The following is a 56033-nucleotide window of genomic DNA, read 5'->3' as shown; positions in this document are numbered from 1 at the left end:
TCGCGGCCTATTTCCTCCTGATGCTCTGGATAACGCCGACACGTTATCTGCCCGTGGTCTCCAGCGCGGTCGGGACCTTCGCGACGTTCCGCATGCTGCCGACGGTTCTCTCCAGCCTCGTGCGGCCCTTCGGCAAGCCGTTCAAGGTAACCCCGAAAGGCACCGGCAACGAGGCGAACAGCTTTGACGCCTACACGTTTACCTGGATTGCCGCATTCATCGGCGTCACGGCGCTCGGACTTCTGATCAACCTCGTGCCGGAAACGGCGCAGGTCCAAGGGTCGTTCTCGGCGATCGGAGCCGTCTGGTCGGGGATCAACATCGTCGTCCTCGTCATCGCGTCGCTGATCTGTTTCGAAAAGCCGCGTCGACTTTTCCAGGCTTTCAAGCTCGATGAGCCCGCCAATGTCGACGGGACGCCGGGGCGCGTGGTCAGCCTCTCGCTCGACAAGGCGGTGGTCGCGGTTCCGCCGGAGGTGCGCTTCGAGTCTGCGCAGGTGACCCTCAGGCTCGACGGTTTCGAGCCGCTGCAGGCTGATCTGAGGCAAGTGACGCAGCGGCGCGGCGACATATCGCGTACCGGCGACAAGCGGCGCTTCTATCTTCACCTTTACTACGACCTCAACGGCAAGGAACGCGACAAGATGATCGTCAAGCTCTATACCGGCCGCTATTCCCAGGACATTCCTGATATCGACAAGGTCGCGGTTTCCGTGAACCTGTTGCTACGTGCCTTCGGTCGCACCCGTACCGTTTCGTAACCGCAGCTCAATCGGTGCTTATGACTCGCGAATTGCGAAAGCCTCATCGGGCGGAAATGGCGCAGTGTTCATGTATGCGCTCGAATGATCGCATATTGTATCGACTGGCACCTGCCAGCTTCCCCGGGTCTCGCCGCTCTTTTGATGACTGAGTGTTGGTCGTTTAGCGCTAAGTATGGTGGTATGGTGGGCTCGGCCCGACTCGACCCTGAAAGAACGAATTCGATCGTCCGGGGTTGAATGATTCGGGTCGTAATCGAGCGCATCAACGACGTTGCTCGCCTGGTCGATCGGACTAATGGGGCGAGCTTAGCCGGAATCCCTTAGGCCGCCACTTCGCCGATCAGTGAACCAGCCGGGATGTTCCATTCTTTGCTGAGCTTTCTAATCTGATCCAGATTAATTTCCCGTTTTCCGTTCAGAAGATCGGCCGCCCGCGCTTTCGAACCAATGACCGCCACGAGATCGGCGCGCGTGTAGTTGTTCGCAGCCATCACCGACTTGACCACCTCAACAGGGCTCGCCGTCGGGATTGGATAGTGCTTGCCCTCGTACTGTTCGATCAGAAGGACGAGCGCGTCAAAGTGCGCAGCTTCCTCAGAGCCTTCTTCGGGTTCGTCTTCGAAATATGGCCGAACTTCCTTCAGTGCGGCGTTGTACTCGGCCTCACTCTGAAGCGTCCGAAACCCTTTCAAATCCAACATGTCGACTTCCTTTCACGTCAGAGTTCTTTGACGTCGATCGCATCGTACTGGGCGTGCGTCCCGACAAACAGGACGAAAATCCGCTTGGACCGAAATGCGACCAGCCCCACAATGCGGTACTTGTTGCCGCCGACGTCGAAGATAACCTTGTTGCCGGCCACCAGATCAGCTGAGTTAAATGTCTTCTTTAACCCGCTAAAATTACTCCAGCTCGCCTTCGATGCGGTAGTATACCATTCCGTCATTGCGGCTCGCGCGGCCTCTCGGGGGACGCCTTTCGGCAAGCTATTCCAAAAGCTGACCAGCGCAGATTTAGCGATAACGTTCACTTGAGTCCCTATTTAACGAATTCCCAATTTGGAAACAAGCACAAAGTTTCCAATTTGGGAATTTTGTTGCGAGTCATTTTTTGATAAGATCCAGTCAACGCTGAATGCAAATCTCGGGCAGCACTGTCTGACATACCTTCGAATGCGGGTCCAACTCGGAAAACCCGCCATCCCTTTGGCCGCCAGCGATCAAGTTCACTTATGGGGCTTGGTCGCCTTCACCATCTTTGGGACCTTCCGCGAAACCTCCTCAAGCGTCGTCATAACCCGGTTCACCTGCGAGAGCGTGGACGTCAGCTCAGGAGCATATCGGACAATGAGATACTCTTGAGCTGAGGAGAGCGTTGCCAGGTGCGCCAGCGTGCGCTTGCGCAACACAAGTCTTGCGGCCCCCGCTCTTCGGGCCGGCTCGCCAAGGTCATGTTGGAAGTTGTGGATCGGCTCGTCATCGAGGCCTCTCGCCTGAAGAAGAGCATCGAGATAAAGCTCGACGGCGTGAAGAGCCAGCAGCCTTTGCGGAAGATGGTTAGGACCGGATGGGTTCTCACCCAGCTTGACGGCGGCGGCTTTGTATTGCGTCGCCAGGTTCAAAACGTCTCGCACGCCCGTTGATTAGCCGAGGTCCATGTTGCTAGATCTCCCCCTCAGAGTGAAACTGCGGGCGGGTTCCGACCGCGTCGGCAGTCGTTCGTGACGGTACTGATCGTCTCGCGCACCGTTGATCCGGATGAGGTCCTTCAACAGGGTTCGCAGCTCTGGCCAGGGGGCATCCTCGAGTTTGAGGTCCGGGTCATGCGTAACGATCAGGCAGTGAAGCTTTGCGGCGACTTCGATCACCGAGGAGACCGGTGCAATCAACAGCACCCGCCCCACTCCCGATCACGCATTCGCCACCCTCCGCCCGGCCGATGCCGTCGAGATCCCGCCGGTGACAAAGCTCGCTAGGGCTGGATGACGAGCGCTCCTGGATTGTTTTGACGGGAAGTAACCGCTTTGCCCCGCCAGACCCGGACGTCCGGCCGCTCGACACCGATAGCGGCTACCACGGCCCGTTGCCTCCAGCCCTATTCGAAGAGGTGAAGCGTCGCTTTGCCGGGCTCGCGCGCAGCCAAAGACATCAGGCGACCCCGCGTGGTTCCTAAATGCGATTTGTTCCTGCAAGCAAAATGGCGCATCGCATGGCGTTCCGGGAAAGACGGGAACCCATCCGGCAACCATCGGTTCGACCGCGCCTTGCGCCGGAATATTGATGCCGTAGAAATGACCGAATTTCTAGACCGCCGTAGCTAACTTCAATCCTGTAAGGCCCAGTCGGCCACCTCCCAGCGCATCTGGCCACGGTCGGCGACGACACGGCCGAGCCCTGGGAAGGGCATGTGCGTGGCGGCGATGAGTGCGCCCTCCGAAGCGGCGCGAGGGAAAAAGCGGTCGCGCATTGCCTTGGCCGCTGCCCGGTCCTGCTCGAACAGGAAGAACACGTCGGTCGCCCCCGGATGCACGACCGGAAAGATCATGTCTGAGACCATGATGAGGCTCTTTCCGTCATCTTCGACCCGCACGCCGATATGGCCGGGTGTATGGCCGGTCAGGTCGACAATTGAGACGCCGCGCACAATTTCGCGTTCTCCGTCAATCGCCTGGAGTTTCGGGTAGAGGCGCACCACCTCCTCCGCCATCTTAAAGCTGGTTTGCAGATAGTCGGGCGCGCCGCTGCGCTTGGCCGGGTCGGTCCAATGGGTGACGTCGCGACGATCGATGTAGAGCTCCGCCTTTGGGTAGTTGTTCTTGCCTCCGGCGATCAGACCGCCCATGTGGTCCTGATGCATATGCGTTACGATCACCGCGTCGATCTGGTCAAGCTGCAGGCCAAGCGCACCAAGCGCCTGCGGCAGTTTGCCGGTCTGACCAATCGAGCCCGCTGCACCGGCATCGATCAGGATGCGGCGCTCGCCATCATCGATGAGATACTGGTTGAAGAGGAACCGCACCCCGCTCGGCCGGGCGGTGAACTGAGCGACTGCCGCCTCCTCCACCTGGGCCGGCGCGCGTCCCGGAAAATAGTCGAAGGGCATATCGGCGTACCCGTCTGTCAGCGCCGTCACCGTGAAGCGACCGATGCGGATCTGCGCCAGCGGCGTAATGCTGACCGGCGTGTTGGGGGTATTCTGCGCGGCGGCAGGGGCCGGTGCGCCACTGATCAGTCCTCCCCCGAGGAGGCCGAGAGGAAGAGCGCTTGCAAAGGCACGACGTGAAAGTTGAGGCATGACGTCTTTCTCCTGATCATTGGCAATACGGGGAGCCGGCCGGCGTCCCCTGGATCGACGCAAAAGCTAGGATATCCGAAAGCAATAGGGTATCCTGCCATTTCTGGAACTTTCCTCTCAGTTTCCGGAAGGATACGATGGATCGGTTTGAAGCGATGTCGGTGCTGCTGGCGGTGGTGGACGCCGGCAGCCTCTCGGCTGGATCGCGGCGATTGCATGCACCGCTCGCCACGGTCAGCCGCAGGGTCGCGGATCTTGAGAAACACCTTGGCGTGCGCCTGGTCGTGCGCACCCGCCGCGGCCTCTCCTTGACGGATGAGGGGCGCAGCTTCGTCGCCGCGTCACGTCGTATTCTGGAGGAGCTGGACGCGGCGGAGCGGCAGGCCAGCGGCGATTATGGCGCGCTGCGTGGAGGGCTGCACGTGACCGCACCGATTGCCTTCGGCGAGCGCCATCTGCTGCCAATAGCTCTGGAGTTCCTGAAGGAGCAACCCGATATCAACCTGCGTCTGACCCTCGCCGATCGTCAGCTAAGTCTGGCGGACGAGCACGTCGATGTGGCCCTGCGGATCGGACACTTGGCGGACAGCGCGCTTATCGCAACGCGCGTCGGCGCCGTCCGACGGGTGATCTGCGCGAGCCCCGACTATCTTGCCCGCCGAGGCGCTCCGCTTCAGCCGGAAGACCTCAGCCACCATGATGGCATAAGCTTTCAGGGCTTTGCGACCGCGCCGGAATGGCGCTACCGCCGGGACGGCGCGGCCTTTGCCATCGAGCCGCGCCCCAAATTCGCGGTCAATACGACGGAGGCTGCCATTCAGGCTGCAATAGCCGGTATCGGCATTATCCGCGTGCTGTCTTACCAGATCTCCGATCAGTTGCGCTCCGGCGCTCTGCACGAATTGCTGACGGACTTTGCACCGGAACCGCTACCTGTGAACGTTATCCATGGACCAGCCGATCCCCTGCCGCTGAAGGTGCGGTGCTTCCTCGACTGGATCGTCCCAAGCCTACGTGCTCAGCTGGCTTACTAGCGTCCCGCTTCAGGCGCACCCCGTTGATAGCAGTGAGGCGCACCGGTGCGAATGCTGCAAGATGCGGCTGTCCTTCCCTAAGTGCCTAACATGTCTATGCTCCGCAGCGCATCCTCAATATCTCCTTCGGCCTAGGTTAGGCCGCTTGGAAAACGTATGTGAGCGCTGAGAGGGGCCGTCATTTCTTTGGCGAAGACGTCTGGCGTGTGATCGTTCGGTCAAAAGCTCACGCGCGCGCCAATCTTCCCGCCGCCCGAGCGCGAACCATCGCCCTCGACGTTAAACAGCAGTGAGAAGTCGATATTCCAGTTGTCGTGGTTGGAGAGAGTGAGCCCGGCGGAGATCCTCCCGAACAGGCCTTCGCCATCAAGCGAGGCAAAGCCGATATCCGCGCCGATCGACGGTGATAGCGTTAGTCCGTTTTCGAGCCCCAGCGTTCTCTCGACATCGAACCCGACGCTGAAGCGGGCTTGTTCCTCTATGAAGCCCTTGAGATCGATTGTTTCGCCAAGGGAATTGGAGACGGAATAGTCCTCTGTCTGCAAGACACGCTCCGCCGAAGGCGGACGCTCTTTCTGGCGACGCGCCCCGATCCAATCTTCGATTACGGTTTCAAGGCGGCCAGGAGGGCTTTTGCCGTTTCGCCAGATGAGGCGGGATTCTGGCCGGTGATGAGCCGGCCATCGACGACCGTGTGGACGCCCCAGTCTTTAACCTTCGAGAAAACGGCGCCGAGACCGAGCAACTCATCTTCTACCAGGAAGGGCACGACCTCCGTCAAACCGACGGCCGCTTCCTCGGAATTCGTAAAGCCGGTGACCTTTCGCCCGTTTACGAAAGGTGTTCCGTCCGGGTTCTTGACGCGGTGCAGAACGCCGGGTGCGTGGCATACAAGGGCAATCGTCTTGCCCGCCGCAATGAAGGCTTCGAGCAGCTTGATCGAGTTTCCGTCCTCGGCGAGATCCCACATCGGACCGTGACCGCCGGGATAGAAGACGGTGTCGAAGTCCCCTTGGTTGACGCTGTCGAGGCGAACCGTCTCGGCGAGCTGGGCCTTGGCTTCCCGGTCTGCCTTGAAACGCCGAGTGAGGTCGGTCTCAAACATCGGTTCATCGCTCTTCGGGTCGAGCGGCGGTTGGCCGCCCTTGGGCGATGCAAGGGTGATTTCGGCTCCGGCATCCCTAAAGACGTAATAGGGAGCCGCCAGCTCTTCGAGCCAGAACCCTGTCTTCTTGCCGGTGTTACCGAGGGTGTCGTGCGAAGTGAGGACCATTAGGACTTTCATGGATCATATCCTTTACACTGGAGGCGTAGATTTGAAGTCCGATCAGCCGCGTCGGCTTCTCGATGCACTGATATTGGCGTCGCAATGATATTTGGGAGATCTAGGTCTCACAATCCAGCTTTCCATCTCGATGATGGACGAAGGAGCGAGAACTTCAACGCGTTGATGGGCGGCGATAAATCGCCGCCCAGGTGGCCGAAAGGCCGGTGCGCTCTTCAGGTCTGACCGTTGCGGGCGTCGACCGGCAGGTTGGCTGCAGTGCCATCCGCACGCGCCAGGACGAAATTGTCGAAGTTGGCGATCGAGGCGCAGGAATGGTTGGGGAACACGCGCACGCGACTGCCGAGCGGCAGGGGGCGCCCGGAATGGGGGACGAACCCGTGTTCCTCGGACAGTCGCTCGAGCGTCCACAGGCCGGTTTCGCCATCGCCTTCGGCGCTGACGACGGTGCCGAACCCTGCGCCACCCATGCCATGTGCGCCGCGATCGGAGCTCATGGACTTCGAACCAGCGTCGATGATGAAGTGCGCGTCGTTCGACGCGACGACCCGGGCGACGACTGAAAGCGCGAGGTCGTCGGCGGTACAGATGCCAAGCCGAAGGGCGGTGCCGTCCAGAAAGACGTAGTTTCCGGGACGGATGCAATCGACTTCCCGGGGCAGCGGTGCACCGACGCAAGTCGGCGTTGCGCCGACGGAAATGCAATCGACGGCGAGCCCGCGTTGCCGAAGCCTCTCGGCGAGACCGAAGAGGGCCTCGGCCTCGTCGTCGGCGATCTTGGCCAGGGCATGGGGCTCCGGAGCCCCGTAGGCATGTCCGGCGTGCGAAAGCAGTCCGGCAAATCGCAAACCAGGGGTGCCGGCGATGCTTGCGCACAGTTCAGGCGCTGCCGGGTCATCGGGTTTGAGGCCGACGCGGCCGAGGCCAACGTCGACCTTGAGGAACACGCCGATCTCGGTGCCGTGCCGGCTGGCGGCCTGCGACAACGCATGGACACCTGTTTGGCTCGCCGCAATCGTGCGCAGTTCCACGCCCCGCTTCTTGACCGCAGGCAGAAGGCGATCGAGCGACGCCGCGTGGACGATGGGATAGGCCAGGATGATCGACGCAATCCCGGCTTCGGCAAAGATAAGCGCTTCGCTGGGCTTGGAGGCGGTGATACCGCGCGCACCTGCGGCAAGCTGCTGCCGGGCGATGTGGAGGCTCTTGTGCGTCTTCACATGCGGAAACATCGCCACGCCGGCTGCATCGGCGCGCTGCTGCATGGCCTTGATATTGCGGGTGAGCCGTTTCTCGTCGACCTCGATATAGGGTGTCGGTCGGTCGGCGGCCGCTGGACGCAGGAACATTGCGGCCGTGGTCCCGCTTGTGCTGTCGCGGATATCTGTCGACGCCATGCCGGCAGCGCTCGCAGCCGGTTGCGTCACTTCGAAAGTGCTCATTTTGGGATACTCTGATCTGGAACGGGCTATAGCGGCTATGTCAGGCGGTTGCGACCTGGCGCACGTAGTGGGTCGATGAGATCTGCCGCATCGGCAGTTCGCGAGGCACGAAGTCCGGCGCACGCACCGCACTCGGAATTTCGTCGGACATCGGCTGGCGCCCTTCCGGACGGCGCGTCGGATCGGCAATCGGCACGGTCGATAGCAGCTTGCGGGTATAGGGGTGCTGCGGATTGCTAAACACCGAGCGGCGATCGCCGATCTCGACGATTTCGCCGAGATACATGACCGCAACGCGGTGAGCGATGCGCTCGACCACCGCCATATCGTGGCTGATGAACAGAAGAGCGATCTGCATCTCGCGCTGCAGGTCCATGAGTAGATTGATCACCTGCGCCTGGATCGTCACGTCGAGCGAAGCGACTGCTTCGTCGGCGACAATGAGACGCGGCTTGAGCGCAAGCGCCCGGGCGATACAGATGCGCTGGCGCTGCCCGCCGGAAAATGCATGCGGATAGCGCTCGAGATGCTCAGGCGAAAGCTCGACCTTTGCCAGAAGTTCGGCGGCGCGGGCGCGCATGTCCCTGGTCGAACCCAGCTTGTGGACCCGCATCGGATCCATCAGCGATTGCTCGATCGTCATGCGCGGGTTGAGCGAAGAAAACGGATCCTGGAAGACCATCTGCGCTTCGCGCCGAAATCGCGCGAGGACAGGGCGCGGCGCGCCGATCAGTTCGGTTCCATCAAAGCGGATGGAGCCAGAGCGCGGTCGATCGAGCTGCATGAGCGAGCGGGCGACCGTCGACTTGCCGCAGCCGGATTCACCGACCAGCGCCAGGGTCTCACCGGGAAAAATGTCGAAGGAGACGTTCTCCACCGCGTGCACCCGCCCGGAGACGTGGCCGAACAGCCCGGCCTTCAGATCGAAGCGCGTAACCAGGTTTCGCACCTCGACAAGTGGGCGAGGGGATTGCGTCATATGAGCCGGCGCGTTCATTCTGTCGCCTCCGCGGGCTGCCGCTCCGGTTCGAACACCAGCAGCGGAAATTTCTCCGGCGCATCCTTGTCGGCCATGCTGCCGAGGCGCGGCACGGCGGAAATCAGGGCGCGTGTATAGGCATGCTTCGGCTTGGCGAAGATGTCGTAAACCGAACCCGTCTCGACGATTTCACCCTTGAGCATCACACAGACCCGGTCTGCGACTTCCGCAACGACGCCCATGTCGTGGGTAATGAACAGCACCGACATGCCGATTTCGTGCTGCAGGGCGCGAACCAGATCGAGGATCTGCGCCTGAATGGTCACGTCGAGCGCGGTCGTCGGCTCGTCGAGGATCATCAGCGACGGGCGGCAGGCGAGCGCAATAGCGATCATGACGCGCTGGCGCATGCCGCCGGAGAGCTGGTGAGGGTACTGGTCGAGCCTGCGTTCCGCATCGGGCACACGTACCAGCTTGAGGGTGTTGAGCGCGATCTGGCGCGCTTCCTCGGGTGTCTTGTGCTGGTGATGGATCACCGCTTCGGCAATCTGGTCGCCGACGGTAAAGACCGGGTTCAGGCTCGACATCGGGTCCTGGAAAACGATCGAGATGTCTGCGCCACGAAGGGCTTCGACCCGCTTTTCCGACAATGTCGCGAGATCGGCGACCTTGCCGTCCTTCAAGCGCATCAGCACTCGCCCGCCGGTAATCGCCGCGCCGTCATACTCGGTCAAACGCATGATCGTCATGGCGGTCACCGATTTGCCGGATCCGGACTCGCCGACCAGCGCAACTGTCTCGCCGCGCGCGATGCGGAAGGAGACGCCTCGCACCGCGCGCAGCTGTGAGCGGGTGCCGGCCGCGAAGGAAACCTCAAGGTCTTCCACGGATAGGATGACATCCTCGGGCAGTTCAGGGGGCGCGGATTTAGACAGGAACATCAGCACATGGACCCGATTTCGAGGGGACGTTGCCCTATCAGCTCTCGCAACGGGGTTGCCTCCTGTCAATATGCTCGGATGGCGGAGAACTCCCCGTGAGGCAGGCCGTCAGTGCCCGGGCGGCACGCAATCGGCTTTTGTCCGTGCCGCAAAACCGAGTGAAATCAATGTGTCACGAATGTGGCAATCGAAACTATGCGCTTTCTGCATCGTGGCGCCTGTATTCGCATATGGCCTCGGTCGGGCGATTTGGGGTCATCACCGTGCCTCAGGCGGCATCGATGCCGACATCGAATCCGTTCTTGTACTGTGGCAATGCCGCACACTGCTTGAGATGCTGCCACAACCCATCACTGTCGGCGCTACCAGGGCCGGCGCGCCTGAAGATGCGGATCTCCATTTCGAGCGACATCTGTGGTCCGCCGATCTGGACGAGGCGGCCTTGGCGCAGGGCTTCCGCCACACAGATCTGCGGCAGCCAGGCGACGCCACGTCCGGCGACGGCCATGTGCTTCAGGCCATCGGCGAGGCCCGACTGGTAGACGATGCTGAGATTGAGCGGCCGGCGCCAGCGCGACTGGATCAAGGTCGCCAGCTTGCCGATGTAGCCGTCGCTCCAGGAATAGGCGAGATAGGGGATCTCCGTGCTTTCGGGCCCGTCGATGTCGAACAGCGGTCGGCCGCTCTCGTCGGCTCCCGACACCAGGATCAGCCTGTCCTTGCCGATCTGCAACGATTCGAACGGCCCGCCTTCCAGCACCGGCGGTCCATCGGGATGCACATAGGTGATGGCGAAATCGCATTGGCCCGAACACAGATGGTCGATGCTTTCGAGGAAGTCGGCGGCGTGCATGCTGGTGCGCAGCGGCAGGCGCGAGATCAGCGGCGAGCCGATCCATTTCGGGAAGAAGTACATCGCCAGCGTATGCAGCGAGGTGAAGGTGAGCATGGCCGAGCTCTCGCCGGCGACATTGCGGCAATCGGTGCGCAGCCTGTAGGCTTCGCGCACGAGCCGCTGGCAACCCGGCAGGAACATCGTGCCTGCCCTTGTCAACTGTACCGGATAGGTGCTGCGGTCGATCAGGTCGGCGCCGATCCAGTTCTCGAGCGATTTGATGCGCCGGCTGAAGGCCGGTTGGGAGATGTTGCGCGCCGTCGCTGCCGTCGAGAAATTTCTGGTCGCGGCAATTTCCAGAAAATCTTCAAGCCATTGCAGTTCCATGCCGGCCCTCATGCGTGATTTGCATAGTCTATCCTAATTACACATTGGACAGACCTGCAAGCGCTCTTCTAGCCTCCCCTATAACGAGAAGAAAACTTCCGCCTCCACCAAATGGGAACAACGATGAAACGCACCTTAGCCCTAGCTCTGTGCCTGGGGCTCGGCATCGCGGCTGCGCCCGCTATGGCCGAGACCAAGAACCCCGGCACTTTCGTCTTCATGTGGACCGACGACATCCAATCGTTCGATCCGGCCTATATCGCCAACACGCCGAGCTCTTACGGCGCTCTCAACATCTACAGTCGGTTGTTGAACTTCAACGGCTCGAAGATCTCCGAGTTCGTGCCGTCGCTCTCGACCGAAGTACCGTCGCTCGAAAACGGCCTCATCAAGCAGGCGGCCGATGGCTCGGTGAGCTATACCTTCCCGATCCGCAAAGGCGTTTCAGCCCACAAGGTCGGGATCAAGGGCGCCGACGGCAAAGTCACCTGGGAATACTACGACAAGCTGACTGACGCCCAGAAGGCGACGATCGAGCCGGGTTACGGCCAGATCACGCCCGAAGACGTACGCTATTCGTTGCTGCGCGCCATTCTTCAAGGCCAGTCGTGGATGTCGAACGCGATCACCGAGGTGATCACAGCCGGCAAATATACCGACATCGCCAAGTGGGTTGAGGCCGAAGGCGAGGTCAAATCCATCAACGACGCCAGCCCCGAGATCCTGCGCAAGGTCTATGACCAACTCGCGTCGCAGATCGTCGTCGATGGCGATAATGTCACGCTCAAGCTGCCCAAGTCGTTTCCGGCCACGCTTGGGGTGATCGCGCTGCCCTTCGGCACTTCGGTCGTCGACAAAGAATGGGTTGCATCGGTCGGCGGCTGGGATGGCTCGGGTGACACCTGGAAGGCCCACTACCGTCCGGAACTCGGCGCCAATCCGCTGTTTGCGGAAGAAAATGGCACCGGGCCGTTCATGCTGGAAGAGTGGGACCGGACCGACCGGCGCATCACGTTGAAGCGCTTCGACAATTACTTCATGGGCCCCGCCAAGCTTGAGCGCGTGGTCATGCGCACGGTGCCGGAATGGACGACGCGGCGCCTGCAGCTTCTGTCCGGTGACGCCGATTTCGTCACGGCACCCGTCGAGTTCATCGACGAACTCAGCAAGACTGAAGGCGTCAAGGTCATTGACGGCCTGCAGAAAGTGTTCTCGCGCGGCATCTTCTTCGCCTGGCCGCTCGACGACAACGACAATCCGGCGATCGGCAGCGGCAAGCTCGACGGCGCCGGTATTCCGCCGGATTTCTTCGCCGACATCGATGTGCGCAAGGGTTTCAACTACGCCCAGAATTACGACGCGCTCCTCACCCAGGTGCTCCTCAACAAGACCGTGCAGTCTCGTGGGCCGACGGTTCGCGGCATCATGGGTTACCGCCCGGATTCACCTGTCTACAGCTACGATCCCGCCAAGGCCGAAGAACACTTCAAGAAGGCATTTGACGGCAAGCTCTGGGATACCGGCTTTGCCTTCACCGCCTATGTGACCGAAGGCAACCCGCAGCTGACGGCGGCACTCTCGGCGCTGCAGCAGGGGCTGTCGCGCATCAATCCGAAGTTCAAGATGCAGATCCAGGCTCTGCCGTGGGCGTCCGTTTCGGACAAGCTCAACAACCGCGAAAAGCCGGCAGCACCCTTGACGGTGATGGGTTGGGGTCCTGACTATTCCGATCCGGGTGGTCCGCTCGGTGCCGCCAGCTATTACCTCTCGCCGACGGGTCTCGTCGGCGGCATGGTCGGCCAAGGTTATCGCGACCTGATGGCGGAGAAGTTCAAGCCGCTCCTGGATGAAGCCTGGGCATCGGTCGATCCGGCGGTTCGCGAGCCGATCTACGCCAAGCTGCAGGAGATGTCGTACGAATACGCCACGACCCAGTTCCTCTGGGAAGATTTCGGCTACGTCGTCACCCGCAGCAACATCGACGGCTATGTCGACAACATGATCCTCTACGGCGCCTGGGACTTTTACCCGGTCACCAAGGCCAACGACTGATTGGCGAACGGCATGTCGGGCGGCAAGACCGCCCGGCATGCCTTTTCTCTTTTCCCTGAAATCGGAACGTGTGAACCGTGCTGAATTACGCACTCAGACGACTGATGATGCTGCCGATCGTCCTCTTCGCGCTGTCGTTGATGATCTTCGCGCTGCAGATGTCGCTTTCGCCAACACAGAGACTGGCGGCCTATGCGCCGTCGCCCGATTATCTCAAGGGTGGTCAGGAGAGCATCCGCCGGATGATCGAGCAGTACGGGCTCAACGATCCCTTCTACATTCAGTACGGCCGCTGGATCGGCGGCGTTCTCAGCGGCAATCTCGGCTGGTCCGAGACCGCCCGCCAGCCGGTGTCGACGGCGCTGATGTCGCTGTTTCCGGCGACGCTGGAGCTGGTCGTGCTGGCCTTCGTGCCCTGTCTGCTACTCGCCGTCTACCTCGGCTCGCGCGCCGGCATCTATCTCAACCGCTGGCCCGACCACGTCATCCGCATCTTCACCATTCTCGGCTGGTCTTTTCCGGTTTACGTCTTCGGCCTCTTGATGCTGCTGATCTTCTATTCGGCGCTTGACTGGTTTCCGCCCGGCCGGCTCAGCCAGTGGGCGCAAACCGTGGTCAGCTCCGGCGATTTCGTGCGCTACACCGGCGCCAATACTATCGACGCGCTGCTCAACGGCAACCTGGCGATCTTCGGCGATGCACTTCGTCACCTTGCGGCTCCCGTCATCACGCTGACCTATGTCAACGTCGCCAGCATGACGCGGGTGATGCGCACCTCGATGCTGGAAACGCTGCGCCAGGACTACGTACGCACCGCCCGCGCCAAGGGCCTGCCGCGCCGCGTCGTCGAATTGCATCACGCCAGGCGCAACGCGCTTCTGCCGCTTGCAACCATCGCCGGCATGGAACTCGCCGTGATGATGGGTGGCGTGGTCATCACCGAGACCATCTTTGACTACGCCGGGCTCGGCCAGTTCGCCGCCAAGACCGCTGCCAATCTCGACTTTCCCGCAGTTCTCGGCTTCGGCCTCTATTTCGCGGTCGTCCTGGTGCTGATGAACCTGGTCGTCGATCTCATCTATCCGTTGCTTGACCCGAGGGTGAAGACGCAATGAAGTTTCTTCGTTACCTCGCACGAAATCCGGTGTCGCTGTTTGGTGTCGTGATCCTCCTCGCCTTCGTGCTGATCGCCGTCTTCGCGCCCGTTCTGGCGCCGCCGCAAAGCTTCCAGCTTTCTCCCTACGACACACCGCGAGCCGGCTTCCTGGCAACGCCGCAACCGCCTTCGCCGGAGGCCATATTCGGCACCACGCAAGGTCAGTACGACATCTTCTATGGCGTCGTCTGGGGTACGCGCACGGCATTCAAGATCGGGCTCGGGGTCGTGGCGATCTCCGTGCTGATCGGCACGGTCGTCGGTGCAGTCGCGGCCTATTACGGCGGCGTCGTCGAGGAAGTGCTGATGCGCATCGTCGACGTGTTCATGGCCGTGCCCTTCCTGATCGCCGCCATGGTGCTGACGGCGTTGCTCGGCAAAGGCATCGTGCCCATTACGATCGCGCTGACGACGTTCGGCTGGATGAGTTATGCCCGTATCGTTCGAAGCGAGATCCTGAGGATCCGCGAGATGGATTACATCCACGCAGCCAGGAGCTACGGCGCCAGCGATCTCAGGCTGATCGTCCTGCATATCCTGCCCAACGCCATGTTTCCGGTGCTGGTTCTGGCGACAATGGCGACCGGTTCCATGGTGCTGTCGGCCTCAGCGCTCAGCTTCCTCGGCGTTGGCACCGAAGAAGGTTATGCCGACTGGGGCCAGTTCATCGCCTATTCGCGCAACTGGATCGTCGGTCAGCCCGGCAATCCCTTCCAGTTCTGGTACACGCTGGCCTTCCCCGGCGCGGCCGTCTTCCTCTTCGTACTGTCGTGGAACCTGGTCGGCGATGCGCTACGCGACATGCTCGACCCACGCCACGCCCATTGAGACCCAATCCCTTACGACCAAGGAGCATTTTCCATGTCCTCTCTGTCTGCTGCTTCCATCGAGCTGTTCGAGGATCTGATCCGGTACGAGGTCGAGGACAAGGCGATCCCGTCGATCTCCTACGCCCTCGTCGACCGAGACGGTGTGCTTGCCGAAGGCCATGTCCAGCGCCATGACCGCCATTTCGACATGGGCAAGGACACGTGCTTCCGTATCGGCTCGATCACCAAGACCTTCACCTCGCTGGCGATCATGCAACTGGTCGAGAAGGGCCTTGTCGATATCGATGTCGACGTCTCGACCTACCTGCCCGGATTTAAGCCGGTGAACCCGTTCGCTGGCGCCGAGGGCGGGCCTCACGGCTCGGTCATCAGCCTGCGCAAGCTGATGACCCATACGGCCGGGCTCGTGCGCGAACCCAAGAGTGGCCACTACCTCGACGCGACCCGTCCTCCGCTGGAAGACACGGTCGACGAGCTCGCCAGCTCGACCTTGAAGCAGGATCCGAGCCTTGGGGTGATGCATTACTCCAACGCCGGCATCGCCGCCGTCGGTCGGGTGATCGAGGTCGTCACCGGCCAGAGCTATTCCGACTATGTCGCTGCCAACATTCTGAAACCGCTCGGCATGGACAGTTCCTCCTGCGGCATGGCGCCGGGCATTCGCGAGCGGCTTGCGCCGGCCGACATGTGGACGCTCGACGGCGATACGCCGGCGCCGGTGTTCAGCCTTGGCGGCTCGCCGGCCGGCAACATCTTTTCCACCACGGGGGATATGGCACGCTACGCCCAGTGCCTGCTGCGCGGCGGTTTTGACGCTGCCGGCAATTCGATCATCTCGCCGGCGTCGCTGCGTGAGATGTGGACACCGTTCGGCAAACGTCCGGCCGGCCACGACAAGACGCTCAACGGGTATGGCCTGTGCTTCGGTGCCGGCGACGTCGACGGCTGGACCTCGGTCGGCCATGGTGGCGCCGTCTATGGTTATGCTTCGCAGATGATGCTGTTGCCTGCCGCCGGCGTCGGCGTGCTGATCTTTGCGACCCTTGATTTCGCCAACCAGATCGCCTCGCGGCTCGGCGTCGACGGCGTGCGCATCGTTCTTGCCGAGCGCAAGATGGGCAAGATGCCCGAGCGGACACAGCGTGCGCCGGAGATCCCCGAAGCGCAGTTCAAGACCCTGCCGGGCTATTACCGCAACGACGCCACGCAGGAGATCGTCGAGGTCAAATCCAAGGACGGCAAGATCTACCTGATGGGCGAGGGCGTGCCGCACCGGATCCGTCCCGTTGCCGGCAACGATTTCGTCATCGACGGTCGCATCTACGGGCGCGGCGCGGACTATGCCCATATGAACCTCTCCTTCCCGGCAGCCGGCAAGCTCGTCTGGCGGGATACAAGCTGGACACGCATAGAGACGCCTGAGGACGAGACCGTGCCCGACGCCATTGCGCCGCATCTCGGCGAATATGGGCCGGACTTCAACATCACCTACCTGACCTACAGCCATGGCGGCCTGAAGTGCCTGATCGAGTACTTCTGCACGCACACATGCGAACCGGTCGAGGAGGGACGCTTCCGCATGCATGGGCGGCTTTACGAAGACGAGATCCTCGAACTTGATGCCGTCGACGACAACGGCAAGCGCGGCATCCGCGTCGGGCCGATGTTCCTGGCGCGACGCAGCCCGTCCCAGGCCGAAGCGGCGTGACCATGACCGCTCCAATCAAGATGGAGTCACCTCTTGGCGCCCGCATGTCCATCGGCGGGCGCGAGGTCGACTATTATTGCGGCACGTCGTACTTCTGCCTGCATGGCCACTCCGAGGTGATCGAGGCAGCCTGCGAAGCGACCAGGCGCTACGGCATGGGGCCGGGGACGCTCGCCCATATGCAGGTCTATGCCGATCTGCAGGAGCGGTTGCGCGACTGGTTCGGCGCAGACGAGGTCGTCTACATGATTTCCGGCTACACCAGCCCCATGGTGTTGCTGCAGGGGCTGCGCGACGAATTCGATGTCATCTTCATGGATTACGCAACGCATTACAGCACCCGTGACGCGATCCCGACGCTCGGCAAGCGGGTTCACGAATTTCGGCATGCCGATCCGGAGGATCTTGCTGCGCAACTGTCGTTGCATGTGAAGGCGGGCGAGCGGCCGGCGGTGCTGACCGACGGCGTCTTTCCGTCATCCGGACGGTTGGCGCCACTTGGTGATTACCGGCAGGCCATGGCCCCCTATGATGGTGCGCTGCTCTGCATCGACGATTCCCACGGTGTCGGCGTTCTTGGTGAGACCGGCCGCGGATCGCTGCAGCACGCGGGGCTCGAAGGCGAGGGCAACTATCTCGCCGGCACGATGAGCAAGGCGTTCGGCGCGCTCGGCGGCATCGTTCCCGGTAGTGCGGATCTGGCCGCCAAGATCGCGGGCAATGCGATGATCATGCGTGGTGCCTCGCCGGCGCCACCGGGTCTTGCAGCCGCTGCAGCCGCATCGTTGCGCGTTCTGCAGGCGACACCGGAAAAGCGCGCCAACCTCGTTCGCAACGTCAAGCACATGCGCAGCGGGTTGCGGACCCTCGGGTTCGACGTTGCCGACACGCCGGTACCGATCGTCACCATCAAGGGCGTCACCGACCTCGAACAGCTGCGCAATCGTCTGGCGGAGCGCGACATCATCGTCAGGGTGCAGCAGCCTGGTGGTTATTCCGACGCGTCAGATGTTGCGACCATGCGGCTTGCGGTGTTTTCCGAGCACACGGCCGATCAGATCGAACGGCTCCTGCAGTCGATGGGCGAACTTCTCTAGACCTGCGTGTGGAGTTCTCACCGACGTTGGCGTCGGCGAGAACTCCGCGCTAGCGACCGTGCACGCACGCCTGCTCGTGAGGGAGTTATCCATAACCGATTGAAATCTCGGGAGTTAGGCGATTCTTGCATGGAGTTTTGCCCAAATTGAATTGGCCTGTGGCGGCGAGCTGCACCAATGTTCCGTTAAACGACATGCAAATCGCCGATCACCGGTCAGACGTGCCTCGCCGATAACCAAGTCTGCCAAAGTGGCCGCTGAAGCCCCCGCGGTTGGCGGCGCCCATCGCGTTGGTTGGCCTTCGCGATGCCTGCCTGAAACGACCGCATCTATCCCGCTCTTCCCGATTTGACCGATAGAGGAACCCACCCATGAAAGTTTTCATCTCCGCTGACATCGAAGGCACCGCAGGCATCGCGCAATGGGACGAAGCCGAGCGCACCCATTCCGACTGGACCGAATTTCGCGCCCTGATGACCGCCGAGGTGGTCGCTGCCTGCGAGGGCGCGCGTGCCGCCGGTGCGACGGAAGTCGTGGTGAAAGACGCCCATGACAGCGGTCGCAACCTCATCCTCGACCGCCTGCCGGACTATGTCCGCATTGTGCGCGGCTGGTCCGGCCATCCGGATGCGATGATGTTCGGCCTCGATGCCGGCTTCGCGGCCGCGCTCTATACGGGCTATCACTCCAAAGCGGGCAGCGAGGCAAATCCGCTCGCCCATACCTCCACGATGCGCATCTCGCGCCTGCTTTTGAACGGAGAGGTCGCCTCGGAATTTACCGTCAACGCGCTCTGTGCCGCCGGTTACGGTGTACCGTCGGTCTTCCTTGCCGGCGATGCCGGTATTTGCTCTGAGGCGCGGGCGATGGTGCCGGGGCTGAAGTCCGTGGAAACGCTGGAGGGTAAAGGTCGTTCGACGACGTCGATCTCGCCTGCTTGGTCGCGCCGGCTTATTCGTGAAGGCGTGGCAGAAGCGCTGTCCGGCGATTTCGCTCAGGTGCTGCCGTCCAGGGCCGAGCGCTACGAAGTGGTGATCGAGTTCAACAATCCGACAGATGCCTATCGTGCCGGCTGGTATCCCGGTGCATATGCGCACGGTCCTCGCGCCGTCGCCTTCAAGCATGCGGATTTTGCGGAGATCCTGCGAGCGCTGGTCTTCCTGAAAGCCTGATCAAGGGCGGGCTCTCGTGCCTGGACGTCGCGGGATAGAGCCACTGGCCTTGATAGGTAGCAACGCGCCAAAAAGGGCGCTTTCCGACCGTCACGCCGCCCTCGCTGGACGAAGCTGGCTCAACCTTGTTGCCTGGATAGCAGCGCGTTGCCTCCAACAAAGGTGGACGCACGGCCGGGGTTGACGGGATGACGGTGGGACGTATCCGAAACAGGAGTGAACATCGCTTCCTGGTCGATCTTCAAGCTGATCTGCGCAGTGGTGCATATCGGCCAAGTCCGGCCAGGCGCAAGCTCATTCCAAAGGCCGGGAAACCGGGGCAATTCCGACCCTTGGGCAACCCCACCATCAGAGACCGCGTCGTACAAGGCGCGGCCAGAATCCTTTTGGAGCCGATCTTCGAGGCGCAATTCTGGCATGTCTCTTATGGGTTTCGACCCGGCAGAAACACCCACGGCGCCTTGGAGTACATTCGTCGGGCAGCCTTGCCGCAGAAGCGGGACAAGGACACTCGGCGAAACCGGTTGCCATATCCTTGGGTTATTGAGGGGGACATCAAAGGATGCTTCGACAATATCAATCATCATCAGCTGCTCGAGCGGATGCGCAAGCGCATCGGTGATCGACGAGTGGTGAGATTGGTCGGATTATTCCTCAAGGCCGGTGTTTTGACTGAGGATCAGTTCCTCCGGACGGACGCCGGTATCCCTCAGGGCGGGATCATCTCACCTTTGCTCGCAAACATCGCCCTTAGCGCGATCGAGGAGCGATATGAAAGGTGGACCTATCACCGCAAAAAGACCCAAGCCCGTCGCAAAAGCAACGGGGTGGCGGCAGCGGCGAGCGCCCGGGACAGCGGTCGATTTGATAACTGAGTTCAGCAACAGATCTTCACCAAACACCTGCCGCAGCCGGACCTTCAGGTAGGTGGGATGAGTAGGCGAGTGGTGGTCCGATCGATGCTGGGCGTCAGTCCAAGCGCCACCAGGACGCCTGCGAGGCGATGGGGCCGGAAAATGTGGCTGCGACAATGGCCTGTATTCTCGAAAGGGCAGGGCACATCAACTCGGCCGGCGGATATCTGCGCAATCTGACGGACAAGGCGCGGCCAGGGGAGTTTTCGCTCGGGCCGGTGTTGATGGCTCTGTTGCGGGCGAATCCAGTGGTTGTTCGAAGCGCCTAGCGAACGGCTCTTTGGGGGTGGCAGTGGCTTGAAACTTCTCGCTACCCCGGCGAATGTCGTAGTCGCTTGCGTTACCGTCAATAGAGTCATATATTTCGCACAATAAATGAGTTGCTGGATATGGCGGAATGATCATGCCTCAGGTTCTGAAATCTTTAGAGCACAGCGGTCCCTTGGTGCTGTCCTATATGGATCGCTCGGGAAAGATCGCTGTGGAACGGGTCGCAACCGGCTTCGGCATGTCTAAGAGCCAGTTGGCCGAGACGGCGGGGCTAGCCCGCGAAACACTTTATAGAAGTGAACGTAGCCTGGGCGCGAAAACGCAGAGCCGTCTTCGGGAAATGCTGGAGATTATCAGTCGTGTCTCAGATTGGGCCGGTGGTAAGGAGCAGGCAATGGCTTGGTACCGGGCCCAACCTCTACCAGCTTTTGGCGGGCGTACGCCCGAGGCTCTCGTAAAAGACGGCAAGGCCGCGGCGGTGCGAGATTACCTCGATCATATGGCCCTAGGGGGCTTCGCTTGAGGTTTGTGGGCAATTGTTACCGTGCGCACGATCCAGGCTGGGCTTTCAAACCGGTTTCAGGAGATGGCGCGGCTATAAGAGGCGCGCGGTTCAACCCAAAAGGCGTGCCAGCTCTCTATCTCGCCCTTAGTGTGATGACGGCGGTAAAGGAAGCCAATCAAGGGTTTGCCCATCGCATCGACCCTTGTGTACTTTGTTCCTACGATGTCGACTGTGATGACATTACGGATCTTGCTTCTGAAGTTGGTCGGGCCTCGAATTCCGTTTCGGTGGAGGAAATGGCCTGCAGTTGGGCCACCACGCTTTCCGAAGGAAGGAGACCCCCATCCTGGTCGATATACGATCGACTCAAGGCGAGGGGCACGGCAGGCATCATAGTACCCAGCTTTGCGCCCGGCGCCGAAGAGGGAGATCGAAATCTGGTGCTTTGGAACTGGGGCCCCAACCTGCCGCATAAAGTGCAGGTACACGACCCAAGTGGTCGGCTTCCGAAGGATCAACTGTCCTGGGATTAGGCGCATCGGCGCAATTAACGCGTTCAGGCCCTTTACGACTGCGTCTTGATCTTGCAGCCATATTACGCCCGCTCTACCGTGCTTACAGCAAAGGTAAGCAACCAAGATCCGGAATTTTGGTCCGGTGCGATAGACGCGACAGCTCGCATGCTTTTCGTTGACGCCGGAACCGTCTACTAATGTGAGCGTACCAGTATCATTCGAGCCTATCGGTCCGACACGACGATGATCAAAGGAGGATACTTTGGCAACCGGTACAGTAAAATGGTTCAACACAACAAAAGGCTTCGGTTTCATCCAGCCGGATGACGGAACTGCCGATGTGTTCGTCCACATTTCCGCGGTAGAGCGAGCTGGTCTACGCGGACTCAACGACGGCCAGAAGGTTACCTATGAGCTGGTGAAAGACCGCAAGTCCGGCAAGATGTCGGCGGACAACCTCCAGGCCTGAGCGCATTGCGATTCTGCAGCTTACTGCATGCAGTGTTTGCTCTGCTCCAGCGGTGCCTCTTGGCCGGAACCCGCCGGTATGACCGGCGCTTTGAGGTGATCAGCCGGGCCGCGCGACCTTGTTTTCGCTCAAATCGGTCGGCGTATGGTCGATCTGGCAGACGTCGAGTGGGTGCGGTGCGTGGATATAGCCTGGTCGCGGTTTTAACCGCAGCAGGTGCTTTGGATTGGCCGACCGCTTTCTGTCGATCTCTTCAGGCGAAAACAGCGCCGGGATGCGCCGGGCAATGGTGACATAGGACGGCAGGGCAAGACCAGCCTCTTCACAGCGCGCACGGATTTCGGCGACGACCGGTGCGAGAGGAGGCGCCTCGAGCGTCAGCCATTGCTCGCGCAGTGTCTTGCTGATGATTGCCTTGATGCCTTCTGACGCCATCGTCCGCCTCGTCGGCGCGATCCTGCTCGAGCAGAACGACGAATGGGCTGTCCAACGCGCCAGATACATGACGCTGGAAACCATCAGCCAGATGAGCGATGATCCGCTCATCAGCCTGCCAGCCGTGGCGCGCTGATCATCCCGGCCCATGCCGGAGAACGCGGCGACCAAAGCCGCCACTTACACCACTCCCTGGGACATGATCCCGAACGCAGCACCGACGACCCTTTGTAAGTCCGCAATCCTTGATTTCAGTTATTTCAGCTATAAGGTGGAGGCATTGCCCAAAGGGGATTACAGGCCAATGCTCCCAGAGAAGAAGGACCGTTCGCCTGTTGCGCTGGAACAGCGCGACGTCAGCGCCGACCAGCGCATGTTCTCACCTTCCGCTGCGCGAAATTCGGCGCCGATCCTCGCGGTCCTACAACGTGTCCTTCCAACACGTGGCACCGTGCTGGAGATTGGATGCGGGACCGGTGAGCACGCCGTGTGTTTTGCGGGGGCAATGCCAGACATCACCTGGCAGCCGAGCGATCCGGATGCCGACGCCCGCGCCAGTACGTCTAGCTGGATCAAATTCTCAAGGCTGAAGAATGTGCTGGCACCGCGGGATATTGATGTGTGCTCAGGACAATGGATCGTCGAACAAACGGGGCATTTTGACGCCATCTTATCGATCAATATGATCCACATCGCGCCATGGACGGCAAGCTCAGGATTGTTCGAAGGAGCTGGCCGTTTGCTTCACGATGGTGGGCTTCTCCTTCTCTACGGTCCCTTTACGCGCGACGGCGTACACAACGCCCCCTCGAATGCTGCTTTCGACGCCGCTCTAAAGGAGCGCAACCCATCTTGGGGTGTGCGTGATATCGCTGACCTTGAACAATTGGGTGAGGCCGCTGGACTTGTTCTCCGCGAGACGATCGAAATGCCTGCCAACAACATGTTGCTGGTCTTCTGCAGAGGTACTGTCTCAACGACAAGCCGGCGCGAAAGAGAAATGTGACCATGCAGTAAGCTGCGGTATAGGCGAGAATGCAGCCGAAGGCGGAACGCGACAGGCGCACTGCGCGGGGTGTGATCTAACCGGAACCCGCGGGGATGGATACCGAGGTTGTGCTTTTGGAAGGAGAGACGAGAACGATGCCGACACCAGAGCAACCCAGCCTGATAGTTCGACAAAAATCCCCACAGAATACCGAGTTTCCATTTGCGTCGCTCTCCGATTTGCTGATCCCAACCGAGCTGTTCTTCGTGCGAAACCATTTCCCCTCGCCGGACCTCGATGCGCGAGACTGGAGATTGCGCGTTGACGGGGCGGTGGCGCGGCCGCTCGAACTTGATCTCGACAGCATCAAGGCGATGCGGAGCACGACCTTGACTGCCGTCGTCGAATGCGCCGGGAATGGCCGCGTCTACTATGTGCCACCGAAGGAGGGGTTGCAGTGGCAGAACGGAGCCGTCGGCAATGCTGCGTGGACAGGAGTTCTTCTCAGCGAGATATTGGAAATGGCGGGCGTTAAGCCTAACGCGCGTGAGGTCCTGCTTGTGGGCGCAGACAGCGGCGTCGTCGACACGAACAAAAAAACGGCTTCTCCTGGCCCCATCGCTTTTGCGCGCAGTCTACCGCTTGAGAAGGCCATGGCGCACAGCACGATCCTTGCCCATTCGATGAACGAGGAGCCGTTGACGCGCGATCACGGCTACCCGCTGCGCGCGGTTGTGGGTGGCTGGTTCGGCATGGCTTGGGTCAAGTGGATCACCCATATCACGGTTTTGGAACAACCATTCCTTGGCTACTGGCAAGCGCGTGAGTACTTCCGTTGGGAGCGCAACCTCGGGGAACCGAGCCTAGTCCCCCTCACGGAGATGGAGGTCAAAGCGCAGATCGCGCGACCCGTGCAGGGCGCGCGTCTCATCGCCGGCCAACCCTATCGAATTTTCGGAGCCGCCTGGGGCGGCGAGGCTGCTATCCGGCAGGTTCAGGTCTGCACCGAAGATGGAAGTGGCTGGCGCGAGGCAAGCCTCCTCGAGAAAGAACGTCCTTTTGCATGGCGCTTGTGGGAGTACACGTGGACCCCTGAAAAGGTGGGGCAATACAAACTGCGATGTCGCGCGATCGATGCGGCGGGGCGCGTGCAGCCCGACCAGCAGCGTTCCGACTTCGAGAGCTACGCGGCCAATTGGATCGTACCGGTGGAGGTTACGGTCGTTCCCGAGCCGCAGACCTATGAGGAGGAATTCGTGATCTAATCAACCGCATGGGGCGAAATGGCGGCGAGTGTCACCTGTTAGCGGTTGTTGATCCGCTCGAACACTCTGTCGAGCACTCGCGTCAGCGCTAGGGTTCCGCACCTTTCGTCGAAGTCCCGGAACACCTGTTCGTTGAGGCCGCTCTTGGTGGCAAACTCGCGGCTCATCTCGACGAAATCGACATCCTTGCCTTGCGTGAAGTGCCGCTTCGGAACGACCGGCAAACAGGGGCACGAGATAGGCGCGGCCCTTTTCTTCCGGCAGGCCATTTTGGGCGAGCCATTCTGTCGTGCGTGCATGATGCCGAAATAGGTGGCCATCAAGGCGCTGGCTGCGGCGAGAAGGTCATATTCCACCTTGCTCTCCCATTCGACGGCGTTGCCGAGCACGTCGAAGATCGCCGCCGTCGCTTGGTCCCCAGGGAAGACTGCCGTGACGCCTTGGCCACGGGCAACGAAGGGCAGAGGGGTCGCTTGGGTCAGATGGACGCCTGCGACGAACCAGCGGTTTGTCGGCGAAGTCACAAGGACCCGTCGGCTCCGCTTGACAAAAGACCGTGGTTTAAACTATAGGGTAATCGATAACCCAACGGAGTTCAGGAGCATCGTGGCAGTCTCGCTTTCTGACATTGCGGAGCGTGCAGGCGTCTCGGTGAAGACGGTCTCCGGCGCATTGCACGGCGGCTCCGCGCGCATGTCGGACGATACCCGCCAGAAGGTGAAGGCGATCGCCGAGGAATTGGGTTACGTGACCAATCTCGCCGCGCGCGGTGTGCGTCAGGGATGGCTACCGCTGGTCGGCGTCGTTTCTGATGGCCTCATCACTTCGCCGTTCGCCACCGAAATCGTGCGCGGGCTCGATGGTGCTGCGCGCAGTGCAGGCATGGCAGTGTTTGCCGTCAACCACAGCAGCGGACAGTCAATCGGCTCGGTGGTCGACGAGGTGCAGCAGTTCCGGCCGCGTGCCGTTGCCTATGCCGCCATGTACCACAAGGACGTCGATCTGCCGCCGGCACTCGCGGGCTCCGTCGGCGTGATGATCAATTGCCGCGAGGCCTCCGGGCGCGTCACGTCACTGGTCCCCGACGAAGAAGGTGGGGCGCGCGAGATCGTGCGTTACCTGCTCGCCTCTGGCCGCCGCCGCATCGCCTTCATCAACCTGCCGGGTATCCTTGCCGGGGCGCTACGAGAGAAGGGTTTTCGCGCAGCCCTTGAAGAGGCCGGCATCGAACCGATTGGTGTGCTTCCGGCCGTCCGCCGCAGCGTTTATAGCGACCGCGCTCCGAGCCTCGTCGCGTCGCATGTCGAGACATTGCTGGCCACCGGTCAGCGGCCGGACGCGATCCTGTGCGGCAACGACCGTGTCGCAATGGAAGTCTATGCGGCCCTTGCGCGCGCCGGCCTTAAAATCCCGGACGACATTGCGGTGGCCAGCTTCGACAACCAGGTCGAGCTCGCCTCGCGGCTGGATCCGCCGTTGACGACGATGGCCCTGCCGCACCGCGCGATGGGCCGCCTGGCCATGGAGATACTGCTCGCCGGGGAACCTCAGCCGCCGCATCTGCGCAAGCTGCCGTTTCATCTCGTGGAGCGGGCATCGGTCTAGCAACCAGCATTCTTGTCGAATTGAATAGGAGGAGAAGATCAATGACGACTTATTTGGGTAATCGTTTACTTAGTGCACTTTTCGCGTCTTCTGCACTCTTGTGGAGCGCCGGTTTTGCAGAGGCAAAATCCGTCATCCATGTGATGCACCAGGGCGATCCGGGTTGGGTGAAGGCCTATGGCGACGTCGCCAAGCGCTTCGAGGAGGCCAATCCCGACATCGACGTCGAGATGATCTACGCGCCGCACGACGCCTATAACGAGAAGTTCAGCGCCGCCGTCATGGCAAAGCAGTTGCCCGACGTGATGGAACTCGACGCGCCGTTTCTCGCTAACTACGTCTGGTCGGGCTACCTGCAGCCCATCAAGCCACTCGTCGACAAGGATGTCCTCGACGACATGACCGGCTCGAACATCGCTCAGGGAACCTACCCGATCGACAAGGACCTCTATGCAATCGGCCTTACCGACTCCTCGGTCGTTCTCTACGGCAACAAAAAGTATCTCGAAGCCATCGGCGCACGCATACCGAAATCCGTCGACGATGCCTGGACGCGCGAGGAATTCGAAGGCTATCTCGAAAAGCTCTCCAAACTCGAAGGCGTGAAGTGGCCGATCGACACGTTCCGCGGTTACGGGATCAAGACCGAGTGGATCACCTATGCCTACGGCCCGCTGCTCGAAAGTGCGGGCTGCGACCTGATCGATCGCAAGGCTTGGAAGGCGAGCGGCACGCTCGACAGCCAAGCCTGCGTCAAGGCGCTGACGATGATGCAGACCTGGGTGAAAAACGGCTGGGTTGTTCCGACCTCGTCCGGCACCAACCAGTTCTATGCAGAGGGGCAGCCGGCAGCGCTCGCCATGGGTGGGCACTGGTTCTACGCCGAAGCTGCCGCTGCGATGAAGGACAACATCGTCGTCATGCCGCTGCCGAAGATCGGCGAAAAGGGCGTCAGCCCGAACGGCACCTGGATCTGGGGCATCTCCGCGAGCTCCGAAAACCCTGAGGCCGCCGGAAAATTCCTGAGCTTCCTTCTGAAGGACAAGGACTACCGCGACTATGCAAAGACCCAGTCGGCCTATCCGGGGCTGAAGAGCTTTGCGGCAGAATCCCCGCTCTACGCTGAAGGCGGGCCGCTTGCCGTCGCCTTCGAGCAGGCCTCGAAAACCGCCGTCGCCCGTCCGCCGCACCCGGCCTATCCGACGATCACCTCGGCCTTCATGCAGGCGGTCGACAAGATCTTCAATGGCGGTGATGCGCAGGAGGCACTGACGGCTGCGGCCAAGAAGATCGATCAGGACATCGAGGACAACGCCGGCTACCCGCCCTTCGACGAGCAGCAATAGGGCGTTTTTCGCGGGGCCGTCTCTCTGGCCGGCCCTGCGCGATTTCGGGAGGATGAGCGATGAGGAGGAGACCATGACCTTGCAACAGACGTCTACGGCCGCGCTGCCACGCCCCGCCAGGCGGCGCGACCGGCAGCGGTTCTGGCAGGAGGTCGCGATGATCGCACCGGCCGTGCTGCTGCTCGCCATCTTCCTGATCACGCCGTTTCTTCTATCCTTCTGGACGGCGATGACCAATCAGCCGCTGGTGCCGCGTCCGACGCCGGTGCGTTTCGTCGGCCTCCTGAATTTCCAGCGGGTCTTCACCGATCCGCTTTTCTGGACGTCACTCTGGAACGTCACGCGCTTCACGGTGTGGGTGCTGCCGGTCCAGTGCGGCCTTGCCTTCCTGACGGCGTTGCTGCTGCACCAGAAGCTGCCGATGCAGAACCTTCTGCGCGGAATGTTCTTTCTGCCGGCGATTACATCCATGGTGGTCGTCTGCGTGATCTGGGGCACGTTGTTCCAGTATCCGAGCGGTCCGCTCAACCAGATCGTCGGTTTCTTGTCCGGCGGCATGATCCAGCCGATCGACTGGCTCGGCGACCCGAACTGGGCGATGTTCTCGATCGTGCTGCTCTCGGCCTGGCAGGCCTATGGCTTCCAGATGATCATTTACCTCGCCGGCCTGCAGGGCATTCCGGACGAACTTTACGATGCCGCCCGCATCGACGGCGCCAGCGCGTTTCGCCGCTTCTGGCACGTCACCATGCCGGGCCTGCGTCCGACCCACGTCTTCGTGCTGGTTATCACTACGATCCAGGCCTTCAAGCTCTACACGCAGGTTGCGATCCTGACCCAGGGCGGACCGAAGGAAAGCACGGAGACCGTCGTGCACTACATGGTGCGTGCCGGCTTCGAGGAACAGAAGCTCGGATACGCATCCGCCGTCTCCGTCATTCTCTTCGTCATCGTTCTTCTGATCGCGCTTCTCCAGCGCAAACTCCTGAGGCGCTTCGATGTCTGATCTCGTGCTTAGCCAGCCAGCCCCGCTGGCGATCCCCCGCGGCAACAGCAAGACGGGCCTGCGTGTCGTCCAGACCGTCTGCATCTTCATCATCGCTCTGGTGATGATTTCGCCGCTCTTCATGCTGCTGATCGCCAGCCTCAAGGATGACCGTTTCCGCATCCTTGCGGACATGGGCAGCTTCCGCGCCTTCTGGGTCAGCGATCCGACCCTGTCGAACTACCGCGAGATCGCCAATTTCTCCGGCGAACTTGCCTATGGTCGCTACCTCGTCAACTCGCTGGTGATCCTCGTCGTCACCGTCGTGTCCGGGCTGATCATCAATTCCATGGCGGGCTTCGTTCTCGCCTGGGGGTCGCTTCGCGGCAAGGCGATCCTGCTTGCCCTCGCGGTCGCGCTCTACGTCATCCCGCAGGAAAGCATCATCATGCCGCTCGTCGTGATGATGTCGCGGGTGGGCCTGACGGATACGTTTGCCGTGCAGATCCTGCCCTGGGTGGCAAGCCCGCTCTATGTCTTCCTGTTCTACCAGTTCTTCGCCCAGCTACCGAAGGAACTCTACGAAGCTGCGGAGATGGATGGAGCGTCGGCGTTTCGCATCTACCGGTCGATCTACATGCCGCTCAGCCTGCCGGCGCTTGCGACGGTCTCGATCCTGATGGGGATCGAGAGCTGGAACCAGTATCTGTGGCCGACGCTGGTCACCCAGACCGACTATGCCCGGCCGATCTCCGTCGCTATCGCCACCTTCTTCGGACAGGACAGCATTTACTGGGACCGCGCCATGGCCGCGTCCGTGCTGATGATGATCCCTGTCCTCATCCTTTACCTCGCCTTCCAGCGCTGGTTCGTAAGTTCGTTCGTCGGCTCCGCCGTGAAAGGTTGATTATGACTTCGCAGACAAAACCCGCGAGCCCCGTGCTTGAAATCGTCGAGGCCGAACTCCCGGCCGGGACCGTGCTGCATCTCTGGCTGAAGGCGCGCAAAATTGGCGACGAGGCAATACTGTCCGTCACCTTAGACCGCAGTGAGATTGCCGGTCCGTCCACGCGCCGCGCCGGGGAGTTCGAATTCTTCGCGGTGACGCTCGGGACGACTGGCCGCACGGTGCTTGCCTATGATGCGGAAACAACTGCGCTCTCCGTCGCCTATGCGTTCCACCCGCAGACGGTGCTGGAGGAGGGGATCCGCGTCCTCCATCACGACGTCCGCACGGCGCCGCCTGAGGTTCCCGGCAGCTACCATTTCCGACCGCCCTTCGGCTGGATGAACGACCCGAACGGCTTCGGCCGGTTCAAGGGTCTCGGCCATCTCTTCTACCAGCACTATCCGCATGGCTTGCGTTGGAACACCATGCACTGGGGCCATGCGGTCTCGAAGGATTTGATCCGCTGGACGCACCTGCCGATGTTCCTGTTTCCGGCGGACCACCTGTCGGAAAAGGACGATGGCCGTGGCGGCGCCTTTTCCGGCTCGGCCGTCCCCGTCTCCGGGCCGGACGGGGACGACATCCGGGTCTTCTACACCGAACACGTTCGCGACCGGGAGCCGGAGGAGCAGATCCAGCTCTCGGCCGTCAGCCGAGACGGCATCGTTGCCGGCCCGTCCGAGGTGATCCTGCCTATCCGTCCGGAGGGTCTGAACCTCACGACTGATTTCCGCGATCCCTATGTGTTCAAGGGCCCGGACGGCCGCTGGAAGATGCTGCTTGGCAGTCGCGACCGATCGGGCGGTGTCGTCCTGCTTTACGAGACGGCGGATCTGCAGGGTGCCACGGGCTGGACCTTCCTCGACATCATCTATCGCGAGGACGGTTTCGGCATGACCGCAGCGGAGTGCCCTTGCATGCTGCCGGTCGGCGGCATGGCGGATGATCCGGAGACCCGCTGGGCGCTGATCTTTGGCCTGCTCACAAGCCGTGACCCGGCCACCGGCCGGCGCAACCTCACATCCGTCACCGTCGGCCGCTTCGACGGCCGGTCGTTCACGGCCGAATTCGAACAGGAACTGGATTTCGGCTCCGACGCCTACGCCTTCCAGGCCTTCGTCGACGGCGACGAACCGGTCGGCATCGCCTGGCTTGCCAACTGGACAGACTTTTCCAAGAAGGACGATTTCCCGACGGCGATGACCTTGCCGCGTCGCGTGCTTCTCGATGGGGATGCCGTGTTGACGCCGCCGGTCGCGGCAGTCGAAAGCCTGCGCCACAGGCTGCTCGATGAAACAGCCCTTGCTGCGGGCGAAACGGTTCCACTCGAAAGCGGTGCTGTTGAGATCGTGCTTGCACTGCCCGAGGCCGGCGCGGCTTTCGAGCTCGTCCTCGATCACCCGGATGTCGCGCTTGGCGTCAGGCTCGATGACGAGGGCCTTGCAATCCTCTTCGATGCCGGTACCGGCAAGCCGCCACCGCGATATCTGGCGTCAGGCGCCAGACCTTCGCAGCTGCGCATCTTCCTCGATGCGGGCTCGATCGAGGTCTTTGCCGACAACGGCCGCTGGACAGGCACCAAGCGCATTCCGGGATTTGCCGCCGCGCGATCGGCAAGGCTGACCGGCGCCGTCACGGGCGCGAAAATCTGGCAACTCAAGCTTTGAGGGAGGAAGAAAAATGGCATCGGTAGCGATCGACCGCGTTCTGAAACAGTATGGCGCAGCCTCCGTCATCCACGGCGTTTCCGTGGACATTGAGGATGGAGAATTCGTCACGCTCGTCGGGCCGTCCGGTTGCGGCAAGTCCACGCTCCTTCGCATGCTTGCGGGGCTCGAGGACATCAGCGGCGGCGAAATCCGCATCGATGGGCGCGTCGTCAACGACGTCGCACCCAAGGAGCGCGACATCGCCATGGTGTTCCAGAGCTACGCACTCTATCCGCACATGACGGTCAAGGAGAATATGGGCTTCTCCCTGAAGCTCCAGGGTCGAGACAAGGCGACGATCGATAAGCTGGTGAAGGAGGCCGCCGGAATTCTCGCGCTTGAGCCGCTGCTCGACCGTCTGCCCAAGCAGCTCTCCGGCGGCCAGCGCCAGCGTGTCGCCATGGGCCGCGCCATTGTTCGTCACCCCAAGGTGTTCCTCTTCGACGAGCCGCTGTCCAATCTCGATGCTAAGCTGCGCGTGACCATGCGCAGCGAGATCAAGGAATTGCACCAGCGGCTCGGCACGACCATCGTCTACGTTACCCACGACCAGATCGAAGCCATGACCATGGCCGACAAGATCGTCGTCATGCGCGCCGGCCGTATCGAACAGATGGGCAAGCCGCTCGACCTCTATGATCGCCCGGACAATACCTTCGTCGCCACCTTCATCGGCTCGCCGGCAATGAATCTTTTCGAGGGTCGCGTCGATGATGGTGCCTTCCGCATCGACGAGGGGGTTCTTCTGCCCCTTCCATCGTCATTGGGCAACGGGGACGCTCGCACCTATGGCATCCGCCCGGAAGATCTGGAGCTCTCCGAAACCGGCATACCGGCAACCGTGCTGACGGTCGAGCCGACCGGCGCCGAAACTCACCTTCTGGTGCGCGTCGGCACGCAGACGGCGGGGATCGTGTTGCATCGCCGCGTGGACCTGAAACCTGAGGAGCAGATTTATCTCCAGCCGAAGAACCAGAAGATCCATCTGTTCTGCGCCGAAGGAGCCCGGGTCAACTGATCCTTTGGCCCCCAATTGAGCGTCGACAAACCGGGGAACGTGATTGCTTCGCGTCAGTCTATGCCGCTTCGAGCTTCTTCGCGCAGCGAAGCAGCATGCCGTAGAGGTCACGCGGTTCGTCGGGATCAGCGAGGAGGTCGAGTTCTGTGAACATGGCACCCCCCGGCATCAATCGGCCAATCGGCAGGTCGCTGGTAACTCGAACGGCAACTACGTAGAGCGTCGCGCCCCGTTCGTCGAGGCGATCTCTGTCGGCAACACTTCGGTTGCCTTTGGCTTGAGTGGAGGGAAGTTCACCCTTGCGCCTCGGACTTTCGCGCCGCGCGCGTCCAAATTCGTCGTCAGCTTTCGACCGCAAGAGCCGGCTGACCGGGATCGCTGGCGGGCGGCGGCACCGACAAATCGGCAATCGGCAGGAGTCTTTACCTCACACGCCTTTTGCCGACTAACAGATGCCATCCGGCTGCGGATCACTTGCTCTGTTAGAAATGCTAGGGATGTTCGATTGGGCTTCGAAAGATAAGATGGGCTCCTGCCTACCAGCGCGCCCGAACGCCACTCGTCGAAGAAAGGCCCAGGTATAGGCCGATGCAAAATCCGATAAGCGCGACGATTGTCGTTGCTGTTCCGGGATTCTCCCGCGCGGCCTCTATTGCGCCCTGTCCTTGCTGTCGGACCGTCTGGGCTGCGTTCCTAGCTATTCCAGAGGCGCCTTCAGCCGCAGAATTGATCCCCTCACTCACAGCTTGCTTCACCTCCGCGATCTGCGATCGCAATTCGGCGATTTGATCTTCAATCGATTGCTGGTTCACACCAATCATCTTCCACCTCATGGTTTGTGAACGCAAAACCGTTGAGCTGCGACAATGTTCCAGCAAAGGGGAGTGGGGTCGCCGCCTGTTTCTGACTCTCTGCTGAAGTGCGCCAACGCACAGTATTCCTCCCGCGTTTGCGCAACGCGCATCTTCCGGTTTTGTGCATATTGGATCGCATAACGTATTGACGGGAACTGAGCCTCCCATGAGCAGCTTCATCAGGTCGGCAAGTTCGGCGCAATCAGCGTCAACGTTGGGAAATAGGTGCGATAACGGCCGACGTCGCGTGTGAGCAGCGAATATCCGCTAACCGCTGCGTGCGCACCCATGAAGAAATCAGGGAGCACCCCTGTCCGCGTTCCGCCTGCTTTGCGATATCGTGTGAAAACCTTGCTTGCCAGAAAGAGGGCCTCACGCGGTACCGCCGCCAGCTTCAACCCCGCTTGATCAAGCAAGCCGTCAACGCCTTCGATCCGATCGTAGCGGACGGCGAGTTCGGCGTAGACGATGTCGTTGATCCAGATTGCTCCCCCCGAGGCTTGCAGCTTCCAGCTGCGCTATCGACCAATCGGCCCAAGTTGGATCATCGGTAACGACGTCGAGAAGGACGTGTCTACGAGTATCACGGTTCGCCACGCGTAAGCGCCATGATCGCGTCAGTGTCGGGGCCCTTGCCCGCATGCCCTCGTAGTTTCGCGAAGCGGCTGGGCGGCTGCTTTTTCGCAGCATGGACGAGGACAACGCTTCCATCTGAAGTGCGTCGGAAGTCTATCTTGCTTCCAGGCACGATACCCAAGAGATCGCGCACAGGCTTGGGAATAGTAATTTGTCCCTGGGATGTAACTGTCGTCGTCATGGCCGGACCCGTGTAGGGAATGATTCATCCAAGGTATTACTTTTTGTGCCGCGGTTTTCAAGGAATTGGGTAGTAAGTTCGATTCCCTTCAAGGCGCTCAATTGGCCTCTATCAGGCTGCTTGGCGACTGACGCCTAGCGTTCCCCGGTTTGACCGTCGACAAACCGGGGAACGTGACTACTTCGCGGCAGTCTATGCCGCTTCGAGTTTCTTCTCACACCGCAGAAGCATGCCGTAGAGGTCACGTGGCTCGTCGGGATCAGCGAGGAGGTCGAGTTCTGTGAACATACCGTGTTCGGCAATCTGGTCCCGGACGTAGCGGAGGGCGGAGAAGTCCTCGATCGCAAAACCGACACTGTCGAAGAGCGTGATCTGATCCGGGCTCTTGCGGCCCTCTGTCTCGCCGGTCATGACCTGCCAGAGTTCGATGACGGGGTGCTCAGCCGGTAGCTGCTGGATTTCGCCTTCGATGCGTGTCTGCGGCGGATATTCGACGAAGATGTCCGAGCGCAGCAGAATGTCCTTGCTGAGTTCGGTCTTGCCGGGGCAGTCACCGCCCACCGCGTTGATGTGGACACCGGGGCCGACATGGTTGTCCGATAGGATCGTCGCGTACTGCTTGTCGGCGGTGACCGTGGTGATGATGTCTGCGCCTTCGACCGCCTCTTCGACCGAGGTGCATTCTTCAATGGTGAAGCCGAGGCCTGCGAGGTTGCGTGCGCATTTCCGGGTGGCGGAGGCGTCGATATCGTAGAGGCGAAGCTTGTCGATGCCGAGCAGCGACTTGAAGGCGCGAGCCTGGAATTCGCTCTGCGCACCATTGCCGATGATGGCCATGGTCCGGGCATTCGGCCGGGCGAGGTACTTCGCCGCGACCGCGGACGTTGCCGCAGTGCGCAGCGCGGTCAGGATCGTCATTTCGGTGAGCAGCATCGGGTAGCCGTTGCCGACATCCGAGAGCACGCCGAAGGCCGTCACGGTCTGGCGGCCATCGCGCGTGTTCTTCGGGTGACCATTGACGTATTTGAAGCCGTAAAGCGTTCCGTCGCTGGTGGGCATCAGCTCGATGACGCCTTCCTGCGAATGGGAAGCGACGCGCGGGGTCTTGTCGAAGACCGGCCAGCGGCGGAAGTCCTCCTCGATTGTGGCCGCCAGGTCCGTCAGGAACCGGTCGATGCCGACCTTCAGAACCAGTTTCATCATGTGGTCGACGCTTACGAACGGAACCACGTTCAGTTTCGGATCAGTATTCATTTTCCCTCCAACCAAAGAACAATCGAAATCAGCCAGTAACAGTCGGGCGATCCATCACCCGCTTGCCCATCAGGCTGGCGACGAGATCGACGAGCAGCCGTGCGGTCTTGCCGCGCTCGTCGAGGAACGGATTGAGCTCGACAATGTCGAGGCTGGTCACCAGCCCGCTGTCATGCAGCATTTCCATGATCAGGTGCGCCTCGCGGAAAGTTGCTCCTCCCGGTACCGTGGTGCCGACGGCCGGCGCGATGTCCGGCTCGAGGAAGTCGACATCGAAGCTGACGTGCAGGAGGCCGTTTGCGGCCCGGACCCGTTCGATGAAATTGCGGACGAGGACGGCCACGCCATGCTCATCGATTACGCGCATGTCGTGCACCGTGATGCCGGTGGTGCGAATGGCGGCCTTTTCGGCGGCGTCAACGCTGCGGATACCGATCATGCAGACGTTTTGTGTGGCAACGGGATGGGCAAGCGCAGGGAAGAAGCCATCGAAACCGGTCTGGCCGGTATAGTAAGCGACGGGCGTGCCGTGCAGGTTGCCGCTGACCGTCGTTTCGAGAGTATGGAAGTCGGTATGGGCGTCCAGCCAGAGCACGAACAGCGGCCGCCCGAGTTCGGCGGCTCGGCGTGCGAGACCGGGAACGGTGCCCGCGGAGATGGCATGGTCGCCGCCGAGGAAAATGGGCATGCCCGCCTTGCTGTGTTCGTAGGCAGCAGCAGACAGCGCTTCGACCCAGGCGACCGTTTCGCCGAGGTGATGGACGGCCTTGTTCGGATGGGGCATCTCGTCGAACGCCCGCGGGCTGAGATTGCCATTGTCCTTGACCGAATGGCCCAGTTCTTCCAGTGCCGTGCGAAGGCCAGCGATGCGCAGGGCGCTCGGCCCCATCTCGCAGCCAAGCTGCCCTGCCCCGATTTGCAGGGGCGCGCCGATGAGCGTGCAGTCCATAGTGTACTCCCGTTTGTTTTCATGATTATAAAAGTCATCGATGGCGGATTGAACATTGAATTTTGGCATATCGAGATGCTAGTTTGACCAAATTGATAAGAACGGAATCCAAATCGGCATGGATGCTCTCGACCAGAAGATCGTGATGCTGTTGCGCGGCAATGGGCGTCGAAGTGTCTCGGATCTCGCGCTGGAAACGGGCGCCTCGCGGGCGACCGTGCGGGCGCGCATCGAGCGGATGGAGCAGGACGGGACCATCCTCGGCTATACGGTGATGCTGCGTGCCGATGCGCTTGAAGATGTCGTTCGTGGGGTGATGATGGTTGAGATCGAGGGCCATGTGACCGATCGGGTGATCCGCACGCTCGGCGGCTTTCCTGAAATCTCGCAGATTCACACGACGAACGGTCGGTGGGATTTGCTGGTGGAACTCAGCGCATCGAGCCTGGCCAACTTCGATGCCGTGCTGCGCAAGATCCGTCTCGTGCCCGGCATTATGGGCAGCGAGACGAGCCTTCTTTTGTCCACGCCGCGGTCGACGAGGGCGAAGCTCTAACCTGACGAGCGTCGACCTGGAAACTCACTTCGACGGGTGTCGCTGCGGCTGGCGCGCCGCGTTTTCCTGCAATGGGTTGCCGCACCGGCGGCACAAGCGCCAGCGACAATCATCGAGCGCTTTCGGGCCTTGAGGCGACGGCTTTGTCGATAGCGGCGCATCTGGTCGCGGCCGGGCCTCGGCCGACGAATGATCGGCCGGGGTAATTATGACATCGAGCGGGGCTCGACAAGGACGGGCGTGGACGCGCGGAATGGTGCAATGCCTTCGGTCAGTGCAGGATCTGGCTGAGGAAGAGCTTGGTGCGCTCGTGCTGCGGATTGTCGAAGAACTCAGCCGGCGAGTTCTGTTCGACGATCTGGCCCTGGTCCATGAAGATCACGCGGTTGGCGACCTGACGGGCGAAGCCCATTTCGTGGGTCACGCACAGCATGGTCATGCCTTCTTCGGCGAGCGACACCATGGTGTCGAGCACTTCCTTGACCATTTCCGGGTCGAGCGCCGAGGTCGGCTCATCGAACAGCAGGATCTTCGGCTTCATGCACAGCGAGCGGGCGATCGCCACGCGCTGCTGCTGACCGCCCGAAAGCTGGCCCGGATACTTGTTCGCCTGCTCGGGGATCTTGACGCGCTTCAGGAAGTGCATCGCCAGTTCCTCGGCCTGCTTCTTCGGCATCTTGCGCACCCAGATCGGCGCAAGCGTGCAGTTTTCGAGGATCGTCAGGTGCGGGAAGAGGTTGAAGTGCTGGAACACCATGCCGACTTCGCGGCGCACTTCGTCGATCTTCTTCAGGTCGTTGGTGAGCTCGATGCCGTCGACGACGATCTTGCCCTTCTGGTGCTCTTCGAGCCGATTGATGCAGCGGATCATCGTCGACTTGCCGGAGCCCGACGGGCCGGCAATGACGATGCGTTCACCCTGCTGAACATCTAGATCGATGTCCTTCAAGACGTGGAAAGCGCCGTACCACTTGTTCATGCCGGCGATCTTGACTGCTGACTTTGACATTTTTTCTCCTCCAGAAGTGTGCATTGGCTGCGCCGCGCGGAAGACGTTCTCCGCTTGCAGTTCTCGTGACTGACGATCGTGTTGGCTTATCGGCCTGGGATGGCGAACCTTGTTTCGAGCCCCTTGAAGACCCGACCGAAGGCGGCGCCGATCAAGAGATAGATGGCACCCGCGATCAGGAACGTTTCGAATGGTGCATAGGTCTTGGCGACGAATACGCGGGCTGCACCGGTCATTTCCATGACCGTGACCGCGCTGGCGAGGGTCGACCCCTTCATGACGAGGATCAGTTCGTTGCCGATGCTTGGCAACACGGCGCGGTAGATCTGCGGCAGGACGACCTTGATCAACAGGACGTATTTTGCCAACCCGAGGGCTTTCCCGGCTTCCCACTGCCCTTTGGGCACCTGCCGGATTGCACCGGCCAGGACCTCAGCCGAATAGGCGGCCGAGTTGAGGGCGATCGTCAGGACGGCGCAGTAGACCGGGCTGCGGAGGATGGGCCAGAGGACGCTTTCGCGAACGGCCTCGAGCTGTCCTAGGCCGTAGTAGACAATGAAGAGCTGCACGAGAAGCGGGCTGCCACGGATGACGAGTGTGTAGGCAGACGCCGGAAGCCGCAAGCACCTTGAGGGAGAGGACAGAGCCAGGGCGACCGGCAGCGCGAGCACCTGTCCCACGAGAAAGCTCGCCAGGGTGATGATCAGTGTCAGAACGAAGCCGTTCTTGATGGTGATGAAAGCGGGAAGAAAGAGATCCAATGACATGGGACTACCGCAGATGAGTGGTCAGGCGCTGGTTGTAGGCATTGATGAAGAGCGTCGAGACGCCGGTCACCAGCACATACAGCGCCGCAGCCGTAAGGTAGAAGGCGAGTGGCTTGTGGGTTGCGCCGGCCGCGACGACGGATTTGCGCATCAATTCCTCGAGTCCGACGATCGAGACCAAGGCGCTCTCCTTCAGGATCACGAGCCACTGATTGCCGAGGCCGGGCAGGGCTCGGACCATCATCTGCGGCAGGACGATGAGCCGGAACGCTCCGGGCCTGCGAAGGCCGAGAGCGAGTGCCGCCTCCCATTGACCTGACGACACCCCGACCAGTGCGCCGCGGACGATCTCCGTCAGATAGGCGGTCGAGACGACAGTCAGCGCTGCGATGCCGGCGGTAAGAGCATCCACTTCGACATAGACGCCGAAAAGACCGGTCAATAGAACCGTGCCGCCGTAGAAGATCAGGAAGATGACCAGCAGTTCCGGCAGACCCCGAATGAGGCTGACGTAACCGGCGATGACCTTGCGAACCGGGGCGGATCCGTAGACCAAGGCCGGTGCAAGCACGACCGCGAAGATCAGTCCAAGGACAAAGCTTCCGACGGCGACGGAGAGCGTGACGAGGAAGCCCTGCAGGAGCTGGGGAAAATACTGGACAACCGCTTCGATCATGACCCGGTCTCGCGTTGCTGGTAACCAACGTCTGCCGCCGATCCGCACTGGCTGGCGAGCGCGGAGAAGAAGTCTGCGGAGAAGCCGATCATCTGGTGGAACTGGTCGATGAGGATGTTCTCATCGGGAGAGTGCAACATTGCGCCATGGTGCGTGATGCCCGCACCGAAAAGCGTGGCGCCGAGCTGATGCACGAAGGGGTGCGCAAGACCCGAGGCTGCCGAACTCGGCTGAAGGATGGCAGGCTGGCCGAACCACTTTTCCAGCAACTTCGCCCCGAGCTTGACGGCCCAATGCGACGGATCGCTGCGAACACCCAAGACCTCGGCGTCGTGAACGATCAGCTCGATATCGTCAAAGCCGTTGTCGTCCAGGTGCAGGCGTACCAGGTCAGCGACGGCTTTGGGGTTCTGTCCAGGGACGAGACGAAAATCGAGCTTGGCGGTCGCGGTCGCCGGCAGAACCGTCTTCGTGCCAGCGCCCTCGTATCCGCCATGGATACCGTTGACGTTCAGGCAGGGTTCGAAGTTGAGGTGCTCGTAAAAGTTGGATGGCGTCACGGCGCCAAGAAGCTTTTGCCCCCCGGTTGCCGCCATTAAGTCTTCCAGCGGAAATGGGGGCGAAGCGGCAAGTTCGCTCGTCGCTCGATCGGGCTTGATGCCTTCGTAGAAGCCTTTGATCAGGACACGGCCGGCTGCATCGCGCATGGAAGCGACAGCAGAGGCCAGCCGCCATAGGGGATTATCGAATATGGCGCCGAGGCTGGAATGCAGATCAGCGCGTGCGGTGCGAACGCTCAGCTCGATCGCCAACACGCCCTTGAAGCCCATGAGGACCACCGGTCGGCCGCGTGTATCGACCTCCCCGAATTCCCACCAGCAGAGGTCAGCTTGAAGGCCTGGATAACGTTTCTCAAGGAAGCGTACGAGCGAAGGACTTCCGATTTCCTCTTCGCCCTCGACGATCCAGATCAGGCGGAAGGGTAAGGGGCCGGGGTGTCGTTCCCGGAACAGGCGCCATCCGGCAAGGCGGCTGACGAATTCGCCCTTGTCGTCTGCCGCACCGCGGCCGAAGAGCGCGCCGTGGCGCTCCGTCAGGCTGAAGGGCGGTGCCGTCCAAAGATTGACAGGCTCTTCAGGCTGAACGTCGTAGTGGTTGTAGATCACCAGTGTGAAGGGGCCCTCACCGATTTCTCCGGTTACGAACGGACCGACGTCCCCTGGCTCGATTGCAGTTTGGAAGCCGGCGTCGGCGAGAAGAGCGGCAACCTTATCGGCGCACGCATCGAGGCCTTCAACTCGGGCGCTGACGGAAGGGATCGCGACGAGGTCCGTCAGGTCGCGTGTCGCTTCGATCGTGATATGATCTGGGAGTGTCATCGTCCAATTCCTCTCGCGAGGAGGCGGGCTTGCTCGCCCCCTCGCGTGGTTCATGTGTTCGTCATTTCTTGGAAATGTCGTAGCCGAACCACTTTTCGGAGATCGTCTTGATCGTGCCGTCGGCGAGCATCGCTGACACGGCCTCGTCAACCTTGGCGGCGAGTTCCGTGTTGCCTTTGGCGATGGCGACGCCCTGTCCCTTGCCGAATTCGGGGAAGTCCGCGCTGGTCAGGAGCGGGCCGGCATAGACCAGCTTGTCAGCGCCACGATCCTTCACAAGCGGCTCCAGTGCGGATCGCTCCATCAGGCCGGCATCGATGCGTCCGGCGACAACGTCGTCGGCAATCTGGTCCGGGCGGTCATAGACGCGCACGTCCGCATCCGGGAAATGGGCGCGAACCACCTGCTCATGGGTTGTGCCGGTCTGCACGCCGATCGCGACCTTCGCAAGCTTGTCCTGCAGATCCTTGGCGGACTTCGCCTCGGCAACCAGGCTGCCCGCGGCAACGACCATCGCGTTTGGGGCGTCCGCGTAGGCGACGGAAAAGTCGACCTTCTGCGCCCGTTCCTCGTTGATTGATACGCCCGAGATCACCAGGTTGAACTTCCCGACCTGCAGGCCGGGCAGCAGACCGTCATAGGCCTGGTTCTGCCATGTACAATTCGCCTCGATGCGCTTGCAGATTTCGTTACCGACGTCGCGGTCGAAACCGACGACCTCGCCGGCGGCATCGACGGACTCCCACGGCGGATAATCTGCGCTCGTGCCGACCCGCAGATCTTGCGCACTGGCGACACTCGCTGCCAGCGAAATCGTCATCACGGCAAGTAATTTCTTCATGTTCACTCCCCTTTCGTTATGACACATTGCATCTCCACCGCCCTGATCACGCGGCCGCGGTTTGATAGCCCTTAAGAAATTCGGACATGCGCTTCAGGCCTTCTTGAAGGGTGGTGCCGTTGTTGGTGAAGCCGATCCGGACGTACCCTTCCATGTCCATCGCGCTGCCAGGCGTCAGCATGACGCCGGTACGTTCCAGAAGCCGGATGCAGAACTCTTCCGAGGACATGGGCAGATCGTACTTGAGGAGTGCCGTGGTGCCGGATTTCGGTTTGATCCACGAGATCAACGGCTCGTTCTCGACCCAGTCGGAAAGCAAGGCGAGGTTGGTGCGCGTGATCGCCTGGCTGCGCGCAAGAATCTTGTCGCGGTTCTCCAGTGCAATGGCTGCGAAATGATCGTCCAGCATGCCGACGCTGATCGTGTTGTAGTCGCGATGGACGGAGACAGCATGGATCAATTCTACAGGAGCGACGATCCATCCAAGGCGCAGGCCGGCAAGCGCGAAAGTCTTGGACATGCTCGCGGTGCTGATGCCTTTCTCATAGAGGTCGGCGATCGACGCCGTCATTCCGTCGCCTTCCTGGTCCGTACCGCGATAGACCTCGTCACACAGGATCCACGCGCCGCAGGCGCGGGCAATCTCGACGATTTTCTCCAGATAGGCGCGATCCATCAGCGAGCCCGTCGGATTGTTCGGATTGTTGATGGCGATGAGTTTCGTGCCCGGTGTTGCAAGGCGCTTCAGCTCTTCCAGGTCTGGCAGGAAGCCAGTCTTTTCCGTGAGCTTGAGGATTTGTACGTCGGCGCCGTAGCTTTCCGGGATGGAATAGTGCTGCTGGTAGGTCGGCAGGACCGAGATCACACGGTCACCCGGTTCGACCAGTGTTGCGTGCACCAGGGCATTCGCACCGATGGCGCCGTGCGTGACCACGACATTTTCTGCACTTTGCTTTTCGTAGAGGCCGGCAACCAACTTGCGGAGGCGTTCGCTGCCTTCGATGGCGCCGTAGGTTAGCTTCATGGGAAGAAGCTCGGAGAGGATCGTGTCGGTCTTGCCGGCCATCTCCAAAAGTTCGGCGACTGTCAGCGACTCGACGCAGGTCTCGGCGATGTTCCAGTCGCATCTGGTTTCGTAGCGGTTCATCCAGATCTCGACGCCGAAATTACGAATCTTCATTGCCTATCTCCTGTGCTGTCTTGGAATTGGTTAGCTGCGTGCTGCGGAAAGCAGGGCGCTGGCGGTTGCTATGTCTTCGAGCCCGAGCCCGATCGAACGGAAGAAAGCTGGACGGCCAGTGTCCCGGGCAGTCGCTCGGCCCGACAATAGTTCGGGCAGGTCGCCAACAAGGCGATCGGTGCTCCACTGGCCACGTTCCGCGGCAAGTTTCATTTCGCCGGCCGCAGCCGGCGTGGTGGCCCGATAGTCGCAATAGACATCGAACCGATTGAGCGTGTCGGGGGCGATCTCGTGGGCGTTGGCGACATTGGTGCTGATGGATGTGACGAGTACGCCCGCGCCGAACCTCGACGCGTCGATGACCGGTGTGCCGGACGAGGTGCATAGCATGACCACGTCGGCGCCGGCCGCGGCCGTATCGGTATAGGTGGATGTCGTCACCGGGCAGCCAGATTCGAGCTGCACCGGAAGACCGTGCCGGTTGGCAATATCCGGAGAGCACAGACGAATTTCCTGCCACGGACGGATCGATGCGGCATGCCGAAGATGCGCAAGGCCGATTTCGCCTGTGCCGATGATCGTCAGGATCTTTGCCTCCTTCGAGGCGAGCAGATCGGCGGCAATCGCGGTGGTCGCGGCCGTTCGTTCGGTCGTCAGGCGTTTGGAATCACACAGGAGCAGCGGCTTCCCGGTCTCCATCGACATCAGAAGCGTCCAGGCGGTAACGGTCGCCCCATTCGTGCCGGGGATATAGGGCGACAGCTTCGTGCCAAAGACACCATCGCTTCCAAGAACGCCTGGATAGGTGATGAAGTCTCCGCCGCCGGCTGGGAACAGGCTCAACGTCTGTGGCGGCTGCACAGCCCGTCCATCGGCAAGCGCGATGAACATACGCTCCAGGGCTGCGCGAACATCTGTCCGGGGCAACAGTCGGGTGATATCTTCGTCGTTGAGTACGACCAATTTCTGCATTGTGACGATCCCAAAAAGGCGTGCGAAGTCACGCTGCATGGACGCCAAAGCCTTGGCGCCCCATGCAGGGCAAGACGCACAGAAATGTGTTGAGCTGTGAAAGCCGGTAGTCTAGAAGGACCATATGAGCAATATATTGCACAGTCAAGACCGGGCCGATGTGTTGGCCCACGTTTCCGGAAACCTCCGCCGTTTAAGGCTCGCCTCGGGCCTGAGCCAAACGGCGCTGGCAGATGCATCCGGTATCAGCCGGCGGATGATCGCGGCGGTCGAGAGCGGCGACGCGAACATCAGCCTTTCCAGCCTCGATAAATTGGCGACCGCGATGGGCGTAGACTTCGTCGAGTTGGTGCGCGATCCGTCGAGGGAGACGCGCGCCGAGATCAACGAGGTCACCTGGCGCGGAAGCCAACCGGCGAGCGCCGCGATGCTGCTTTGTTCGGCGCCCGCCTCGCGGGAAACACAGATGTGGCTGTGGACCCTCGGCCCGGGCGACAGCTACGTGGCCGAGCCGGACCCCGAAGGATGGCACGAGATGCTTTTCGTTGTCGAAGGAGCGCTGCGTTTGATCCAATCGGGCGAGGCGCAGGACTATGCCACGGGCGAGTTTGTCACTTACAGCACGGCCCAGCATTATTCGTACTGCAACGTCGGAAAGAAGATCGTCCGCTTCATTCGCAACGTCGTCTCGTAGATCGAAATACCGCCCGGCAGGGAGATAGTGCGCGGCTCCGCACAGGGATTTCTCGGATGGCTTCAGCGAAACAGTTCAATTATCCCGTTTGGACCATGGTCGTTCGAGAAAAGTCCGGTGGGCCGACGTTGCAGGAGCAGCTCTTCATCCAGTTGCGCCGACTGATCGTCAACGGACAGCTTGCGCGCGGCGCCCGATTGCCGGCCAGCCGGTCGATGGCGAGAGATCTCGCGATATCGAGAAACACGGTCAACATTGCCTATGATCGCTTGGCGGCCGAGGGCTATATCAAGCGTCGCCCGAGTTCCGGCTTCTACGTGGAAGAGAGCCTTCCAGAAGACTCGGTGCGGCCTGGAGGAGAAAGAGGCCTGCCGCCTTCGAGTTTACCGGTTGCGCTGTCTGCACGGGGGAGAGAGGCGTCGGTACGGCATTGGAGTTGGTCGCGCCAGGACAAGTTGGATCTCAGTCCTGGCATGCCGGCGCTGGATATCTTCCCCTACAAGCAGTTAGGCAAGATCGCCGCCAACTATTGGCGACGCTTCACGGTTTCTGACCTCGGGTATGGCGAAGGCGGCGGTCTGGCGGTTCTTCGCCAACAACTCGCCATCTATCTTAGCGAGGCGCGCGGTATTCGATGCGAGGCTGACCAAATCATCGTCGTGGGAAGCACGCTTCAGGCTGCCAATCTCGTCGCGCATGTTCTTCTCGACGCCGGTGACGTTGTCGGCGTCGAGGACCCGGCCTACGCGACGCTCTTGTCCACTCTGCGTTCGGCTGGGCTTCGGCTCACACCCGTGCCCGTTTCTCGTGACGGACTGAACGCTGACGACATCGCGCATCGTGCCGCGGATGCCCGGATGATCCTGGTTTCGCCGGTCGGCCAGTTTCCCGCGGGTGCAACCATGTCGGAAGCGGCGATTGAACGGCTTCTCGCCTGGGCCAATACGTCGCAGCGCTGGATATTCGAGGACGACTTCAACAGCGAGATCAGATGGCGCGGTACGCCGCTCGTGCCGCTCGCCGCGCGCAAGGGTGGCGAGCGGGTCATCCATGTCAGCTCCTTCAATCGTGTGCTCGCCCCCGGGCTGCGGCTTGCTTATCTCGTCGTGCCGCGCGAGCTGATCACCTCGTTTACGGCAGTGCAAGACAGCCTTTCCTGCTATGCGCCGCTGACGCACCAGCATACGGTCGCCGACTTCATGGCGAGCGGAGAACTCGCATCTCATATCCGGCGCACGCGCGCTCTCTACAGGGATCGTGCCACCGCGATGATCGCGTCCCTGAAAGAAAAGCTGGGCGACGTGTTCGATGTGCCGGAACTGGACGCTGGTCTCCATTTGACGCTTACGGCGCGCGAGCCCTTCGACGACGTCGAGCTTTCACGGCTCCTGCGCGGGGCATGGATCGACACCCCACCGCTCTCTTCCTATTGCATTGAGCGGAAGGATCTTTTTGGTCTCGTAGCGGGATTTGGAAATCTCTCCACCGAGCGGCTGGCCGGGGCGGTTCAGCGGATGGAGCTTGTCACGAGGCGGTTTCTGGAGAAAGCCGGCAAATCTTCCTGAAGCTCGGTCTGGTACCATCAGTTCATGGGAATTGGTACTTTAGCTCGTTCTGCTTCCGCGCCATCCTTTGTTCCAGAAGACAGGTTCTGGAGGGAGGCCAGAATGCAAGTCGGATCCAAAGACATGACCAGATAGTCGCGCTCACCAGCATCGCCGGAGCAGGTACGTGCTGCTGGCTTTGAACACAGGTCGCCGCCAGCGACACCTCATATGCAGCCGCCCGCTTAAAGCAGCTGCCCTGTTCCCATGCCGAAAAACCGCAGCCTTTTGACAAGGAAGGTCCCATGAAAAAGATCATCGTATTCACCTTCGCCGGCCTTCTGCTCGGCGCAACGTCGTCGCAGGCCGCGGCGCTGAAAGTGGCAGCCGACTGCACCTATCCCCCGTTCGGATATCAGGACGCGAACGGGGAAATCAAAGGCTTCGACGTCGATGTCGCGCGTGCCATAGGCAGGCAGATCGGCAGTGAGGTCGAAATCATCTGCCAGGCCTGGGACGGCATGATCCCCGGCCTGCTCGCCGGAAAGTACGACCTGATCTCCGCATCGATGTCCATCACCGAGGAGCGGCTGCAGAGCATCAATTTCTCCGTTCCCTACCGCTCGTCGGCCGCCCGGTTCGTCGGACTAAAGACCTTGGACGCCAAGCCGGTGACGGATGCAGGCGAGCCGAACCCGGAAGGCGTTGCCGGTAAGACCATCGGCCTCCAGCGCTCGTCGACCTATGCGAAATACATCGCAGAGAAGTATCCGCAGGCGACCGTGTCCGAGTATGACAAGGTCGACAACATGATCCTCGATCTTCAGGCCGGCCGCGTCGATCTCATTTTTGCTGGCCCCATCAAGCTCGACAACGATTTCCTCAGCAAGCCGGAAGGCAAGGACTACGGTTTCGTCGGTCCGGAAATCGACGACGTATCCTACTTCGGCCCCGGTATCGGTATCGGCATCCGCAAGGCCGACGAAGATCTTCTGAAGAATGTCGATGGTGCGCTGACCGCCATGTTCAAGGATGGCAACTTCAAGGCGATCAACGACAAATACTGGTCGTTCAGCGTCCTTCCGGCCTCCGCAAAATAATCTGCGACGACAACCGGATGGAGCCGATTGAGGGCTCCGTCTTTCTTTGGAGACGACCATGGATCTATTGCAGGGATGGGGTGACGAGATCGCCCACGGCACCCTTTTGACCATGAAAGTGGCAGTCCTCTCGCTGCTCGTCGGCCTGTGCTGGGGCATGCTGGGCGCGTTGGCGCAGATGTCACCGAACCGGGCCGTGGCATCCCTTGGCCGTGGCTTCAGCCTGGTGATGCGAGGTACCCCCGAACTGTTGGTCATCCTGATCGTGTACTTCGGCGGCACGGTGGCGCTGACGAAAGTGGTCAACCTCTTCGTCGCGGATTTCGGCTTCGTCGAGGTGCCGCCTCTCCAGGCTGGCGTCTTCGCGCTCAGCCTCGTCTTCGGTGGCTATGCTGCCGAAGTCCTGCGCGGTGCGTGGCAATCCGTTCCGAGCGGAGTGATCGAGGCGGGGCACTCGCTTGGCCTCGGGTGGTTCGTCATGTTCGCCAAGATCCGTCTGCCGCTGCTCATGCGCTTTGCATTGCCAGGCCTCGGCAACAACTGGATTTCGCTGCTCAAGGATACCTCGCTGATCTCGATCGTCGGTTTGCATGAACTGATGGGCCTGTCGCAGATGGCCACTTCGGTCACTCGCCAGCCCTTCACCTTCTATATGACGGCCGCCTTGATTTACCTGGCTCTGACATTGGCAAACACGCGCCTTATCGCCTGGTTCGAAGGACGGTTGATGCGCGGCGAGAGGAGGTCCCCAGCATGAACTGGTCCCTGATGCTGGAGAGCGTTCCGGCGCTGCTCTACGGCGCGCTCGCCACGGTGCAATTGCTCCTTATGACCCTTGTTTGCGGAGCCCTGCTCGCCTTGCCGCTTGGCATCGTCGCAGCCAATGGTCGCCCGATCATCCGGCTCCCGGTGATGGGCTACATCACCTTCTTCCGTGGAACGCCGCTGCTGGTGCAGGTTTTCCTGGTTTATTACGGGTTTTCGCAGTTTCAGATCATTCGCAGCAGCATCTTCTGGCCAGTCCTTCGTGAAGCCTGGTTCTGCGCACTGCTGACGCTCGCGCTCCATACCGCAGCCTACACCGCGAACATCCTGCGCGGCGCCATTCTCGCAATCCCGGCCGGTCAGAAGGAGGCGGCCGTCGCCTTGGGCATGCGCCCGTTGTTGATCTACCGGCTCGTTATTCTTCCCCAGGCGTTGCGCATCGGCATGCCGGCCTATGGCAACGAAATGATCAGCATGATGAAGGCGACCTCGCTCGCCAGCACAATCACGATCATGGAGCTCACGGGCACGGCAAATACGATCGTCGCCCGGACTTATGCTCCCTACGAAGTCTTTATCTCCGCTGCGCTCGTCTATCTCTGCGTCGCCTGGATGCTCTCGCGCCTGGTGCGGGCGATCGAGGCCCGACTTTCCCGCCACATGCGACCGGCCTTAGAGGCACAAAACACATTGAGGAGGGTACCCGCCCATGCTTGACCAGCCGCTTCAGCTTTTTTCCAGTTTCGCCAGCGAGATTGCCGATGTTGCGCGGCAGATCGTGCGCACTGCTGCGGCCGGCCCGCGCCGCCCCGTTGCGAAATCGGATTCGAGCCCGGTGACGGAAACGGATCGCGCGGTCGAGCAGTCGCTGCGCGAACGCATCGCAGACCGCTTCCCCCGCCATGGGGTACTCGGGGAGGAGTTTGGCGCCGAGGGTTTGGGGGAGGAGTTCGTCTGGGTCATCGATCCTATTGACGGCACCAAGGCTTTCGTCGGCGGACTTGCTGTCTATGGCACGTTGATTTCATTGACGCATGGCGGGACGCCGGTCCTCGGACTGATCGACAATCCTGTCACCGGCGACCGCTGGCTGGGACTGTCAGGGCGCGCGACGACCCTCAACGGTGTTGCCATCCGGACCGCATCGACTGCTCTCCTTTCGGAGGCTTTCATGGCCAACGGCAATCCGGAGCCGTTCCAGCAAAACGAGAAGGATGGCGTTGAACGCCTGCGCCTATCTACGCGGTGGTGCGTCTATGGGGGGAGCTGCATGGCCTATGGCCGCGTCGCGGACGGCAGCATCGACATCAGCATCGATGGAGGGCTCGATCCCTACGACTATTGCGCCCTTGTCCCGGTGGTGACGGGTGCGGGCGGATGTATCACGGACTGGCAGGGTCGGCCGCTCACGCTGACTTCCGGCAATCTGTGCCTCGCGGCCGCCAACGAAGCCTTGCATCGCCAAGTCCTCGAAACGCTGAATTGACGCAGCTCTGATGAGATTAGGGCTACGATCAACCGTCTCCCTGCCCCGGAATGACAGCTCGCCCTCCGATAGGCCACAAGCGTTTCAGCATCCATCAGGTCGCGCTGGTAGAAGAACATGGTGGCCGCATAGCGGGCGCGGCCGGACCACTCGGTTCCGTCCGGCAGCCTGTTCATCTTCCAGTGCCGCTTCGCCTCCTCGTCCATGACGCTGGTCTCAGAAGCGGCCAGGCGGGTTGGCCGAGCGACGGTCGAGCTTGACGAAGGGCCGCGCGACAACGCGCGCCCGCTGGCCACCTGGTGGCGATGATGCGATTCCGAAGACCGTCCAATCCGGATTGCGCGATTTCGGCGCGAAACGGCCTGATTTCATCTCCAACGGAGCTACTGGTCGATCGCACGGACCCTACTGCAAAGCCGTTGGCGAGCATCGGCACAACGGCCGGTGACACGCCAGCGCCCAAAGCAAACCTCGCCTAGACAGTGACCTGGTGAGGGCATTTGTTTCATGAGTGGATCGCCCCCCCCATCGCAGCGAACTTATTTCAGCGGGACAACAAGAGGCGTGTCCTTCGCGACGATGTAAGTCGCAAGCTCCGACGCCTCGCCATCGCCAACATTCGTGGCGATGTGCGCAACACCCGCCGGAATGAAAAGGGATTCACCGGCCTTCAGCGTTACCGGCTTCTGACCCTCGAGCGTGTACTCAAGCGCACCTTTGAGCACATATGCAATTTCTTCGCCGGGATGTTTATGATTGATAGATGCAGCCTTTGGCGGGAAATCTACCCGGACCTGAAGCGCTTCCTTGCCCGGCACGCTGATATCGCTTTGAACCAGACCAGTCCGTTTTAGTTCCTGGGCCTGGGCAACGCCGCCCAGCGCGAAACTGATTGAAGCCGCCGCGGCAGCGATCGCGATGCTATGCATAATTTTCATTTGGAGCCCTTTCCAGTGGTGACCAGTTGTCGAAGTTGGAGCGTGCAGCCGAAGATGCAGTCGCGCTTTTGCGGCGGGACCTCAGTCCTCACGAAATCCGTTTCTATTACCGCGTTCAGTTGACGCGCTGCTTGTGTATGGATTGTTTCTCGATGAGCAGGGGTTTGTACCGAATCTGCGCCAATAGATTGGCTGAAACGATTAGTTACAAATTGCGATGATGGTTCGTCGAAACCTGGAGCAACTCGAGCCAGGCTATCCTTGACACTGCCCGCGCTGCGTTCTGGTATCTTTCCAACCCCGAAAGTCAGTCGGTCACCGCGCCGTGGGCTTCTTGGCGGCTAAGCCGGCGGCGCTGAGCATTGAGCACCATCACTTTTCTAAGGACAGTAGAACCGATAGATCAATCCCGTGGCGGCTTTCCTGAAATCTCGCAGATTCACACGACGAACGGCCGGTGGGATCTGCTGGTAGAACTCAGCTAGCCTGGGCAACTTTGATGCTGTGCTGCGCAAAATCCGTCTCGTGCCCGGCACGGCATTATAGGCAGCGAAACGATCTTTTCCACACCGTGGTCGACTACGGCGAAGCTCTAACTTAACGAGCGTCGATTTAGGTCACGCCGCGGCGTGGGGCGGCTGCGATGATATCGTTCGCATCTCCGCTGGAAACATGGACGACCATCAGCGGCACGCCGGTCACCCCACACCAGCTGCATTTCGCAACGATCCTGACCATCGCGCCCTCATTGCGCGCAGTTTCCAGGGCGTCGAGCAACTCGCGGTGCCCGTAGCCCAGAATGAAGACAGGACGCTTTGCCAAACGCAGCTTCGCCGAGACATGAAGGCGACGAAGCTTACTTCCGCTAGAAAGCAGACGGCGTCAATGGAACGGCATTGCTGCTGCACCAAGTCAGACACCAGATCCTTACGTGCAAACCGTGTAGACCGGCGACGCTTCAGCAGCGGCATTCGCCTGATGACGTTGTTGGTCGCGAAATCTGGTAATATCCGCCCCAGTTCTGCCCAATGGACCCGCAACGATCTTGGCTTCCGTGCTTGGAGATATAGCGCCATGCCGACCCGGCGACATTTCCTTATCAGCTTCGTCGCCACGCCGATTGTTCTGCCGAGACTCGGCCATGCAGCCGGCGGTTCCGTGGAGTTGCCGCTTACGGCCAATTGCGGTGATGACGACGATCTGACGCCGGCACAGACCGAAGGTCCGTATTTCACACCGGAGAGCCCTGAAAAAAAGGACTTCGCCAGCGATTCACCGGGCGGTGAAAGAATGACACTTGTTGGCTACGTGTTAACCAAGGACTGCCAGCCGGTAGAAAAAGCGTTGATCGAGTTATGGCATGCCGATGAGACCGGCACCTACGACAACAGCGGATACAAACTCCGCGGACATCAATTCACGGACGCAGAAGGCAAATGGTGGTTCGAGACGATCGTGCCTGGGCTGTATCCTGGTCGCACCCGGCATTACCACGTGAAAGTCCAAAGGCCGGGCGGGAACGTGCTGACGACGCAGCTGTATTTTGCCGATGAGCCGGACAATAGGCGTGACCGCATATTCAATGCAGACCTGTTGCTCGACATCAAAACGACGAGCGACGGAAAATTCGGCCGCTACGATTTCATAGTGGCGTGACTGGCACTTCATGATTTCCCTGATGACCGTTCACACACACCGTCCTCTCCGCCTACGCTGTGTGGACCGATCTCCGCGAATGGACCGACACTGAAAACCGTGCGCACCAAGGCCAAGGACTCTGGTACTTTAGACCGGATCCTTTCGCTTTGGCGCTGTCGTCGCCGTTTGCGGCCATTTTTTCTCCCCCTCTCGGCTTTCAGATCGAGCCGGAACCAATCCTGACGTCGTAGGTTTGAAGATCGTCCTGGCTCTCTTACACCAGGATTTTGGCACGTACCTCCTAGGGTCCCGTTATCGGCTTTCGGGGCCCTTTTTTTTCTTCGGTGCTGGAACCTCTGTCAAATGTACGCGTTTCTAGCTTTGCCTACGATCCACCATCCCCTGCGGGATCTAGGCTAGGCTCCATCTAATAGCCCAGCATGGAGCCCATGGCACCTCCGTGCCGAGGCCCCGCTCTCCCCGGACGGGGCCGTCTCTTTTCCAACTGGGAACCACTTTCACACGCGGCAGTTAGAGGATAGGCAATGATCCTTTCCGGGATCACAGCCCGCTCCATGAGGTACTCCCATTCCCCGCGTAGAAGCGCCAACGATACCAACTGGCCCCGACACCCCATCGGGGCCATTCTTCCGTTTGCTCCGAATTCCGGTGAGCGTTTTGTCCCTGTGGGAACCGCTCGACTTCACAGTAGTTTCTCGTTTCAAAGCGAGGATGTCATGATTGAGAGCAAGCGCGAAATGAACGCAAATGAGATCCCAAGTTTTGTGGCCGAAGTGATCGCGGCGGGTTGCGATATCAACGCCGTGGGACACGATATGTATGTGCTTGGCGATGTCGATGAGCAGGAAGAAGCCAAGGAGGAACTTAGTCGGATCGGCGAGAGGTATGGCGACCGCGCAGCTCTGAGGTCCGAGATCATCGCCTACCTTCGGTCCATTGGTCGGTTCGTGGACGTGACATGGCCCCAGACCATCCACTAGCGCAGCCTGCGCGACCTTACGGAGCCATCTTTATTCGACGGCAGCAGGAACCTATCCGGGACCTGTTGGTTTGTTCATTGCTGATGATCCCGGATCCCTCCGGATCAAACGTAGAGAGCCCCATCGTCGTGCCGTCGGAGGTGGGGTTCTTCTTTCTGCTTACCAACCTTGCCCCGTGATCCCGAAGATGATCCGCCGTATCGCCTCGGCCTGACTTATCCCGAGCGCCCTGGCCGCAATTCCGGTGACTCAAAGCCACCGATGCCTCAGCTTCCATCGCCTCACGTCATCGGTCACCAGCTTCATCTCGGAGACCTCCTCCCCAATCGTTATCGCGGAGGCCTCAAGATGGCCGACGCGGTCGACAAGCTGGTTCATGCGCCAATGAACCACTTGCCGGCTAGTCGTCGCCTTGTCTTGACGGCCAGACCTGGGCCAGGCGCGCGGCCGAGTAATTGAGCTTCTCGATCACCCGCTGCATCGTGCCGCCGGTCTCGTGAAAGACGGTCGCGAGCTGTCGGCGAGCCACCGGTCGTCGATTACCTTACCGGCCGATTGGGGCCGATAGGATGACACTCATGGCGCCGACCTGGGATGCATTGGCCGGCCGCCAAAAGGCGCGCGCCTCGCATAGGCGAGGAACGTCGTTCTGTTCATCGAGTTGTCCTTTAGTGAGATGAAAAAATGAGATAAAAATCGCCGGCCGAAGTCGACGCTGGAGCTGTTAAGGGCTAGTCATAGCCCGTTTTGAAGACCATATTTTGTCTGATCGCCGGACCATGAAACGGGCTCCAGCGACTGATGGACCATCATCACTTTCGCCTTAAATGGAGGAGGTTATGTTTGATCGACTGCAATCCGGATACATTCTTCCCGAGGGGCTCACCGTCATTTCCACGGTCTTTGATAAGGTCGTGAACGCACGGAATATCCCCCGACAAAGTGAAGAAAGCGAATGGCTGGCTCGCGAGGCGCTCCGTTTGTTCATGAGTGGCGTACGAGACGCCTGGGAACTGGAACGCCGACTTAAAGATGCTCGCCGCCCGCTCGACCATTCACCGCCATCGGGAGGCGTTGGCATGGTCGTGGATCTGCTGCCAGAGCTGACGGCATGGGCGCGGAGCTTGACCGCCTCACAGCGTGCGGCAACCGCGCTCACCGAAAAAACACTCGAATACGCCATCGAAAACATCGATGAATTCGTGGCGACATCAGATGTCAGGAGATGGCTGGTCCGTGTGATGTTGGACCTCCGGCTTGGCCGAAGACGAGGCCAACATCGAACGTAGGCCAGGAGGGGAAATCATCGGGATCTACCTCTTTGTTAGGAACGCCAGCCACCATTCACGAACGGCATGAAGCCGGCTGAGGAACACATGGGCTATGACTGGAATGGTGCTCGCGGGCGCCGGATGAAGATCGCGCGAATTGGAACGGCCGTCGCGCTGGCCGCCTTGTTGGTGTCCGTCGCGACGGAGGTTGTGACGCGAGCTATTTAGAGGGTAATAGACGATGGATACTTTGGGGGCGACGGTGCTGATCGCAGGGCTGTTCCGGCTGACCAGAAGAACACTAGCTGGGGGCCTCGTACGCAACCTCAACCAGGGTCGAAACCTTCCCATCGAGCAAAATCGCCGCCTGGGACCGACGCCTTGACTGGTTGGGGTCCCTGCCGGCTTGGCCTGGAGCCGCGTTCGTCTTCATCGGCGTCTCCATGATCTCCTGACGCTGAGTGATTGCACTCGTTCAATCTACCCCCCTAAGCATCGCGAACCCGGCGCCGGCTTTGCGGATCGATCAAAAGCGACTATTTTAGTGATGTCTTTCGTACCATGCAGGAGGCATCCATGGGGCTTGGCAGCACAACGGTCCAGGGCGAATTTCTGAGTTCTTTTTCTATCGCGTCCATTGACCCGCTCCTGGGGGTTTTTGAACTATCAACTTCGGCTGGTACGACGATCGAGGTTCAGCTTGACCGGTACAGCGCGGAGACATTGATGTCGGCACTTGCGCAGTTCCTGGCTCAAGGGCAAGCAGCGGAGTTTGACGACGGGATGTGAAGGGTTTTCTGGGTGAGGCGAGCTCTTTAGGGAGGAAATGAGAGCCTACTTGCGAGTGATCGCGCTGATCGCAGGTGTATTGCGGCTCGATCGAAGAGCCCTGGCGGAGGGGACTATCCGCAATTGCTTGACTGGATCCCCGCGATACCGGCTTGGCCTCGAGCCGCGGTGATCGTCCTCAAGGGGATTGTGATATTGATGTGAAAAGGCTCCAGATCGAAACGGGTACGATCCAGAGCCTTCGTCTGAGTGTTGCCTTCCGTCTGCGCCTTCGATTTCGACAGACGACGCAATTGAGAGCGCATTCACTCGCAGAATGCAACCAGACGATTTCTGTTGCTTCGTCGGCTGGACCATCGAGGGCGAGCGGTCGTCGCTCTGGCGGCCTGTCCGTCGAGGCATCGCGGACCTGCTCTGCGCGGTGATGGCCCGCCGGTTACTGATATGCGTGGGGCAGGCAAAGTAGCTAGGCAACTTGCTAATGAAGTCGTGTTCGAGGAGACTGCGTTCAGCCTTACCTTTAGGGGTGTAAAATGGACTTCCAAAAGGTCGGTAGAGCCCGGATGATGATGCGCTTGCCACGACATCGGAAACAAATTGCCGACGCAAACTTCGTTGCGATAACCGATCTGCTCGAAGCTTACGGTAAAGCCGCTGTGACCCGTGACGAACTGCGCGAGCAGGCGGCTCCCGACCCAGCACGGCTGAAAGAATATGAAGACCTGTGCCGGAAGTTGGAGGACGACATCCTGAGAATGCTGAGTGCCGTCAGTCCACGTATGATCCGCTAGCGCACGAGAGCGATGTCTTTCGATACTCGCGCCGTGCCCCGGAACGGACGCAATCGACGCCATTCGGAACAAGCTTCCGCGAACACGTTTTGATGTTGTTCTTCTCGACTGGCAGATGCCGAAAATGGATTGAATAGAGACTGCACTGGCGCTCCGCTCGCTTAGGATGACGGACACACCGTGTCTCATGATGGTGCGCCCGTGGCTGTGAGGAAGTAGTCAAGGCGGCGGGAAGGGCGGGAATTTCAGATGTGCTGGTCAAGCCTGTTCGGCCATGTGCTGTTCGATGCGGTCATCCGTGCGATGGGGGACGAGCCGCCGACAGGGTCGAGGGAGGTGCATCTTCAAGCGTCGCCTGTCCTTAACCCTAGGTTTTTAGATCAAAGCCGCCTTTCACCCAGCTGAGATAGGCGTCCTCGCCCTGCCTGACCGTCTCAAATCCTGATGGTGTCTCCGCCAAGTGCCGTCCTTGCCCTTGGGCTATCGCTTGCGAGTGCTGCAGTTCCTGCCAGCACCAGGAGGTGCCTTCTGTATAGCCCGGCATGCTGATTAGAGAAGAACCCCATGTTCATGGCCGTTACCTTTCCGCATGATGTCGATACCGGCATTTGGCAGCGATGCGGTACCCTCAGAGCCAGCCGCCGGAAAACCCCGCACGCCTCAGGCCGGTGACCACAGGGGCGCATCGGCGCATGATGTTCCACAGCAGGCCGGTCCTGTAGTTCTCGATCATCAGCACCACGGGGCCTTGGTCGATGCCGAAATGATAGGGGCTGACCCACCAGCCGGATTCGGTTCCTTCCGCCGGAAAGC

57 protein-coding genes and 6 pseudogenes (1 of these 63 running past the window's edge) are annotated in these 56033 nt (G+C 60.7%); 35 read left to right on the top strand and 28 right to left on the bottom strand.

Going from position 1 to position 56033, the window contains the following annotated elements; all coding sequences use genetic code 11:
• Positions 1 to 761: the end of a glycosyltransferase gene (locus IB272_RS32170; protein ID WP_192445757.1), read on the top strand. The gene continues 1237 nt to the left of window position 1, outside the view; 761 of the gene's 1998 nt are visible here — the last part of the coding sequence; the start codon falls outside the window, past its left edge; its stop codon occupies positions 759 to 761.
• A 323-nt stretch (positions 762 to 1084) separates the two neighbouring features.
• On the opposite strand, the gene IB272_RS32165 is transcribed toward IB272_RS32170, so the two are convergent.
• The 5 genes from IB272_RS32165 to IB272_RS32150 all read right to left on the bottom strand — a co-directional run bounded on the left by IB272_RS32165 (position 1085) and on the right by IB272_RS32150 (position 4058).
• Positions 1085 to 1465, bottom strand: a complete 381-nt coding sequence (locus IB272_RS32165; protein ID WP_029742565.1) for a transcriptional regulator — start codon at positions 1463 to 1465, stop codon at positions 1085 to 1087.
• Positions 1466 to 1482: 17 nt separating this feature from the next.
• Complete coding sequence (locus tag IB272_RS32160) at positions 1483 to 1794, bottom strand: type II toxin-antitoxin system HigB family toxin (RefSeq protein WP_029742566.1); 312 nt, start codon at positions 1792 to 1794, stop codon at positions 1483 to 1485.
• A 195-nt stretch (positions 1795 to 1989) separates the two neighbouring features.
• Positions 1990 to 2385, bottom strand: coding sequence for a hypothetical protein (locus IB272_RS32155; protein ID WP_246810497.1), 396 nt, complete (start codon positions 2383 to 2385; stop codon positions 1990 to 1992).
• A 21-nt stretch (positions 2386 to 2406) separates the two neighbouring features.
• Positions 2407 to 2658, bottom strand: coding sequence for a hypothetical protein (locus IB272_RS35200; protein ID WP_246810496.1), 252 nt, complete (start codon positions 2656 to 2658; stop codon positions 2407 to 2409).
• 428 nt (positions 2659 to 3086) lie between these two features.
• Positions 3087 to 4058, bottom strand: coding sequence for an MBL fold metallo-hydrolase (locus tag IB272_RS32150; RefSeq protein ID WP_029742569.1), 972 nt, complete (start codon positions 4056 to 4058; stop codon positions 3087 to 3089).
• Positions 4059 to 4195: 137 nt separating this feature from the next.
• Between IB272_RS32150 and IB272_RS32145 the strand changes: the two genes are divergently transcribed.
• The gene (locus IB272_RS32145; RefSeq protein WP_060517266.1) at positions 4196 to 5092 is read left to right on the top strand and encodes a LysR family transcriptional regulator; all 897 of its coding nucleotides are present in this window, start codon (positions 4196 to 4198) and stop codon (positions 5090 to 5092) included.
• A 218-nt stretch (positions 5093 to 5310) separates the two neighbouring features.
• Here the strand turns inward: IB272_RS32145 and IB272_RS32140 are convergent, their stop codons facing one another.
• The 6 genes from IB272_RS32140 to IB272_RS32115 all read right to left on the bottom strand — a co-directional run bounded on the left by IB272_RS32140 (position 5311) and on the right by IB272_RS32115 (position 10961).
• Positions 5311 to 5637: a hypothetical protein gene (locus IB272_RS32140; RefSeq protein ID WP_089045265.1), complete on the bottom strand. Its 327-nt coding sequence runs from the start codon at positions 5635 to 5637 to the stop codon at positions 5311 to 5313.
• A 59-nt stretch (positions 5638 to 5696) separates the two neighbouring features.
• Positions 5697 to 6377 (bottom strand): type 1 glutamine amidotransferase domain-containing protein, encoded by a 681-nt coding sequence (locus IB272_RS32135; RefSeq protein ID WP_029742572.1) that lies wholly within the window; start codon positions 6375 to 6377, stop codon positions 5697 to 5699.
• A gap of 215 nt (positions 6378 to 6592) precedes the next feature.
• A complete protein-coding gene (locus IB272_RS32130; protein WP_110819584.1) occupies positions 6593 to 7819 on the bottom strand; it encodes an alanine racemase in 1227 nt (408 codons plus the stop codon).
• Between the two features lie 40 nt (positions 7820 to 7859).
• Positions 7860 to 8816: an ATP-binding cassette domain-containing protein gene (locus tag IB272_RS32125; RefSeq protein ID WP_110819583.1), complete on the bottom strand. Its 957-nt coding sequence runs from the start codon at positions 8814 to 8816 to the stop codon at positions 7860 to 7862.
• The gene (locus IB272_RS32120; protein ID WP_244496866.1) at positions 8813 to 9685 is read right to left on the bottom strand and encodes an ABC transporter ATP-binding protein; all 873 of its coding nucleotides are present in this window, start codon (positions 9683 to 9685) and stop codon (positions 8813 to 8815) included. Before IB272_RS32120 ends, IB272_RS32125 begins: the two co-directional genes overlap by 4 nt.
• A gap of 322 nt (positions 9686 to 10007) precedes the next feature.
• Complete coding sequence (locus tag IB272_RS32115; protein ID WP_110819582.1) at positions 10008 to 10961, bottom strand: LysR family transcriptional regulator; 954 nt, start codon at positions 10959 to 10961, stop codon at positions 10008 to 10010.
• Positions 10962 to 11084: 123 nt separating this feature from the next.
• On the opposite strand from IB272_RS32115, the gene IB272_RS32110 reads away from it, so the two are divergent.
• The 11 genes and pseudogenes from IB272_RS32110 (at position 11085) to IB272_RS32060 (ending at position 21649) form a co-directional block, all read left to right on the top strand.
• Positions 11085 to 13013, top strand: a complete 1929-nt coding sequence (locus IB272_RS32110) for an ABC transporter substrate-binding protein (protein WP_029742575.1) — start codon at positions 11085 to 11087, stop codon at positions 13011 to 13013.
• A gap of 77 nt (positions 13014 to 13090) precedes the next feature.
• Positions 13091 to 14128, top strand: a complete 1038-nt coding sequence (locus IB272_RS32105) for an ABC transporter permease (RefSeq protein WP_029742576.1) — start codon at positions 13091 to 13093, stop codon at positions 14126 to 14128.
• Positions 14125 to 14997, top strand: coding sequence for an ABC transporter permease (locus IB272_RS32100; RefSeq protein WP_110819581.1), 873 nt, complete (start codon positions 14125 to 14127; stop codon positions 14995 to 14997). The genes IB272_RS32105 and IB272_RS32100 overlap by 4 nt, the downstream gene beginning before the upstream one ends.
• A gap of 33 nt (positions 14998 to 15030) precedes the next feature.
• On the top strand, positions 15031 to 16707 hold the full coding sequence (locus IB272_RS32095; protein ID WP_192445756.1) for a serine hydrolase: 1677 nt from the start codon (positions 15031 to 15033) through the stop codon (positions 16705 to 16707).
• Between the two features lie 2 nt (positions 16708 to 16709).
• A complete protein-coding gene (locus IB272_RS32090; protein ID WP_192445755.1) occupies positions 16710 to 17804 on the top strand; it encodes a pyridoxal phosphate-dependent aminotransferase family protein in 1095 nt (364 codons plus the stop codon).
• Between the two features lie 371 nt (positions 17805 to 18175).
• Entirely contained in the window at positions 18176 to 18976 is an 801-nt protein-coding gene (locus tag IB272_RS32085) for a M55 family metallopeptidase (RefSeq protein ID WP_034800685.1), read from the top strand.
• A 188-nt stretch (positions 18977 to 19164) separates the two neighbouring features.
• Entirely contained in the window at positions 19165 to 19851 is a 687-nt protein-coding gene (locus IB272_RS32080; protein WP_246810495.1) for a reverse transcriptase domain-containing protein, read from the top strand.
• A gap of 69 nt (positions 19852 to 19920) precedes the next feature.
• A pseudogene (repC, locus tag IB272_RS32075) lies at positions 19921 to 20159 on the top strand (replication initiation protein RepC); the annotation flags it as partial.
• A 134-nt stretch (positions 20160 to 20293) separates the two neighbouring features.
• Positions 20294 to 20683, top strand: coding sequence for an antitoxin Xre/MbcA/ParS toxin-binding domain-containing protein (locus IB272_RS32070; protein ID WP_029742583.1), 390 nt, complete (start codon positions 20294 to 20296; stop codon positions 20681 to 20683).
• On the top strand, positions 20680 to 21198 hold the full coding sequence (locus IB272_RS32065; RefSeq protein WP_113080445.1) for an RES family NAD+ phosphorylase: 519 nt from the start codon (positions 20680 to 20682) through the stop codon (positions 21196 to 21198). The genes IB272_RS32070 and IB272_RS32065 overlap by 4 nt, the downstream gene beginning before the upstream one ends.
• Before the next feature lie 244 nt (positions 21199 to 21442).
• Positions 21443 to 21649, top strand: a complete 207-nt coding sequence (locus IB272_RS32060) for a cold-shock protein (protein ID WP_060517255.1) — start codon at positions 21443 to 21445, stop codon at positions 21647 to 21649.
• Positions 21650 to 21775: 126 nt separating this feature from the next.
• On the opposite strand, the pseudogene IB272_RS32055 reads toward IB272_RS32060, so the two are convergent.
• Positions 21776 to 22069, bottom strand: a pseudogene (locus IB272_RS32055) (transposase); the annotation flags it as partial.
• Between IB272_RS32055 and IB272_RS32050 the strand changes: the two are divergent.
• The 3 genes and pseudogenes from IB272_RS32050 to IB272_RS32040 all read left to right on the top strand — a co-directional run.
• A pseudogene (locus IB272_RS32050) lies at positions 22056 to 22220 on the top strand (IS256 family transposase); the annotation flags it as partial. The pseudogenes IB272_RS32055 and IB272_RS32050 overlap by 14 nt on opposite strands.
• A gap of 168 nt (positions 22221 to 22388) precedes the next feature.
• Positions 22389 to 23090 (top strand): DUF938 domain-containing protein, encoded by a 702-nt coding sequence (locus tag IB272_RS32045; protein WP_089045320.1) that lies wholly within the window; start codon positions 22389 to 22391, stop codon positions 23088 to 23090.
• A 95-nt stretch (positions 23091 to 23185) separates the two neighbouring features.
• Positions 23186 to 24337, top strand: a complete 1152-nt coding sequence (locus IB272_RS32040; protein WP_113188837.1) for a sulfite oxidase — start codon at positions 23186 to 23188, stop codon at positions 24335 to 24337.
• 38 nt (positions 24338 to 24375) lie between these two features.
• On the opposite strand, the pseudogene IB272_RS32035 reads toward IB272_RS32040, so the two are convergent.
• A pseudogene (locus tag IB272_RS32035) lies at positions 24376 to 24831 on the bottom strand (pyrroline-5-carboxylate reductase); the annotation flags it as partial.
• 112 nt (positions 24832 to 24943) lie between these two features.
• Here IB272_RS32035 and IB272_RS32030 point away from each other — a divergent pair.
• The 6 genes from IB272_RS32030 (at position 24944) to ugpC (ending at position 31949) form a co-directional block, all read left to right on the top strand.
• Entirely contained in the window at positions 24944 to 25942 is a 999-nt protein-coding gene (locus tag IB272_RS32030) for a LacI family DNA-binding transcriptional regulator (RefSeq protein WP_192445754.1), read from the top strand.
• Between the two features lie 41 nt (positions 25943 to 25983).
• A complete protein-coding gene (locus IB272_RS32025; protein ID WP_246810493.1) occupies positions 25984 to 27288 on the top strand; it encodes a sugar ABC transporter substrate-binding protein in 1305 nt (434 codons plus the stop codon).
• Between the two features lie 73 nt (positions 27289 to 27361).
• The gene (locus tag IB272_RS32020; protein ID WP_060607552.1) at positions 27362 to 28294 is read left to right on the top strand and encodes a sugar ABC transporter permease; all 933 of its coding nucleotides are present in this window, start codon (positions 27362 to 27364) and stop codon (positions 28292 to 28294) included.
• Positions 28287 to 29180 (top strand): carbohydrate ABC transporter permease, encoded by an 894-nt coding sequence (locus tag IB272_RS32015; protein ID WP_192445753.1) that lies wholly within the window; start codon positions 28287 to 28289, stop codon positions 29178 to 29180. Before IB272_RS32020 ends, IB272_RS32015 begins: the two co-directional genes overlap by 8 nt.
• A gap of 2 nt (positions 29181 to 29182) precedes the next feature.
• Positions 29183 to 30889 (top strand): glycoside hydrolase family 32 protein, encoded by a 1707-nt coding sequence (locus IB272_RS32010; RefSeq protein WP_192445752.1) that lies wholly within the window; start codon positions 29183 to 29185, stop codon positions 30887 to 30889.
• Positions 30890 to 30902: 13 nt separating this feature from the next.
• Positions 30903 to 31949, top strand: coding sequence for a sn-glycerol-3-phosphate ABC transporter ATP-binding protein UgpC (gene ugpC / locus IB272_RS32005; protein ID WP_110819574.1), 1047 nt, complete (start codon positions 30903 to 30905; stop codon positions 31947 to 31949).
• Between the two features lie 536 nt (positions 31950 to 32485).
• On the opposite strand, the gene IB272_RS32000 is transcribed toward ugpC, so the two are convergent.
• The 5 genes and pseudogenes from IB272_RS32000 to rocF all read right to left on the bottom strand — a co-directional run bounded on the left by IB272_RS32000 (position 32486) and on the right by rocF (position 35823).
• Positions 32486 to 32770 (bottom strand): hypothetical protein, encoded by a 285-nt coding sequence (locus IB272_RS32000; protein WP_246810492.1) that lies wholly within the window; start codon positions 32768 to 32770, stop codon positions 32486 to 32488.
• Between the two features lie 212 nt (positions 32771 to 32982).
• A pseudogene (locus IB272_RS31995) lies at positions 32983 to 33400 on the bottom strand (type II toxin-antitoxin system VapC family toxin).
• Positions 33387 to 33620, bottom strand: coding sequence for an AbrB/MazE/SpoVT family DNA-binding domain-containing protein (locus IB272_RS31990; RefSeq protein WP_113080452.1), 234 nt, complete (start codon positions 33618 to 33620; stop codon positions 33387 to 33389). Before IB272_RS31990 ends, IB272_RS31995 begins: the two are co-directional and overlap by 14 nt.
• 192 nt (positions 33621 to 33812) lie before the next feature.
• The gene (gene ocd / locus IB272_RS31985) at positions 33813 to 34874 is read right to left on the bottom strand and encodes an ornithine cyclodeaminase (RefSeq protein ID WP_034800695.1); all 1062 of its coding nucleotides are present in this window, start codon (positions 34872 to 34874) and stop codon (positions 33813 to 33815) included.
• A 28-nt stretch (positions 34875 to 34902) separates the two neighbouring features.
• The gene (gene rocF / locus IB272_RS31980; protein ID WP_034800696.1) at positions 34903 to 35823 is read right to left on the bottom strand and encodes an arginase; all 921 of its coding nucleotides are present in this window, start codon (positions 35821 to 35823) and stop codon (positions 34903 to 34905) included.
• A gap of 118 nt (positions 35824 to 35941) precedes the next feature.
• Between rocF and IB272_RS31975 the strand changes: the two genes are divergently transcribed.
• Positions 35942 to 36379, top strand: coding sequence for an Lrp/AsnC family transcriptional regulator (locus IB272_RS31975; protein WP_060517223.1), 438 nt, complete (start codon positions 35942 to 35944; stop codon positions 36377 to 36379).
• Between the two features lie 271 nt (positions 36380 to 36650).
• On the opposite strand, the gene IB272_RS31970 is transcribed toward IB272_RS31975, so the two are convergent.
• The 7 genes from IB272_RS31970 to IB272_RS31940 form a co-directional block, all read right to left on the bottom strand.
• A complete protein-coding gene (locus IB272_RS31970) occupies positions 36651 to 37412 on the bottom strand; it encodes an amino acid ABC transporter ATP-binding protein (RefSeq protein ID WP_064817053.1) in 762 nt (253 codons plus the stop codon).
• 62 nt (positions 37413 to 37474) lie between these two features.
• Positions 37475 to 38155, bottom strand: coding sequence for an ABC transporter permease subunit (locus IB272_RS31965; protein WP_192357976.1), 681 nt, complete (start codon positions 38153 to 38155; stop codon positions 37475 to 37477).
• A gap of 4 nt (positions 38156 to 38159) precedes the next feature.
• Complete coding sequence (locus tag IB272_RS31960; protein WP_192357975.1) at positions 38160 to 38831, bottom strand: ABC transporter permease subunit; 672 nt, start codon at positions 38829 to 38831, stop codon at positions 38160 to 38162.
• On the bottom strand, positions 38828 to 40210 hold the full coding sequence (locus tag IB272_RS31955; protein WP_192357972.1) for a M20/M25/M40 family metallo-hydrolase: 1383 nt from the start codon (positions 40208 to 40210) through the stop codon (positions 38828 to 38830). Before IB272_RS31955 ends, IB272_RS31960 begins: the two co-directional genes overlap by 4 nt.
• A gap of 61 nt (positions 40211 to 40271) precedes the next feature.
• Entirely contained in the window at positions 40272 to 41051 is a 780-nt protein-coding gene (locus IB272_RS31950; protein WP_034803209.1) for a transporter substrate-binding domain-containing protein, read from the bottom strand.
• Between the two features lie 46 nt (positions 41052 to 41097).
• The gene (locus tag IB272_RS31945; RefSeq protein ID WP_192357970.1) at positions 41098 to 42231 is read right to left on the bottom strand and encodes an aminotransferase; all 1134 of its coding nucleotides are present in this window, start codon (positions 42229 to 42231) and stop codon (positions 41098 to 41100) included.
• Between the two features lie 30 nt (positions 42232 to 42261).
• Positions 42262 to 43203, bottom strand: coding sequence for an ornithine cyclodeaminase family protein (locus IB272_RS31940; RefSeq protein ID WP_060517428.1), 942 nt, complete (start codon positions 43201 to 43203; stop codon positions 42262 to 42264).
• A gap of 124 nt (positions 43204 to 43327) precedes the next feature.
• Between IB272_RS31940 and IB272_RS31935 the strand changes: the two genes are divergently transcribed.
• The 6 genes from IB272_RS31935 to hisN all read left to right on the top strand — a co-directional run bounded on the left by IB272_RS31935 (position 43328) and on the right by hisN (position 48792).
• Complete coding sequence (locus IB272_RS31935; RefSeq protein ID WP_060581641.1) at positions 43328 to 43897, top strand: XRE family transcriptional regulator; 570 nt, start codon at positions 43328 to 43330, stop codon at positions 43895 to 43897.
• Positions 43898 to 43953: 56 nt separating this feature from the next.
• Complete coding sequence (locus tag IB272_RS31930; RefSeq protein WP_192357969.1) at positions 43954 to 45462, top strand: PLP-dependent aminotransferase family protein; 1509 nt, start codon at positions 43954 to 43956, stop codon at positions 45460 to 45462.
• 284 nt (positions 45463 to 45746) lie between these two features.
• A complete protein-coding gene (locus tag IB272_RS31925; RefSeq protein WP_089045286.1) occupies positions 45747 to 46541 on the top strand; it encodes a transporter substrate-binding domain-containing protein in 795 nt (264 codons plus the stop codon).
• 58 nt (positions 46542 to 46599) lie between these two features.
• Entirely contained in the window at positions 46600 to 47298 is a 699-nt protein-coding gene (locus tag IB272_RS31920) for an ABC transporter permease subunit (RefSeq protein ID WP_192445750.1), read from the top strand.
• Positions 47295 to 48023, top strand: a complete 729-nt coding sequence (locus IB272_RS31915; RefSeq protein WP_192357965.1) for an ABC transporter permease — start codon at positions 47295 to 47297, stop codon at positions 48021 to 48023. The genes IB272_RS31920 and IB272_RS31915 overlap by 4 nt, the downstream gene beginning before the upstream one ends.
• The gene (gene hisN, locus IB272_RS31910; protein ID WP_060644260.1) at positions 48016 to 48792 is read left to right on the top strand and encodes a histidinol-phosphatase; all 777 of its coding nucleotides are present in this window, start codon (positions 48016 to 48018) and stop codon (positions 48790 to 48792) included. The genes IB272_RS31915 and hisN overlap by 8 nt, the downstream gene beginning before the upstream one ends.
• Positions 48793 to 49331: 539 nt before the next feature.
• On the opposite strand, the gene IB272_RS31905 is transcribed toward hisN, so the two are convergent.
• Positions 49332 to 49730 carry a cupin domain-containing protein gene (locus IB272_RS31905; protein ID WP_192357963.1) on the bottom strand — a complete coding sequence of 133 codons (399 nt, stop codon included), beginning with the start codon at positions 49728 to 49730 and terminating at the stop codon, positions 49332 to 49334.
• Positions 49731 to 50122: 392 nt separating this feature from the next.
• Between IB272_RS31905 and IB272_RS35195 the strand changes: the two are divergent.
• The 3 genes and pseudogenes from IB272_RS35195 to IB272_RS31895 all read left to right on the top strand — a co-directional run.
• Positions 50123 to 50326: pseudogene (locus IB272_RS35195) on the top strand (AsnC family transcriptional regulator); the annotation flags it as partial.
• 76 nt (positions 50327 to 50402) lie between these two features.
• On the top strand, positions 50403 to 51386 hold the full coding sequence (locus IB272_RS35675) for a hypothetical protein (protein WP_348646644.1): 984 nt from the start codon (positions 50403 to 50405) through the stop codon (positions 51384 to 51386).
• 719 nt (positions 51387 to 52105) lie between these two features.
• Complete coding sequence (locus IB272_RS31895) at positions 52106 to 52369, top strand: hypothetical protein (protein WP_034803228.1); 264 nt, start codon at positions 52106 to 52108, stop codon at positions 52367 to 52369.
• Positions 52370 to 52769: 400 nt separating this feature from the next.
• On the opposite strand, the gene IB272_RS35475 is transcribed toward IB272_RS31895, so the two are convergent.
• On the bottom strand, positions 52770 to 52898 hold the full coding sequence (locus IB272_RS35475; protein WP_256385327.1) for a hypothetical protein: 129 nt from the start codon (positions 52896 to 52898) through the stop codon (positions 52770 to 52772).
• Positions 52899 to 53208: 310 nt separating this feature from the next.
• Here IB272_RS35475 and IB272_RS31885 point away from each other — a divergent pair, with 310 nt between their 5' ends.
• The 3 genes from IB272_RS31885 to IB272_RS31875 all read left to right on the top strand — a co-directional run bounded on the left by IB272_RS31885 (position 53209) and on the right by IB272_RS31875 (position 55220).
• A complete protein-coding gene (locus IB272_RS31885) occupies positions 53209 to 53658 on the top strand; it encodes a hypothetical protein (protein WP_192357960.1) in 450 nt (149 codons plus the stop codon).
• Between the two features lie 558 nt (positions 53659 to 54216).
• On the top strand, positions 54217 to 54429 hold the full coding sequence (locus IB272_RS31880; RefSeq protein ID WP_192357958.1) for a hypothetical protein: 213 nt from the start codon (positions 54217 to 54219) through the stop codon (positions 54427 to 54429).
• A 533-nt stretch (positions 54430 to 54962) separates the two neighbouring features.
• Complete coding sequence (locus tag IB272_RS31875) at positions 54963 to 55220, top strand: hypothetical protein (protein ID WP_192357956.1); 258 nt, start codon at positions 54963 to 54965, stop codon at positions 55218 to 55220.
• 628 nt (positions 55221 to 55848) lie between these two features.
• Here the strand turns inward: IB272_RS31875 and IB272_RS31870 are convergent.
• A partial coding sequence (locus IB272_RS31870; RefSeq protein WP_281435535.1) for a glucoamylase family protein occupies positions 55849 to 56033 on the bottom strand: 185 nt, incomplete at its 5' end.

The sequence above is a fragment of the Ensifer sp. ENS08 genome (assembly GCF_014852195.1).
Lineage (GTDB): Bacteria > Pseudomonadota > Alphaproteobacteria > Rhizobiales > Rhizobiaceae > Ensifer > Ensifer adhaerens.
Note: the sequence above shows the minus strand (reverse complement) of the source record. Positions and strands in the feature narration are given on the sequence as shown.

Coding starts and splice junctions, on each gene's coding strand:
- IB272_RS32025 (WP_246810493.1), top strand. CDS start 25,984: ATGACGACTTATTTGGGTAATCGTTTACTTAGTGCACTTTTCGCGTCT.
- IB272_RS31950 (WP_034803209.1), bottom strand. CDS start 41,051: ATGAAGAAATTACTTGCCGTGATGACGATTTCGCTGGCAGCGAGTGTC.
- IB272_RS31955 (WP_192357972.1), bottom strand. CDS start 40,210: ATGACACTCCCAGATCATATCACGATCGAAGCGACACGCGACCTGACG.
- IB272_RS31915 (WP_192357965.1), top strand. CDS start 47,295: ATGAACTGGTCCCTGATGCTGGAGAGCGTTCCGGCGCTGCTCTACGGC.
- IB272_RS32085 (WP_034800685.1), top strand. CDS start 18,176: ATGAAAGTTTTCATCTCCGCTGACATCGAAGGCACCGCAGGCATCGCG.
- IB272_RS32135 (WP_029742572.1), bottom strand. CDS start 6,377: ATGAAAGTCCTAATGGTCCTCACTTCGCACGACACCCTCGGTAACACC.
- IB272_RS32165 (WP_029742565.1), bottom strand. CDS start 1,465: ATGTTGGATTTGAAAGGGTTTCGGACGCTTCAGAGTGAGGCCGAGTAC.
- IB272_RS31965 (WP_192357976.1), bottom strand. CDS start 38,155: ATGTCATTGGATCTCTTTCTTCCCGCTTTCATCACCATCAAGAACGGC.
- IB272_RS31940 (WP_060517428.1), bottom strand. CDS start 43,203: ATGCAGAAATTGGTCGTACTCAACGACGAAGATATCACCCGACTGTTG.
- IB272_RS32090 (WP_192445755.1), top strand. CDS start 16,710: ATGACCGCTCCAATCAAGATGGAGTCACCTCTTGGCGCCCGCATGTCC.
- IB272_RS32100 (WP_110819581.1), top strand. CDS start 14,125: ATGAAGTTTCTTCGTTACCTCGCACGAAATCCGGTGTCGCTGTTTGGT.
- IB272_RS32115 (WP_110819582.1), bottom strand. CDS start 10,961: ATGGAACTGCAATGGCTTGAAGATTTTCTGGAAATTGCCGCGACCAGA.
- IB272_RS31960 (WP_192357975.1), bottom strand. CDS start 38,831: ATGATCGAAGCGGTTGTCCAGTATTTTCCCCAGCTCCTGCAGGGCTTC.
- IB272_RS31920 (WP_192445750.1), top strand. CDS start 46,600: ATGGATCTATTGCAGGGATGGGGTGACGAGATCGCCCACGGCACCCTT.
- ugpC (WP_110819574.1), top strand. CDS start 30,903: ATGGCATCGGTAGCGATCGACCGCGTTCTGAAACAGTATGGCGCAGCC.
- IB272_RS32110 (WP_029742575.1), top strand. CDS start 11,085: ATGAAACGCACCTTAGCCCTAGCTCTGTGCCTGGGGCTCGGCATCGCG.
- IB272_RS32070 (WP_029742583.1), top strand. CDS start 20,294: ATGCCTCAGGTTCTGAAATCTTTAGAGCACAGCGGTCCCTTGGTGCTG.
- rocF (WP_034800696.1), bottom strand. CDS start 35,823: ATGGACTGCACGCTCATCGGCGCGCCCCTGCAAATCGGGGCAGGGCAG.
- IB272_RS31945 (WP_192357970.1), bottom strand. CDS start 42,231: ATGAAGATTCGTAATTTCGGCGTCGAGATCTGGATGAACCGCTACGAA.
- IB272_RS35675 (WP_348646644.1), top strand. CDS start 50,403: ATGGACGACCATCAGCGGCACGCCGGTCACCCCACACCAGCTGCATTT.
- IB272_RS32010 (WP_192445752.1), top strand. CDS start 29,183: ATGACTTCGCAGACAAAACCCGCGAGCCCCGTGCTTGAAATCGTCGAG.
- IB272_RS31880 (WP_192357958.1), top strand. CDS start 54,217: ATGGGGCTTGGCAGCACAACGGTCCAGGGCGAATTTCTGAGTTCTTTT.
- IB272_RS31895 (WP_034803228.1), top strand. CDS start 52,106: ATGATTGAGAGCAAGCGCGAAATGAACGCAAATGAGATCCCAAGTTTT.
- IB272_RS32095 (WP_192445756.1), top strand. CDS start 15,031: ATGTCCTCTCTGTCTGCTGCTTCCATCGAGCTGTTCGAGGATCTGATC.
- IB272_RS32150 (WP_029742569.1), bottom strand. CDS start 4,058: ATGCCTCAACTTTCACGTCGTGCCTTTGCAAGCGCTCTTCCTCTCGGC.
- IB272_RS32015 (WP_192445753.1), top strand. CDS start 28,287: ATGTCTGATCTCGTGCTTAGCCAGCCAGCCCCGCTGGCGATCCCCCGC.
- IB272_RS31935 (WP_060581641.1), top strand. CDS start 43,328: ATGAGCAATATATTGCACAGTCAAGACCGGGCCGATGTGTTGGCCCAC.
- IB272_RS32145 (WP_060517266.1), top strand. CDS start 4,196: ATGGATCGGTTTGAAGCGATGTCGGTGCTGCTGGCGGTGGTGGACGCC.
- IB272_RS31990 (WP_113080452.1), bottom strand. CDS start 33,620: ATGACGACGACAGTTACATCCCAGGGACAAATTACTATTCCCAAGCCT.
- IB272_RS31930 (WP_192357969.1), top strand. CDS start 43,954: ATGGCTTCAGCGAAACAGTTCAATTATCCCGTTTGGACCATGGTCGTT.
- IB272_RS32125 (WP_110819583.1), bottom strand. CDS start 8,816: ATGAACGCGCCGGCTCATATGACGCAATCCCCTCGCCCACTTGTCGAG.
- IB272_RS32000 (WP_246810492.1), bottom strand. CDS start 32,770: ATGATTGGTGTGAACCAGCAATCGATTGAAGATCAAATCGCCGAATTG.
- IB272_RS31970 (WP_064817053.1), bottom strand. CDS start 37,412: ATGCACACTTCTGGAGGAGAAAAAATGTCAAAGTCAGCAGTCAAGATC.
- IB272_RS31875 (WP_192357956.1), top strand. CDS start 54,963: ATGGACTTCCAAAAGGTCGGTAGAGCCCGGATGATGATGCGCTTGCCA.
- IB272_RS31905 (WP_192357963.1), bottom strand. CDS start 49,730: ATGAAAATTATGCATAGCATCGCGATCGCTGCCGCGGCGGCTTCAATC.
- IB272_RS31885 (WP_192357960.1), top strand. CDS start 53,209: ATGTTTGATCGACTGCAATCCGGATACATTCTTCCCGAGGGGCTCACC.
- IB272_RS31925 (WP_089045286.1), top strand. CDS start 45,747: ATGAAAAAGATCATCGTATTCACCTTCGCCGGCCTTCTGCTCGGCGCA.
- IB272_RS32080 (WP_246810495.1), top strand. CDS start 19,165: ATGACGGTGGGACGTATCCGAAACAGGAGTGAACATCGCTTCCTGGTC.
- IB272_RS32045 (WP_089045320.1), top strand. CDS start 22,389: ATGCTCCCAGAGAAGAAGGACCGTTCGCCTGTTGCGCTGGAACAGCGC.
- IB272_RS31975 (WP_060517223.1), top strand. CDS start 35,942: ATGGATGCTCTCGACCAGAAGATCGTGATGCTGTTGCGCGGCAATGGG.
- IB272_RS32040 (WP_113188837.1), top strand. CDS start 23,186: ATGGATACCGAGGTTGTGCTTTTGGAAGGAGAGACGAGAACGATGCCG.
- IB272_RS32020 (WP_060607552.1), top strand. CDS start 27,362: ATGACCTTGCAACAGACGTCTACGGCCGCGCTGCCACGCCCCGCCAGG.
- ocd (WP_034800695.1), bottom strand. CDS start 34,874: ATGAATACTGATCCGAAACTGAACGTGGTTCCGTTCGTAAGCGTCGAC.
- hisN (WP_060644260.1), top strand. CDS start 48,016: ATGCTTGACCAGCCGCTTCAGCTTTTTTCCAGTTTCGCCAGCGAGATT.
- IB272_RS32130 (WP_110819584.1), bottom strand. CDS start 7,819: ATGAGCACTTTCGAAGTGACGCAACCGGCTGCGAGCGCTGCCGGCATG.